The sequence below is a fragment of the Flavobacterium sp. genome, assembly GCF_043779715.1.
In the GTDB taxonomy this organism is placed as follows: Bacteria; Bacteroidota; Bacteroidia; order Flavobacteriales; family Flavobacteriaceae; genus Flavobacterium.
Genome location: NZ_JAYWDT010000045.1, coordinates 1 through 50388 on the forward strand (window position 1 = coordinate 1; position 50388 = coordinate 50388).

Here is a 50388-nt window from a genome sequence, read left to right on the forward strand (position 1 = left end):
AAGAAATAAAAACAATGGATTGAGTAGTAAAATGTTATAATTCCAGTATAATTCTTTGTGAAAAGAGTAAATACACATGAAAGAAAACAATAATCCTATGAATCCCAAAACGGAAAAATAAATAATATTAGTTGCTTTTTTATTCAAAATTACAAACAATAATAATATAGCTATCAATGAATAAATACTATTCAAATAAGAAATTGGAGTTTTTCTTTTGGCTTCAAAAATAGTATTTGTTTCAGAAACTAAAGGTTTGTTCTTGTGTGAAATGTTTTTTAAATTATCATATAAATCTAACGGAAGAAAAATAGCAGTGGCCTGATCGTCTACTTTTCTTCCAAAAATTAGATTAATGCCCAATTGCTCATAAAAATGATTTTCAGCATACGGATATAAAACTTCTCTGTATGTTGAACTATTAATATTTTTCTTAACAATGGGTTTGTTTTCCAGTACTTCATTTACAATGTCAATCACTTTTGTGGTGCAATTTCTATCGATAAATTTATAAGTATAAAATGTATTTTCTGGTAAAAGGGAAGTGTTTAGTTTGTTAAATAAATTCTGTTTTTCAATAAGAGATAAGTTTAAAACCTGCTCGAAAATAGAACGATTGTCTTCTCTGTAACTGTACTCAAAATCTACATAAGGATAAGATGTCGCATAATATTGTAAATCTCCTTTTGTAAATTTTGCAACAAAATTTTCTGTAGTAAAATCAAACATTCCGTAATTGTAAACCAAGTCGATATTCAATTTAGAATCTTGGATCCTCAATGCAGTATGTCCGTATAAAGAATGTACTTCGTCAGCAAGTCCTACGGTGATAATGCTAATTTTTGTGTTCTCGGAAATGGAAAATTGTTGGCAATAGCCCATCGAAAATTGTATAAAACAAAACAGAAAAAGTGTTTTTTTTGTCATTGGAACAAATTTATCGGAAGATACTTAAATCAACTTTCAACGAAAATACGTTTGAATATAAAGCAGCACTTTGGTTTCCTAAATCGGTTAGTGCATAATCGATAGCAATTCCTTTGTACTGAAATCCCACGCCAAGATTAGGCTGAAATCCTATTTTTTTGCTACCATCAATTTGTTGTATTTTTTGAAAATTACCAAAACCAGCTCTTAAAAAAGCCAAATTGTTATAACCAAATTCAAATCCTAAAGCGGGATCTATACTCGCAAAACTTGTAGAAATTAAATCATTTGTTTGTTGAAATTGCATATTCAAATTTGCTGAAGCCAACAAGCTTGTGTCATTATGAAATTCGTATTTTTTAGCTACACCAAGTTGTACTTTTGGTAAAGTGATTTCGCTACTTTCTGGTAAATCTTGGTTTTGTAACGGGTTTAATGTTTGTGCGTCTTTTATTTTTTGAAATTCCTTTTCATTAATATTCCAAATATTATAAGTAGTCGTAATATCACGAACCATGAGTCCCAATTGCCAATCGTTTTTTTCAAATTGAAAACCCAAGTCGAAACCAAATCCCCATGAACTTGCAAAATCTCCAATAATTCTGCGAATTACTTTAGCATTTACACCATATTGAAATCCTTGTACTGGCAATTTTCGGGCGTAAGAAAAGGTAAAACCATAATCTGCGGTCGAAAATAAGCTAATTCTGTTGTAATCTATGTTTCCGTTGGCATCAATCAATTGGGTGGTGTTCAGAATATCATCAACACCAAAACGTATAATAGATGCACCCCAAGCACTACGATCATCTATTTTTTTAGCATAAGCTGCATAATCATATTGTGCAATATTTGCAAAATAATTAGCATGCATAAGAGAAGCTTCACTGTCTTCGATTTTTAGTAAACCTGTGGGATTCCAATAACCCGAATTTACATCGCCAGAATGCGCCACCATAGTGTTTGCCATGCCAAAAGCACGAGCATCGACACCAATATTCATAAATTCGTTCGAATATTTACGAATCGTTTGCGCTTTTGTAAAGCTAAATGTTACTAAAAATATAAAAAGTATGAGTTTTTTCAATGAAAATTAATTTGTACAAAGATTAAATAAAAATCTGATATAATAAACGCATCGATGTATAAACTTATTGTGTTAAATTTGCTGAATCGATAATTAAATTATTTCAAATGAACATCAAAAAACATATTCCCAATATTATCACTTTGTTAAATCTTTTTTGTGGTTGCATTGCTCTGGTTTTTGCATTTCAGCAAGAATTCGAATTGGCATTTTATTTTGTTTGTTTGGGTATTTTCTTTGATTTTTTTGATGGTTTTTTTGCTCGATTGTTTAAGGTTTCGGGTCCATTGGGTTTGCAATTAGATTCATTGGCAGATATGATAACCAGTGGTGTTGTGCCTGGCGTTATTATGTTTCAATTGCTTTTGAAATCGTTTGGAGAAGAAAAAACAATTAGTATTTCTTCTTGGGATAATTCGGTAATGATTTTGCCTTTTTTAGGATTTATAGTAACTCTTGGGGCTTGTTATCGTTTGGCAAATTTTAATATCGATACCCGTCAAACAGATTCATTTATAGGGTTGCCAACGCCTGCCAATGCTTTGTTTATTTTGAGTTTGCCTCTTGTTTTGCTAAATCCAAACCTAGAGTTTATTACAAGTTCGCTTCAAAATCATTGGGTTCTTATTGCAATTTCTATAGTTAGTGCTTATGTTATGAATGCCGAAATTCCTCTATTTTCATTGAAAGTAAAAGATTTTACCTTCAAGAAAAATGCTTTACAAGTTTTATTTTTGGCTTCTTCGGTATTGTTATTGCTTGTTTTTAGATATTTAGGAATTTCTATGATTATTGTTTTTTATGTCTTGCTTTCGGTTGTGAATAATATGATTAATAAAAAATAATAAATTAATGGCTGTACGAAAATCAGTAAAGTCTAAAAAGCAAAAAATATTTTTTAAGAGCAATACGTTTTACAAATGTCTTTTTATCGCATTTATTTTGCTAATTATATACAGTCAGCGAAATGTTTTGACCTATTATTTAGGTTTTAAAACCGATAAAATTATTGTAGAAACCAGAATTGCTCCGCTCGATAAAGTATTAGATGCACACATCGAAAAATCCTTCGGTATCGATATTTCTGAATACCAAGACAAAATAGATTGGGATAGTCCCAAAGAAATAGAAGGTGGTTTTCCTGTCGAATTTGTTTTTATTCGTGCCACTGTTGGTAATGATAGAAGAGATTATAAGTTCAAAAAATATTGGAAAAAAGCCAAAGAGAGTAAGCTTATTTGTGGTGCTTACCATTATTATCGTCCCAACGAAAATTCGATCGAGCAAGCCAATAATTTCATTAAAAATGTCAGATTGCATAAAGGTGATTTTCCGCCTGTGTTGGATATTGAAAGACTACCCAAAGAACAATCTATCGAAAGGTTAAAAGTTGGGTTGCAACGTTGGCTAGATGTGGTCGAAAAACATTATGGTGTAAAACCGATTATTTACAGTAGCGAAAGTTATTACAACGATTTTCTAAAAGAAGATTTCTCAGATTATCCTTTCTGGATTGCAAATTATACTGCTTTTTATACTGATATTGATTCCGATTGGTCTGTTTGGCAAGTAACCGAAAACGGAAAAGTAAGCGGAATAAAAGGTTGTGTAGATGTAAATATTTATAACGGAACTTCTTTAGATTTGAAGGAATTGTTGATAGATTAATTCCCCGTGTACAAATACAGATTTAATTTTGAGAATAACTATTCTACCTTTATTTTAAGGACTAAGATATTTTTGCATTATTATAATTATTTAAAATGAGTAGAATGGTCTAGAAAAATATTCTGTGTTTATTTTTTCTTTTATTTTAAATAAGAAAAATTATCCAAAAAAATCTATTTGTGTAGTTTAATTTGCTGATTTTTAGTATTGTTATTAAAATATTATTTATATAACTTTATATTTGTAAAAAAAAACAAATTAACTTCATATGTTAGACTTTGTAATAATCGGAGCAGCTCAAGCAGGATTATCAATGTCTTATCATTTACAAAAACTCGATAAGACCTATTTAGTAGTTGATAGCGGAAATGAAATAGGAGGATCTTGGTTAAGTAGATGGGATTCTTTAAAATTATTTACTCCAACGGAATACAACCATTTGCCAGGATTAAAATTTGATACTCCCAAGGGATATTATCCTGATAAACACGATGTGGCAAAATACTTTAAGCAATATGTAGCGAAATTTGAAATTCCAATACAGTTTAATACCTTAATTACTTCAGTAAAAAAGACGGAAAATGGTTTTCTTATTAGCCATGTGGATGGGTATTTTGAAGCTAAAAATGTAATTGTAGCAACAGGACCATTTCATACACCTTATATACCAGCATTTTATTCAAAAATTACTGGAGAGATAACGCAATTGCATAGTAATTTTTACAAATCTATAAATCAATTACAAGAAGGTGACGCTTTAGTGGTTGGAGGAGGAGATTCTGGCTATCAAATTTTAGATGAAATTTCTAAAGATAAATGTAGAACCGTTTATTTCTCTGGAGATACGAATGTGAAGTCTATTCCACAAGAATTTTTAGGAAAAACACTTTGGTGGTGGTTTACATTAATTGGTTTTTTGAGATTTAACAAATACAGTTGGATAGGACAAAAAATTAGAGCCAACATACAACCCGTTATTGGTACCGATGTAAAAGAGATTCTTTCACGCAGCAATGTCATTGCCGTGGGGAGAACAAATGATGCTTTAGAGGAAACTATTTATTTTGAGAAGAAGGAAGTTTCTAACATTAAAAATATTGTTTGGTCAACTGGATATCGTCCCAATTTTATCTGGATTGATGGTTTAGAATTAGACAATGACAACTATCCCAAAAATTACAGAGGCGTAAGTGATATCGAAGGTCTCTATTTTATTGGATTACCATGGATGTACACCAGAGGCTCTGCCACATTAGGGGGAGTATCTAAAGACGCAAGTTATTTGGCAAATATAATTAAAACTAAAAAAAATTAAAATGAACGAATGTTTTGATGATTTAGGAAAAGAGCATAGAGCAGACGGTTCTATGTGGTTTAACGACCTTAAAAGAGAAAGACAAAATGGTCCTAGTTTAACTACTAACAGATACGAATCGTGCGATTTTTCTACAAAATCTGTGCATTCTGGGCAATATGACGACCCGTTAACAAAGGCATTGGGGACACCAATTTATCAAAGCTCTACTTTTTACCTTTCAGAAGGTGTGTATGACTCTATTCACGAAGGTAGCGCTAGAGATCAAATGATATATACCCGCTATGGAAATCCATCGCAGTGGGCAGTGCAAGAAAAAATATCTGCATTGGAAAACGCAGAAAGTACCATTGTTTTTGCTTCAGGGATGTCTGCTATTTCTTCAGCTATTTTGTCTGTATTGGAGAAAAGTTCCCACATGGTAACATCAAGAGATTTGTATGGTGGTACCTATAATTTATTGTATGAGGATTTGCAACGTTTCGGAATGTCAGTAAGTTATGTGTCTCCAACAGACATCAATGAAATTGAAGCTGCTATTCAGGAAGATACAAAATTGTTGTATTTTGAATCGTTAACCAATCCGTTGTTAAAAATGGTGCCTGTTGAAGATTTAGTTGCTTTAGGTAAAAAATACAAACTAAGAGTCGTTATCGACAATACTTTTTTAACACCTTATAATTTAAGAGTGCTTGATTATGGTGTAGATTTGGTTATTAATTCAGGAACAAAATATCTAGGAGGACATTCTGATATTGTTGCTGGAGCGGTTTCTGGTTCTCGTAAATTAATGGACGGAGTTTGGGGGCAAATGCTAAAAAACGGTGGTTCATTAGACCCTCATGCTTGTTTTTTATTAGAAAGGAGTTTAAAAACGTTTGCCATTAGAATGCGAACTCATAACCAAAACGCAAAAGAATTAGCCGTATATTTAGAGAATCATCCAAAAATTAAAAGAATTTATTATCCAGGTTCTCCAAGTTATGCACAAACCGAATTAGCTGCAAAACAGTTAAACGGAAAATGTTCTGGAATGATGAGTTTTGAAGTTGTTGGCGGAAATAAAGCAGCACATTATTTATTAGATAATTTAAAACTAACCAAACAAGCTACCAGTTTAGGTGGTGTAGAAAGTTTGGGATCGTTGCCTTACAATACTTCTCAAGCCTCATTAACAGAAAATCAACAAAAAGAAATTGGTATTAATGAAGGATTAGTGAGATTATCCGTAGGTATTGAAGATATTGAAGATTTGAAAAAAGATTTTGAAAGAGTATTAAACACATTATAATATAAGCTATGTTAAATAATATAAATATTGCAGGTTTAAGCGAATTTGCAAACGAAGTAAAAACTTCGCCAAAAGAAGGAAAAGCAAAATACGGAATCGAATTGAATTGGGTTTCTGGAACAAAATCGGTTGTTAAGACAAAAAATATGCAATTGGGTGACCATAAATTAGTTCGAAATTTCGAATTTACTATTGACGAGCCAGCACAGTTATTAGGCATCAATTCTTTTCCTAATCCACAAGAGTATTTGTTAGGTGGATTAGCTGGTTGTATGGCAGTTACCTTTATTGCTGGTGCCAGTTTAATGGAAATTGCTTTAGAAAGTTTATCGTTAGAAATTGATGGTGAATTAGATTTGAAAGGTTTTTTAGGAATAGATGAAACCGATCACGTAGGATTTCCAGAGTTAAAATATACTTTTAATGTGAAAGGAAATGGAAGTAAAGAACAATATGAAACTTTAATGAAAAGAGTAATGCGTCATTCACCAAATTATGCAACAGTAGCCTCAGAAGTAAAGATGGTAGGAACTTTGAATGAATTATAATATGAGTTACTTTTTTAAGTAACGAAATTCCTGAAAAATGAATAATTTGATAATTCCTCTTTTTTAATAAGACTTTGTGAAATTTAAAATTTCGCGAAAAAATAATGAGGCTTTAAAGCCTCATTATTTTTTATTTACATACTTTATAGGGTTCCGTCCTATTTTTCATTCGGTTCTCTAAATATTCTAATTAAAACTCCAATTTCTTTCTTCTTAACTCAAAGTTCTGACCTAAATAAACCCTGCGAACCATTTCGTCTTCTACTAATTCTTCTGGCACACCCGCTTTTAAGATTCCACCTTCAAACATCAAATATGTTTTGTCTGTAATAGCTAGTGTTTCCTGTACGTTATGATCTGTAATTAAAATTCCGATATTCTTATTTTTAAGTTGGGCTACAATTCTCTGAATGTCTTCTACAGCAACGGGATCTACTCCTGCGAAAGGTTCATCTAACAAAATAAATTTAGGATCGGTTGCTAAACAACGCGCAATTTCGGTACGACGACGTTCTCCTCCTGATAATAAATCGCCGCGATTGGTACGAATGTGTTGCAAGCTAAATTCATCAATTAACGATTCCATTTTTGCTTCTTGTTCCGCTTTAGATAAATTTGTGAGTTGCAAAACACTTAAAATATTATCTTCGATACTCAGTTTTCTAAAAACAGAAGCTTCTTGTGCTAAATATCCAATACCGTTTTGTGCTCGTTTGTACATAGGATAATCGGTAATATTCATATCATCTAGATAAATATTCCCAGAATTTGGTTTTACTAAACCTACAATCATATAAAAAGAAGTAGTTTTTCCAGCGCCATTCGGACCTAATAAACCTACAATTTCTCCTTGATTTACTTCGACCGAAATGCCTTTTACAACACTTCTGCCTTTATAGGTTTTTACTAAGTTTTCTGCTCTTAATATCATTCTTTATGGTTATTTGTTGATTTGGTAATTCGTTAATTCGGTAAATTAACGAATTAACGAATTACCAAATCAACAAATTAACAATTATTTAGTTTTCTTCCTCAAGTGCTTCCCAAAATTCGTATGCACGACGTAAGTGAGGAATCACTATGGTTCCGCCTACTAAAGTGGCAATACTCATGGCTTCCATCATCTCTTCTTTTGTAATTCCATTTTTGTGAACGGTTTCTAAATGATATTTGATACAATCATCACAACGCAAAACCGCAGAAGCGACTAATCCTAAAAGCTCTTTAGTGCGAACATCGAGTAAGCCTTCTGTAAATGCATTGGTATCGAGATTAAAAATTCTTTTGATGACTTTATTGTTGTCAGCTAATAATTTGTCGTTCATTTTAGAACGATAATCGTTAAATTCAGTTGCTAAGTTGCTCATTTTTTTTTTCTTTTTTTACTACAAATACCGATATAAATATACTGGCTTCATATATTAATAACATAGGAATTGCGACCGTAATTTGACTCACAACATCTGGTGGCGTAACAATTGCTGCAATAATTAGAACAATTACAACAGCATATTTTCTGTAAGTTCTTAAGAAATTCGGAGTTACTAATCCTAATTTGGTTAAGAAATAAATAAGGATTGGTAATTCGAAAAATAAACCACTGGCAATAACCGATGTTTTTATCATTCCGATATACGAATCGAGATTGAATTCGTTTTTTACGACAGCACTAATTTTAAATGTTGCCACAAAATTGATAGACATAGGGACTATAACAAAGTAACCAAACAAAACCCCTAAAAAAAACAATATGGATGCTGAGAATATAAATAATTTTGCGTTTTTCTTTTCTTTGTCATACAATGCGGGACTAATAAATTTCCATAATTCCCATAAAATAAAAGGGAATGCAAGGATGAATCCTGCTGTAATACAAGTCCAGACAAATACATTTACTTGTCCTTCCATACTAGTGTTTTGAATGATAAAAGGCAATTCGGTAATGCAAATACTATCGGCAAACCCTAAATAATGTGAAGCATCACAAAAAAAACGGTAAGTGATAAAATTAGCATTTGTTGGTCCAAAAATAATAGTATCGAATATATAATCGCTAAAAGAATAAACAACACACGCCATAACAATAATAGCGATGGTGCTTCGTACTAACAACCATCTTAATTCTTCAAGATGGTCAAGAAATGACATTTCGCTGAGATTTTTCTTTGCCATTATACTATTCCTTCTTTTAAAATATCGTGTAAATGTAAAACGCCAGCATATTTATCTCCGTTTTCTACAACCAATTGTGTAATTGAAAAATCTTCTAAAATGTTAAAAGCATCAACAACCATGGCTGAATATTGAATTGTTTTCGGATTTTTAGTCATAATGTCTTTAGCCGTAAGGTGCGAAAAAGTATCATTATTGTTTAGCATTCTACGAATATCACCATCGGTAATGATTCCAATTATTTTTTCATTCTCTACAACTGCAGTCACGCCCAAACGTTTTTCTGAAATTTCAAAAATCACATTTTTAATAGATGAATCTGGACTAACCATTGGTTTGTGACTCATATCGAGCATGTCGCTCACACGAAGTAATAATTTTTTACCCAAAGCGCCACCTGGGTGGTATTTTGCAAAATCTTCACTTTTGAAGTTTCTCATTTCCATCAAACAAACTCCGATTGCATCACCCATAACTAGTTGTGCAGTAGTGCTATTTGTAGGCGCTAAGTTAATGGGGCAAGATTCGGCATCGACCGTAGTGTTTAAAACACAATCAGATTCTTTAGCCAAAAAGGAAGTCATATTTCCAGTAATTGCAATTAAGGTATTTCCAAAACGTTTCAAGATTGGAACCAAAGCTTTTATTTCGGGGCTATTGCCACTTTTTGAAATACAAATGACTACATCATCCGGCTGAACCATGCCTAAATCACCATGAATGGCTTCGGCAGCATGCAAAAATATACTTGGTGTTCCAGTCGAGTTGTAAGTTGCTACCATTTTTTGAGCAATAATAGCACTTTTCCCTATTCCTGTAACGACCAATCTTCCATTAGATTGATAAATAATTTCGACAGTTTTTACGAAGTCATCGGTAAGATAATCAGTTAGTTTAGCAATTGATTGACTTTCTGACAACATCGTTTTTTTGGCTGAAGCCAATATGTTTTCTTTTGATATCAAAACAGAATATTTTAAATTTGTGTATGTAAAAGAAATTTGTATCTTTATGTTCCCGCAAATTTATATAAAATACTATTACTAAAGAATGAATTCACACGAAATTGATATTCACAAGGAATTAAAAAAATATTTTGGTTTTAACCAATTTAAAGGTTTACAAGAACAGGTGATAAAAAGTATCGTAGCCAAGCACAATTCGTTTGTAATTATGCCTACTGGTGGCGGTAAATCTTTGTGTTATCAGTTGCCTGCATTGATGCAAGAAGGAACGGCAATCGTTGTTTCGCCACTTATTGCTTTAATGAAGAATCAAGTCGATGCGATACGAAGTTTGTCTTCGGAAGCAGGAATTGCTCATGTACTCAATTCGTCTTTAACAAAAACCGAAATTGCTCAGGTTAAAAAAGACATCTCTTCTGGCTTAACCAAATTATTATATGTTGCACCAGAATCTCTTACAAAAGACGAATATGTTGCTTTTCTTCAAAAAGAAACAATCTCTTTTGTAGCCATCGATGAAGCACATTGCATCTCAGAATGGGGACACGATTTTAGACCAGAATACAGGAATTTAAAAAACATCATAAAATTACTCGGCGATGTTCCAATTATTGGACTAACAGCTACTGCTACGCCAAAAGTGCAAGAAGATATCTTGAAAAATCTCGATATGCCTGATGCAAATACTTTCAAAGCATCATTTAATAGACCAAACTTATACTACGAAATACGTACCAAAACTAAAAATGTTGAATCGGATATTATTCGTTTTATTAAGCAACATAAAGGTAAATCTGGAATTATATACTGCTTAAGTCGCAAAAAAGTTGAAGCGATTGCACAAGTTTTACAAGTAAACGGAATTTCGGCAGTGCCTTATCATGCAGGATTAGACGCAAAAACTAGAGCCAAACACCAAGATATGTTTCTCATGGAAGATGTAGATGTTGTAGTGGCAACGATTGCTTTCGGAATGGGAATAGACAAGCCAGATGTTCGTTTTGTTATACACCATGATATTCCAAAATCACTAGAAAGTTATTATCAAGAAACAGGTCGTGCAGGTCGTGATGGTGGCGAAGGTCATTGTTTGGCTTACTATTCGTATAAAGATGTAGAAAAGCTAGAAAAGTTCATGTCTGGGAAACCAGTTGCCGAGCAAGAAGTTGGTTTTGCCTTACTGCAAGAAGTGGTGGCTTATGCCGAAACTTCTATGTCACGACGTAAATTTTTATTGCATTATTTTGGAGAAGAATTTGACAATGAAACAGGTGACGGCGGCGATATGGATGACAATATGCGCAATCCAAAGGTGCAAGTTGAAGCCAAAGATCAAGTTGTAAAACTGATAGAAGTAATTCGAGATACCAAGCACATATACAAATCGAAAGAAATTGTATATACGCTTATGGGAAAAATAAATGCAATGATTAAGGCGCATAAAACCGATACTCAAAAACTTTTTGGCTGCGGAAAAGCATTCGATGAAAGGTATTGGATGGCGGTTTTAAGATTGGCTTTAGTAGACGGATTATTATCAAAAGATATAGAAACTTACGGGATTATTAAAGTTACAGATAAAGGATTGGATTTTATAAAAAATCCACAATCATTTATGATGTCAGAAGATCATGAGTACAGCGAAACCGAAGACGAAGCTATTGTGTCAGCCTCAAAAGTGTCAGGAACTGCAGATGAAGCACTAATGTCTATGTTGCGTGATTTGCGTAAAAAAGTAGCCAAAAAACTAGGAGTACCTCCGTTTGTAGTATTTCAAGATCCTTCGCTCGAAGATATGGCACTTAAATATCCTATTACTTTAGACGAGTTAAGTAATGTTCACGGAGTAGGAGAAGGGAAAGCTAAGAAATACGGAAAAGACTTTATAGAACTTATTTCTAGTTATGTAGAAGATAATGAGGTTATGCGTCCAGACGATTTGGTTGTCAAATCTACCGGAGCAAATTCAGTAAATAAACTGTACATTATTCAGAATATTGACAGGAAATTATCGCTCAAAGATATTGCTAAAGCAAAAGGTTTAGATATGAATACGTTGCTCAAAGAAATGGAGCAAATTGTAAATTCTGGTACCAAACTAAATATAAAATATTGGGTTGATGAAATGCTAGACGACGATCAGCAAGAAGAAATTCATGATTATTTTATGGAATCCGAATCTGATGATATAGAAGACGCGCTCAAGGAATTTGATGGCGATTATGATATTAATGAATTACGATTAATGCGAATTAAGTTTATTAGCGAAGTTGCGAATTAGACTAAATAAACTTCTCCACGATGTGGTTTTAGGGCATCACGAACGGCAATCATATTCTCATCGGTCACAACCATAAAAGCGATAGCGTGCATATCATTTATTACTTCAAAACCTGTAATGTTTAAAGGAAATTTTTCAATAACAATGTATTCTTTCAAATGAATTTCGTGGTGTTCGGCAGTTTTTGCAGCAGCTTGTCCTCTAAAATCCCAAATTAGTTTTATTTGTCTAGACATTTTATAAAGTTTCTAATGCGCAAAGTTACAAAGTTTATTAGTTATAAAACTCATTTATAAATCCACTTCAAATTCTTACTTTTGCAACCGAATCGACTTTACAAAAATGCCAAAAGAACTTTTACTTCAAGTTACTCCCGAAATCGCTGCAAATGAAAATTTGCTAAAAGAATATTTATCGAAACAAATAAAAGTTTCTGTTAAAGATATTCAGCATATTTCGATTTTAAAACGTTCTATTGATGCACGTCAGAAAGCCATAAAAATAAATTTAAAAGTCAATATTTATCTTCAAGGAGAAAATTTTGTAGAACAAAAAATGCAACTCCCAGAATACAAAGACGTTTCAAATTCACAAGAAGTAATTGTAATAGGAGCAGGGCCAGCAGGACTTTTTGCCGCTTTGCAATTGATAGAATTGGGTTTAAAACCAATTCTCATCGAGCGTGGAAAAGATGTTCGTGGTCGTCGCCGAGATTTAAAAGCCATCAATGTTGATCATATTGTAAATGAAGATTCTAATTATTGCTTTGGAGAAGGCGGAGCAGGAACTTATTCTGATGGAAAACTCTACACTCGTTCCAAAAAACGTGGCGATATAGATAGAATTCTGAAGTTACTAGTCGCTTTTGGTGCCACACCAGACATTTTGGTAGAAGCACATCCACACATTGGAACCAATAAATTACCACAAATTATTCAGGATATTCGAGAGAAAATCATCGAAATGGGCGGAAAAGTCCTTTTCGAAACTCGTGTGATGGATATTTTAGTCAAAAATAACGAAGTACAAGGTGTTGTAACTCAAAATGGAGATACCATTGTTGCCGATAAAATTATATTAGCTACAGGACATTCGGCCAGAGATATTTTCGAATTATTAGACAGAAAAAAGATTTTTATCGAAGCCAAGCCTTTTGCATTGGGCGTTCGTGCAGAGCATCCACAAAGTTTGATAGACCAGATTCAATATTCCTGCGATTATCGTGGCGAACATTTGCCGCCAGCACCATATTCTATTGTGAAACAAGTAAATGGTCGCGGAATGTATTCGTTTTGTATGTGCCCCGGCGGTGTAATTGCGCCTTGTGCGACGAGTCCTGGCGAGGTTGTAACCAATGGTTGGTCGCCATCTAAACGAGATCAAGCCACTGCGAATTCTGGAATTGTAATCGAATTAAAACTAGAAGATTTCAAGCCATTTGAAAAATTTGGTGCTTTGGCTGGAATGGAATTTCAAAAAAGTATCGAGCAAAAAGCATGGCATTTGGCTGGAGAAACTCAAAAAGTTCCAGCACAACGAATGATCGATTTTACCCAAAATAAAGTTTCATCAAATATCCCAAAAACATCTTATGTTCCCGGAACGACTTCGGTAGAAATGGGTCAAGTTTTTCCTGATTTTTTATCACAAATATTGCGAGAAGGTTTTTCTGAATTCGGAAAATCGATGAAAGGTTATTTGACTAATGAAGCCATTTTACATGCACCAGAATCTAGAACATCATCGCCAGTTCGAATTCCAAGAGATGAAATCACGTTAGAACACTTGCAAATAAAAGGATTGTATCCTTGCGGAGAAGGAGCGGGATATGCTGGTGGAATTATTTCGGCAGCTATCGATGGTGAGAAATGTGCCTTGAAAATTGGGGAGCGTTTGTTGCAATAAATTTCTGAAATAGAAATTTAATTATTTTGTAGATTTGATAAATTTTAAAAACAACAAATGGCAATTGCAATAAATGATGTTATAGGTTATTTAGAAATAAACGCGAATACACTAATTGACTATTCGCCTAAACTAATTACTGCTTTTTTTATTCTTTTTGTAGGCCATTATGCTATTAAAATTTTTAAAAGATTAATTAGCAGAAAAGTACGAAAAAGAGAATTCGAGCCCACACTTTCTAAATTTCTTATCGATATTCTTATTTGGGTATTGCGTGTTTTGCTTTTTGTAACTTTTATATCTAAATTAGGAATAGAAACTGCTTCTTTTGTAGCAATTATTGGTGCTGCAGGTTTGGCAATAGGTCTTTCTTTACAAGGATCATTATCTAATTTTGCTGGAGGAATTCTTATTATACTTTTCAAACCATTTGAAGTTGGCGACTCAATCGAAGCGCAAGGTATTTCTGGAACTGTAGTCGAAATTCAAATATTTGTGACCAAATTAATTACGGGAAATAACCAAACGATATTTGTGCCCAATGGAAGTTTGTCTAACGGAAATATTATCAATCATTCGTTGGAAGGAACTCGTCGTGCGGATTTGTCGGTTTCAGTGTCGTATGATGCCGATTTGAAAAAGACAAAAGAAATAATTCAACGTATTTTAGATGCCAATGATAAAATACTAAAAGACCCAAAACCATCAATTGATGTGATTGCCCTTACTGATATTTCGGTAAAATTAGCAATTCGTCCTTGGACAACTAATGAAAATTTTTCATCAGTTTGCTCGGAAACTCTAGAAAGCTGTAAAACCGAATTGCATCTTGCAGGTGTTGTTTTAAAAAATCAATAAACGTTTAGTAATTCAGTCGTGATTATTTATAAGTTTGAATTAGAACATCAGTTGGAATATTTAAGAATTCGTGTAACTTTCTAATCATTTCAAGAGATAATTTCCTTTTGCGATTTAGAATTTCGCTTGCACGGCTTTTTAGACCTACAATATTTGCCAAATCATTTTGATTATAGCCCATTTGTTCCATTCTGAATTTTATTGCTTCTATTGGATCTGGTAAACCAATAGGGAAGTGTTCGTTTTCGTATTGGTCTATCAAAATCCCAAGTACTTCAAGTTCATCTCCTTCTGGCGTACCATTTTTTGAGTCAAAAATCATATCAAGTCTTTCAAGTGCTTGATTGTAATCTTTTTCTGTTTTTATAGGTTTAATTTCCATAGCTGTTAGATTTCGTTTGCGTTAATTTTGTCATATTCTGAATGCGTTCCAATGAATCGAATCCAAATCATTTGATAATCATAATTTATTTTGACTATCAATCTATAATTGTTACCTTTTATATTGAAAACAACTCGATTATCGTTCAAAATACTTGCACTTGGATATTCTTGCTTTATCTCATTTGGATTTTTCCATTCCGCTTTATTTGCCTCTTGAAACCAAGCCTTTAATTGTTGTTCACAATCGGCATGGGATTCCCAAAAATCTCTCAATATTTTTTTTGCAATTACTCTCAAGTGTTTTAATTTTAGACAAAGATAATAAAAAGTTCCCAAAACGGGAAACTATTTTTAAAGTATTATGGATACGAATGATAAAATACTCAAAACCATCAATCGATGTGATTGCGCTTACTGATGTTTCGGTAAAACTAGCAATTCGTCCTTGGACAGCTAATGAAAATTTTTCGTCAGTTTGCTCAGAAACTTTAGAAAGTTGCAAAACCGAATTGCATCTTGCGGGAATTGTTTTAAAAAATCAGTAACGTTTTGTGGCTTTAAGAAGTTGGGGATTTGTAAGCCTGAAACTTTCGATTAAGCACTGAAAATCAAAAGGATAAAACAAATTTTAAATTAAGCCTAAAACCCAAATCTTGCTAAAATGCTGTTAGTTGTAGTTGTATTATGCCTTCTTGTAATCGTTCATATTAGTATTTAGATAAACTTTATATTTTTTTTTATTTAATAAAAGAAGAGTCTTATTATTTTCTTTAATTAAATAAGCTATTTCATAAGAATAAAATGTCAAGTTTTCTCCATATGACACTAGTTTGTTGTCTAGAAAATAAAACCTATCTAAAGCATCAAGCATATTAAGAACTTGTTCTAATAAATCTGTTTCAATATTAGAATTTAGAATTAAAACTTCATTAAGTAAAGCTTTAACTTTGTCAGTTTTATATTTTAAGTATTCACGCCAATTATTGAATTGATTTATTTTGATTTCTGTAACAGGTAAAACTGGATTGATTTTTTCACAAGCTGCTTGCACAATATCTTTTGTAATTTCTGGTAATTTCTCTTTTATATTTAATGTTTCACATAACCAAGTTAACTCATTTGAAGCTGAAACCAACTTATTTCGAATATAACTATTTGACTTTACATTGCGATTTTCTTTAGGTAAATGTTGATTTATTAGAAAGAAAAAAAATGTTGCCACAATCGAATAGCAGATTTTTAAATACATCTCACCAATGGTATAAATGGTATAATTAGGAGATTGATATTCTTTGAGAACAAGTTCAATCAAAAAAATAGAAGAAAACGAAATTAAAAATGCAAATTTAATCTCGTTTCTCACAGACATTAGTTTGTCAATCAGAGTTATTGACTTTCGTTTATTTTTCTTCATGTTATTAATTTTCTTCAGGTTTTTCAATAATTACAGCTAACTTACAAATTTGACTGATAATTATTCTTATTTTTTAAACCTAGAATCGTCACGTTTTATAAATTCGATTCTTCTTTTTGGTGCTTCTACTTTAGGAAAACTCGCTTCCTCAGTTTTGCTAGATGGTTCGATGAGGTTGTTTAATTCTTCGATTTCAGCATCAGTCAAATCTCGGTAACGACCAACAGGAACATCTAACGAAATATTTATGATTCGAATTCTTTTTAGCGAAGTAACTTCGTAACCCAAATATTCGCACATTCTACGAATCTGTCGGTTTAAACCTTGTGTTAATACAATTTTGAAAGTGGTTTTGCTTATTTGCTCAACCTTACATTTCTTAGTTACGGTGTCCAAAATTGGGATTCCGTTACTCATTTTTTGAATGAATCTGTCGGTAATTAGTTTGTTTACTGTTACGGTATATTCTTTTTCGTGGTTGTTTCTTGCGCGCAGGATTTTGTTTACAATATCACCATCGTTAGTCATAAAAATAAGACCTTCGCTGGCTTTGTCTAATCGTCCAATTGGGAAAATTCGTTTCGGATAATTAATAAAATCGACAATATTATAACGTACATCTAAGTTTGTGGTACATTCAATTCCTACAGGTTTGTTGAAAGCGAGATAAACTGGTTTTTCAGTTTTTTCTCGAACTAATTTCCCGTCGACACGTACTTCGTCGCGATGCGAAACTTTGGTTCCCATTTCTGGAACGACGCCATTTATCGTAATGCGACCTTCGTCGAGTAATTTGTCTGCTTCACGACGCGAGCAATAGCCTGTTTCTGATAGAAATTTATTAATACGGGTTAAGTTTTCTTCCATTTTGCAAAGATAAGGATTTCTGGATTGTCACAAGTCATAAAGTTATAAAGTCATAAAGTCTGCAAGTATTTCTGAATTTTGCTTTTAGCCCTGATGTCCCGATAGCTATCGGGATGACAATCCTTTTTTTCGTCAGTTCGAGTTCCTCGCTTTTTTAGCGAGGAGTATCGAGAACACGAAAAAAAGATTGAAACGACAGCAGGAAACTAGATTCCTGAAAATGCCCGAAAGATTACGCTTCAAATAAAAACTGATAAATGGTTTGGTTTAATTTATCGTCGTGCATGCTGTGACCAAGGTTTTGAGTTTCTATAAATTGTGCATTTTTCCAAGCTGAGGCAATTTTTTTTGCTTCCGAAAAATCAATGACATCATCATGAATGTCATGTGCAACAATGCCTGAAATTGTACTGTTTTTTAGAAAATTTTGACTTGTAAATTCGTCGGTATTTACATTAAATCGTTGTTTGATGTAGGTTTTGATGAGTTGACAGACTTTAGAATTTAGTCCCAACAGATTAATATAATTTTGCATTAAAACATTAAAATCTGACGGAGAACCCAATAATATCATTTTTTCGAGATGATTTTGTTGGTAATTGTGCTGATAATAGGCACAAGCTACACCGCCCATCGAGTGTCCGATGATGAATTTTGGTTGGTAAATTTTAGAAAAGACATTGATAAATTCGGCATAAACAGGAATGTTAAATTCTTTGCCACTACTCAAACCGTGTGCTGGTGCATCGATAGCAATAATGGTACTTCCGGACTTTATTAACAACCGAATTAGTTTTTCCCAACGTGCGGCATTGCTTTCCCAACCGTGAACTAGTAAGATTTTATTTTCATTACCTTGCCAGGTGTAAGTTTGAAAATAATGCTGGTCGTGACTAATGGTTTCTTTTGTGGCTTCTTGCAAAATTTCGGGAAGGTTGTCAGGTAATAATCTACCATTTCTAGGCTCACTAAAATAGCCGTAAGCCATAACCAATGCCTTGTCTGGCATTATATAACTTAGTAAGTTAATATAAAACCCAATGGTTTTTGTGAGTATTAATATGTAAATTTTTTGCATAAAAAAAGCCTTCATTTAGAAGGCTTAATATACTACATTTTGGCGAATAATTTCTCCATTTTTTCTTTTTCTTCTTCAGCTAGTGAGCTGTCTACTAAAATACGACCACTGTGCTCATCGGTAATTACTTTCTTGCGAGAAGCAATTTCCATTTGAATTTGTGGTGGAATTGTAAAGAACGATCCTGCTGAAGCGCCTCTTTCGATAGAAACTACTGCCAATCCGTTTCTTACGCTAGAACGAATTCTTTTGTAAGCGATTAGCAAACGTTCTTCGATTTTTGCTTCGTATTCTGATGATTTTTCAGATAAGAATGTTTCTTCTTTCTCAGTTTCAGACATAATTGCCTCTAATTCTGATTTTTTATGCTTCAAGTGATTAGATTTTGCTTCTAATCTTTCTTTCGATTGATTGTAAACTTCTTTCTTGTGCTCGATAGAAGCTTTCATTTCTTTAATGTGCTTCTCAGATAATTGAATTTCTAATTCTTGGTATTCAACTTCTTTTGTTAAAGAGTTAAATTCTCTGTTGTTACGAACACTATCTTGTTGTTTTGTGTATTTTTTTATTGATTCTTTGTGTTCATCAATAGCATTTTTCTTTTCCTTGATTTTTTCGTCGATAGACTCTAAATCAACTTTTAGTTTTTCTAAACGAGTGCTTAATCCTGCTACTTCATCTTCTAAATCTTCCACTTCTAGTGGTAATTCGCCTCTTACATTTCTAATTTCGTCAATACGAGTGTCGATTAACTGTAAATCGTATAACGCTCTTAACTTCTCTTCAACGTTCAATTCTTTTGTAGCTGCCATATTTATAAGTACTTAACTGGATTTGTATTTTCTTCTGATAAAACGATTCCACTAAAAGCCGAATCGGGTGCAAAATTAATGATTTTTTTCGTAAGATAATCAAATATATAGTTTTTTGTGTATCGTTCGCTTTCAAAATGACCAATATCTGCTAAAAGTAACTGATTTTCAGCTTCATAAAACTGATGGTATTTTAAATCGGCGGTCAAAAAAGCATCTGCTCCAGCCGAAATAGCATTTCTAATAGCAAAACTTCCTGCTCCACCAAGAACAGCAACTTTTTTTATTTTTTTATTTAAAAACTGACTGTGGCGAATGCCTCCGCATTGCATTTTGGTTTTTACCAACTCTAGAAAATCTTTTTCATTCATTTCAACTTCCAGTTCGCCAACCATTCCCAATCCTATATTTTGATGCGAATTTTGTAAATCGTAAATTTCGTAAGCCACTTCTTCATATATATGTGTAGCAAATAATGCTTTTAGGATTTTGCTTTGCAAATGTTTTTCGAAAACCACTTCGATTTTTATTTCGTTGGTTTTTGTGAATTCTCCTTTATTTCCTACGGATGGATTACTATTTTCGTTTCCTTGATAAGTACTGAAACCTTCGGAATTGAAACTGCAATGGTCATAATTACCGATTGTTCCTGCTCCAGATTGCAACATTGCGGTACGAATTGCATCAGCATTTTCGGGAATGGTATAAGTGATTAATTTTTGAATGAAATTCTGTTTTGGTATTAAAACCTTCGTGTTTTTTAACGCTAATGCATCACAAAAAATCTTGTTTACGCCTTGCTGGTGGTTGTCTAAAGCGGTGTGAACAGCATAAATAGCAATATCATTTTTTATCGCTTTTATAACAGCTCGTTCTACATAATTCTTGCCCGTAATCTTTTTTAAACCTGAAAATAAAATAGGGTGGAAGCAAACTACAAGATTACATTTTTTAGCAATAGCTTCATCAATTACATTTTCTAGTGCGTCATGGCAAACTAAAACGCCCGTTGCATTGTTGTTCGAATCGCCAACGAGTAAACCCACATTGTCAAAATCTTCTGCATAGGCGAATGGTGCCATTTCTTCAAGAAAGGAAAGAATTTCTTTTATTTTCATTGTACTTTTTCGATTGTTTGAGATCGTAAATTTACAATTTCATTATTTTATTTAGTTAAAAAAATCTTTATTCTTTTTATCTATTGACTTTTAAAGGTTATTTTAGCGTTTTCCATTTTCGGAAGAAAAAAGCATATCATTATGAAACATATTACATTATTACTCTTTTTTATTACTACACATGTTTTTTCGCAAGAAAATAATCTCAAACATATTGTTGCAAAAGGCGAAAGCGTTTACCAAATTGCTAAAAAATATAACGTAAAACAAGACGATATTTTTAGGTTAAATCCTGAATCTAAAAGCAAATTAAAATTGAATTCGGTTTTATTAATACCAAAAGTGGAAGTTATTTTAGATAAAAAAATGACAACAATAACACACGAAGTGTTGCCCAAACAAACTTTATATGGAATTTCGAAACAGTATAAAGTTTCTATTGATGAGATTAAAAAAGCCAATCCAACTATCGAAAAAGAAGGTTTAGAAATTGGGCTGAAACTAATTATTCCTGTCGATAAAAATTATAAACCAGAGAAAGTTATTGTTTCTGAACCATCGAAACCATTAAAAAATGTTGAACCAGAAAAACAAACAATAATTTCTGACGAAGAAGAAATCAGTCATCTTGTCTTGGCAAAAGAAACGAAATACGGAATTTCGAAAAAATATGGTGTTTCTATCTCAGAATTAGAAAAATTGAATCCAGAAATTGTTAGAGAATTGCCTGTTGGTTTTCACCTTTTAATAAAAAAAGGGGCAAAAAAAGAAACCGTTATTGCTGAAGTTCCTGTAATTAAGGAAACAAAAAGTAAGGTAGAAATTAATAAACAAAAAGACATAAAACCTCAAATTGAGGAAGAAAACGAAGAAGAAGTTGCTGTAACTCCCCAAATAAGAATATTGGAAATTATTCCTCATAAAGACGATGAAGAAGTTGTTGCGAAGCCATTATCGGCAGAAAACATGACCAAAGCAGAGTTGTTGATAGCAAAAGCTTCGGAGAATATTGGTGTTAGATACAGAAGCGGTGGAACCAGTAAAGATGGTTTCGATTGTTCAGGATTAATGATAAATGCTTTTAGCACTTACGATATAAAATTGCCAAGAAGTTCGAACGAAATGTCTAGATTTGGTAATAATGTGAATACTTCTGAGGCGCAAAAAGGAGATTTAATTTTCTTTAGTACAAACGGAAGAGGAACTGTAAATCATGTAGGAATGATAACCGAAGTTATTGATGACGAAATAAAATTCATCCATTCATCGGTTCATGCTGGCGTGATTATTTCGTCAAATAAAGAAGCGTATTATGCCAAAAGATTTGTGAAAATAAATCGGGTTTTGGAGTAATTAAATTTTAGCTATTAATTTCGATAACTCTAAATGCAACTATTTTTTTAATTAACTCATAAGGAATTTCTTCATTCAATGGAAATTGAATAGAACCTTTTCCAGTTTTATATTTAAATATTTCTTCTTGAAAAGCTTTGTTTCCTGATGGTAAAGCATAAAATCCTATATGATTTTTGAATGCTGCAAAATAAACCAATACCTTTTTTTGTTTAAAAGCAGGCATATTGTAACTTATGGTTTCTTCAGCGTTTGGAGCCGATTGTTGTATACAATTTCGAATTTTGTTCAAAAGAATTGCTACGTTTTCAGGGAAATCGGCAATGTATTCATCGATTGAAGTATATTTTTTAGTTTCCATAATTAAAAAAACATTTCTATAAAAATAGAGAATCCGCTTCGATTTCTCAAAGCGGATTCTCTATTTTTATAAATTCTGACCTCGTTACTAGTAATAAGTATATCTTCTTACTTTAGCAATATATTTTGCTAAACGAATAACTTGGTGGCTGTAACCATATTCGTTATCATACCAAACGTATAATACAATATTTTTACCATCGGCAGAAACAATCGTTGCATTACTATCGAAAATAGCAGGAGCTGATGTTCCTACGATATCAGATGACACTAATTCGTTGTTTAATGAATATTTAATTTGCTCAACAAGTTCCCCTTCTAAAGCGTATTTTTTCATGATATTGTTAACATCTTCAATCGAAGTTGTTTTTTCTACTTCAAGATTTAAAACTACCAATGAACCATTAGGAACAGGAACACGAATCGCATTAGAAGTAAGCTTTCCAGCCAAACTTGGTAATGCTTTTGCTACTGCACTTCCAGCACCAGTTTCGGTAATTACCATATTTAATGCTGCTGCACGACCACGACGGTATTTTTTGTGCATATTATCGACTAAATTCTGATCATTTGTATAAGCGTGAATCGTTTCTAAATGTCCTTTTACTACGCCTAAAGTATCTTCTACCGCTTTCAAAATTGGAGTAATTGCATTGGTTGTACAAGAAGCTGCCGAAAAAATGTTTACTTCGTCTGGATTGTATTCGTTTTGGTTTACACCATGTACGATGTTTGGAACTCCTTTTCCTGGCGCTGTCAATAATACTTTATCAACTCCTTTTGAAGTTAAATGTCTTGCCAAAGCTTCTTGCGTAGTAAATGCACCAGTATTGTCAATCACTAAAGCGTCGTTTATTTCGTATGCCGTATAATCGATATCTTCTGGCTGATTGGCTGTAATTATATGAACTGTTGTCCCGTTAATGATTAAAGCATTATTTTCAACATCAGCCACAACAGATCCTTGGAAATCTCCGTGAATAGAATCGTAACGTAACAATGAAGCTCTTTTTTCTAAAGTACTTGCATCATTTTTGTCACGCGTAACAATCGCACGCAAACGCAATTGATTTCCTTTACCCATTTTAGACATTAATTCTCTAGCTAACAAACGACCAATACGTCCGAAACCATATAAAACTACATCTTTTGGATGAATGTCTTCTGTATTTCTAGCATTTTTCAGTTTGTCTATAACAAATGATTTGGCATCGTTATGACTATTACTTTCTAAGTGAAATTCGTAAGTTAATTTACCAATGTCTAATTTAGATGGCGGTAAATCTAACGACAATATTGCTCTAGCAATTTCTACCGAATCAAATACTGAGATTGGTTTTCCAACAAATTCCCCAGCATATTCATGTAGGTTTATTATGTCACTTACATTTCTGTCGATTAATTGGTTTCTAAAAAGAACCATTTCGATAGATTTGTCGTACCACAAATCGCTAATTATTTTTATTAATTCGACTCCAGCTCTTCTTCTGTCTGCTTGAAAAGCGATTTCTTTTTCGTAAACCGTTGTGTTGCTCATTGTTTAAGTAAAAAAGGATTATTATTTTTTGTGATGCAAAAGTATCAATTTCAAACGTTTTGGTAAAGGATTTTTATAGTTTTTTTAGTATCAAAAAAAACCAGTCTAAAAAGACTGGTTGATTAAAAACTTTAAATTATTTTACAATAAAAACCTCAATATCTGACCATTTGCCGTAATTAATTCTATTTGTGAACGCTGGTTCTCTGATTTTTTAGATAAAACTTTAGTTATCGTTTCAATATCGGTAGCTCTTACGTTATCGATACTTAAAATCACGCCGCCTTTTAGTTGTTCTGCATAACCGGCAAGCTCTTCATTGGTAATGTTTTCAATTTTAACGCCATTTTTGATATTGAATTTCTTCATATCAACATTATCAATATCCGCTAATTCTAAACCTTTCAAATCGTAATTAATGAGTTCTTTTTTAGTCAATTTTACAGGAATTGTTATGCTTTTTTCATCACGAACAATTCCTACTTTAATTTCGTCATTTGGACGTTTTGTATTAATGTAAGAAGTTAAATCGGAAAATGACATGATGCTTTTTTCATCTAATTTCTGAATAATATCTCCTTTTTTCAAACCAGCTTTTTCGGCACCAGAATTTTTAGAAACCTTATTAATTAAAACACCCGTACTTTGTTTTATTCCTAATTCTTTCGAAGTTGCACTATTTAGTTCTCCTGCTTCAATACCTAAAATACCACGTTGTACGTTTCCGTATTCCATTAAATCTTCAACAATTTTACGAGTTAAATTAGATGGAACCGCAAACGAATAACCAACATAAGAACCCGTTTGAGAAGAAATCATAGTATTTATTCCTATTAATTCACCACGCGTATTTACTAATGCGCCACCACTGTTTCCTGGGTTTACGGCTGCATCGGTTTGTATAAATGATTGGATTCCGTTGTTAGATAAATCTCTCGCTTTTGCCGAAACAATTCCTGCGGTAACCGTCGATGTCAAATTATAAGGATTTCCAACCGCTAGAACCCATTCGCCAACTTTTATATTGTCTGAATCACCAAAAGTGGCATAAGGTAACTTTTCGTTGGCATCTATTTTTAGCAAGGCAATATCCATTTTGCTATCAGTTCCTACCAGTTTTGCTTTGTATGTTTTGTTATTATTTAACGTAATTTCGAGTTCTGTAGCATCTTTTACCACATGATTGTTTGTTACGATATAACCATCGGCACTAATAATCACGCCCGAACCAGTTCCTACTTGTGTTTGCTGACCTCCGCCACCACGAGTGCCATAAAAATATTCCATCATAGGGTTACTCGGAACATTATAAACAGTCATGTTTTTTACGTGAACCACTGTATGAATTGTATTTTCTGCAGCTGTCGTAAAGTCTATATTTTCGGCAGAAAAGCCTACGTTTTTAGCATAATTATTGCTCGCAATCGATAATTTAGAGGAATTTCCTTCTTCCATAAATAATTTGTAAGCACCCAGCGTTGTAGCTCCGCTTAACAAAGACACAAAAAATAAACTCGCAAATTTTTTCATAGTTATATATTTTTAGATTTTAATTTCTAACGTAAATTTAGAAATTTGTTGCCCTCAGAAAAACAGTTTAACGCTCGTTTAACAACTTTTAACTTAACATTAATATTTGTACTTTTGTAATAGTTATTAGAAGCACAACATTATAGTTTCTAACCAACATCATTCCTGCTGTACGTTGCAATCTTGCCTCGTTAAAAAAAACGAGACAAGGATTTTTACTCCCGATAGCTATCGGGACATCAGAGCTAAAATTAAAATTAGTCGTTCTAACAACCGATTAATTAAATAAACTAATTAACGATTAACCAAATGAAACTCTACAAATACCAAGGAACAGGAAACGATTTTGTCATGATAGACAACCGTTTGCAAACATTCCCAAAAGAAAATACAGCACTCATCGAAAAACTTTGTGATAGAAGATTTGGTATTGGAGCCGACGGTCTTATTTTGTTAGAAAATGACGAATCGACTGATTTCAAAATGGTTTATTACAATTCCGACGGAAACCAAAGCTCTATGTGTGGAAATGGTGGGCGTTGTTTGGTCGCTTTCGCAAAAAAACTAAATATAATAAACGATAAATCAATATTTATTGCTGTCGACGGATTACATCATGCCACAATAAATGAAAATGAGATTGTTTCGTTAGAAATGAAAAATGTAGATGAAGTAAATCTTCATGATAATTATATTTTCTTAAACACGGGTTCACCACATCATGTTCAGTTTGTAGATGATTTGCCTAATTTTGATGTCAAAAGGGAAGGAGCAAAAATTCGTTATAGCGATTTGTACGGAAAAACAGGAAGTAACGTCAATTTTGTACATCAAATTTCCGACAACGAATTTTCAATAAGAACCTACGAGCGTGGTGTAGAAGACGAAACATTATCTTGTGGAACAGGCGCAACAGCAGTTGCTATTGCTATGAAAGCGACAGGGAAAACAGGTAGTAACAATATTACTATAAACGTACAAGGTGGAAAACTTGTAGTTTCATTCGTAGAGAAGAACGGTATTTTCACAAATGTTTTTCTAACAGGACCGGCAGAATTTGTTTTCATTACAGAATTAACAATCTAAATTAATCTATTTTGATTACACTAAAAGGGAATAACATTTATTTACGCGCACTAGAACCAGAAGATTTAAACTTCGTTTTTGGTTTAGAAAACAATGAAACCGTTTGGGAAGTTAGCAATACGCAAACGCCATATTCTAGGTTTTTAATCAAGCAATATCTTGAAAATGCCCATCAAGATATATATGAAGCCAAGCAATTGCGATTGGCTATTTGCAAAAATAGCGATTCGAAACCTTTAGGATTAATAGATTTATTCGATTTTGATCCCAAAAATAAGCGAGCAGGAATAGGAATCGTTATCGAAAATACAGAAAATAGAAACCAAGGAATAGGAAAAGAAGCATTATCGCTTTTAGTAAATTATGCATTTATGAAGTTAAATTTGCATCAATTATATGCAAATATTGGTAGCAATAATGAAGTTAGTTTAAAGCTTTTTACTACTTTTGGTTTTCAAAAAATTGGAACCAAAAAAGATTGGACTTTTCACGAAGGAAAATACTTTGATGAAGAATTATTTCAATTAATAAATACAAATTTTTAAATTTTTTAGTTTTGAACAAAAAGAAAATCGCCATTATAGTTTCATTAATCTTAGTAGCCTCAATAGCTATTTATGGTTATATCAATATATTTTCAAACAATACAAAGTTTGACAAAAATGAATTGTATGTGTATATACCAACTGGATCAACCTACGAAGATGTCCTTAAAATTGTCGAGCCGAATGTAAAAAATATTAATAAATTCAAATTTGTTGCTGAAAAACGTTCTTATAATGACAATGTTTTCCCAGGAAGATTCTTGTTCAAAAAAGGAATGAGTAGTTTTCAGATGATTACTGCACTTCGTCACAACGAACCATTAAATTTAGCTTTCAACAACCAAGAAAGTTTAGAAAAATTAGTTTCTCGTCTTTCCTCTCAAATGGAAGTAGATAGCACAACGCTTATAAATATTTTGCGTGACACTATCTTTATGAAAAAAAACGGATTCAATAACGAAACAATTCTAGGCATGTTTATTCCAAATACATATGAAGTAAAATGGAATATTTCGGCAGAAAAATTTCGTGAAAAAATGGCAAAAGAGTACACTGTTTTTTGGAATAATGACAGATTAGCCAAAGCCAAAGCACTAGGAATGAATTCGCAAGAAGTTATCACATTAGCATCAATCGTACATAAAGAAACCGTAAAAATTGACGAGCGCCCTCGTGTTGCTGGAGTTTACCTAAATCGATTGAAACTCGAAATACCATTACAAGCTGATCCAACGGTAATTTTTGCAGTCAAAAAAGAGTCTGGCGATTTCGACCAAGTAATAAAAAGAGTCCGTGGCGAAATGTTACACTCTTCATCTCCTTATAATACTTATGTTCATGCCGGATTGCCACCTGGACCAATCGCCATGCCTGACATTTCAGCTATCGATGCGGTGTTAAATGCCGAAAAACATGATTATATATTCTTCTGTGCAAGTGTAGAACGTTTTGGTTATCATGATTTTGCAAAAACTTATGAAGAACATCAAGTTTATGCAAAAAAATATGCAGAATGGGTTACTAAATTAGGTATCGAAAAATAATTTTGAAATTATATTATTACATACATTTAAGTTTATTCTTTCTTTCTATTCCAATTTTTGCCCAAAATAGCATTGGTGATTTTTTTAAACCTGCCGATTCTTTAATTGTTGAAAGAAGAAATACAGTTGTAATTGCCGAAGCTGTAGCAATTTCAGGTGCTTTAATTGGCTTGAACGAATTATGGTATAAAGATTATCCGAAATCTAAATTTCATTTTATAAATGACAATAACGAATGGCTTCAAATGGATAAGTTAGGACATATCTATTCTGCCTATCATATAGGAAATGCTGGTGCAAATTTGTTACAATGGAGCGGTGCTACAAAAAAACAACAGTTGCTTTATGGGTCAACATTGGGTTTTGTATTTCTAACTGCTGTTGAAGTTCTTGACGGATATTCTCAGAAATGGGGAGCATCTTCTGGAGATATTATTGCAAATGCTACAGGTGCAACTTTGTATGTTTCGCAAGAACTACTATGGAAAGAGCAGCGAATTGTACCTAAATTTTCTTTTCACACAACATCTTATGCTTCTATGCGACCAGATGCGTTGGGAAAATCACTAAACGAACAGATACTAAAAGATTATAACGGGCAAACGTATTGGTTATCTGCAAATATGCATTCGTTTTTTCCGACATCTAAAATACCAAAATGGATAAATGTAGCTGTTGGTTATGGAGCTGAAGGAATGATTTCTGGAAATAAAGATGTTTCTGATGTAAATAGTGGTTCTGAAGACAAAAGATACCGACAATTTTACCTTAGTTTGGATGTAGATTTAACAAAAATTAACACAAAAGCACATTTTTTGAAGACTCTTTTCTCGATTTTAAATACTATAAAAATTCCCGCACCAAGTGTCGAATTAGCATCTAACGGAGTTGTTAACTTTCATTGTTTATATTTTTAACAAAATTTAACATATTATATTTCAACACTTTAGCTTTCGGTTGTAAATTTGTCCTGTAGAAATTTTCTAATTTTGATGGTTTTACCTAGTTAGAAAGAAAAATAATTTATGACAAAAAAACAAATATTTTATATAGGAATATTTGCCTCAATTACAATTTTAAGTTCTGGTTTTAAACCATTTTCATCTGAATTTTTTCCTTGGTTTCATGTTTTTGAAAAAGAAGAAATGTTTTATACCGTACCTACCGAAACAGAACTTAACCAAACTTTTTTTAATATCCCATTTACCGGAAAAACTTTTATAGGATTTAGGCAATCTTTAGCTGTTCGCGAATCGCAAGCAAAGTATCATAAAGTAAATACATTGGGATATTTAGGAAAATATCAGTTTGGTTCAGAAACTTTAAGAGTTTTAGGAATTAGAGATACAACTTCTTTCCTGAGAAGTCGAAAATTACAGGAAAAAGCTTTTTTAGCCAATTTATCTAGAAACAAATGGGAACTTCGTAAAGAAATTACTAAATATTCTGGAAAAATAATTAGCGGAATTGAAATTACTGAATCTGGGATTTTAGCTGCAGCGCATCTTGGCGGAGCAGGATCTGTAAGAAAGTTTTTGAAAACTAATGGGCGCAGAAAAAGCAAAGATGGTTATGGCACCTCAATTAAAGAATACATGAAAGATTTTGCGGGCTACGACACCAGTTGTATAGAAGCAAGCGAAAAAGCCAAAGCTAGGCATTACTAATACGTTTTATGAATAATAAAAATACAAGGTCGGTTGTGTAAATCGACCTTTTGTTTTTTCCATAAATTTACTGTCATCGTTTTGATGTATTCTGTCGGTAAAGTAATATCGCAAGCCACACACAAAAGTGTATTGGGTTGTAAGGTTTGCAAAATGTCTTCTAATAATTTGTTGTTTCTATAAGGTGTTTCAATAAACAATTGCGACTGATTTTTGTCGAAAGATAATTTCTCTAAACTTTTTATTGCTTGTTTTTTTTCTGATTTATCGATTGGCAAATAGCCATTAAAAGTAAAACTCTGACCATTCATTCCAGATGCCATAAGCGCTAACAGGATAGATGATGGACCAACTAATGGAACAACTTGTATTCCTTTTTCATGAGCAATTTTTACAATGACTGCGCCAGGATCTGCAACTCCAGGGCAACCAGCTTCGCTCATCAATCCTACATTATGACCTTCTAGCAATGGTTTTATAAAACCTAAATGCTCTTTAGTGTCAGTATGTTTATTTAATAAAAAAAGTTTTAATTCCGATTGTTTTTTCTCGGTATGAACTATTTTTATAGATTTTCTTGCAGTTTTTTCGTTCTCAACAATATAATAATCTATAAAATCGATGGCTCTTTTGATGGTTTGAGGTAAAACATCGTCAGCATTCATTTCTCCAAGAGTGGTTGGAATAAGGTATAGTTTTCCTAGGATATTCATCTTAGTTTATTTTTTTAAAAGTCTTTCCTTAATTACGTCACAAGCTTCATCGAGCATATCATAAACTCTTGAAAAACCATCTTGTAAACCGTAATAAGGATCTGGAACATCTACATTTTCATCAGGAAATAATTCATTAAGAATGAGTTGCACTTTTATTTTTTCATTTTCATGAGAAGCAAGAGCGATTACATCTTTATAATTTTGATTGTCCATCACATAAATATAGTCAAAATCCAAGAAGTCTTGTTTCGAAAATTGACGCCCTTTTAAGGTTGAAATATCGATTCCTTTTTCCTTGGCAATATTTATAGACCTTGCATCGGGCGGATTCCCTATATGCCAATGACCAGTTCCAGCAGAATCTATAATAAAATCTGATGAAAGTTTAGATCGTAAAATACCTTCGGCAAGTGGAGAACGACAAATGTTTCCCAAACAAACCATCAATACTTTTGTAGTCATGTCTTAAAGCGATAATTTTTTGTTGATATCGTCAACAAATTTTTTGAATTGTTTGTCGGTTGAAACTAAATTGTCAACTGTCTTACAAGCATGTAAAACTGTAGCGTGATCACGGTCTCCAATTTGAGAGCCAATATTTGCTAAAGAAGCTTTGGTGTATTTTTTTGCAAAAAACATAGCCAGCTGTCTTGCTTGTACCACGTGACGTTTTCTTGTTTTAGATTGCAAAATTTCTAAATCCAACTGAAAATAATCTGAAACTACTTTCTGAATATAATCTATAGATACTTCACGTTTTACATTCTTAACAAATTTTTCGACTACTTGTTTAGCTAATTCTAAAGTTACTTCTTTTTTGTTGAAAGAAGATTGTGCAATAAGTGAAATTATGGCACCTTCTAGTTCACGAACATTACTTTTTATATTTCGTGCTACATACTCTATAATTTCTTCAGGAATTTCGACACCATCACGATACAAAATATTTTTTAAGATAGAAATTCTTGTTTCGTAATCTGGCTGATGCAATTCGGCAGATAATCCCCATTTGAAACGAGACAACAAACGTTGTTCGATATCTTGCATATCAACAGGAGCTTTATCTGAAGTAAGAATTACTTGTTTTCCATTTTGATGCAAATAGTTAAAAATGTGAAAAAACACGTCTTGTGTTCCTGTTTTTCCTGAAAGAAATTGAACATCATCAATAATCAAAACATCGATTAGTTGATAGAAATGTATAAAATCGTTTCTCGTGTTTTTCTTAACAGAGTCTATGTATTGTTGTGTAAATATTTCAGCAGAAATATATAAAACTGTTTTATCTGGATATTTGTCTTTTATCTCAACACCTATTGCGTGAGCAAGATGCGTTTTTCCTAAACCTACACCGCCAAAAATTAGTAATGGGTTAAATGATGTTCCGCCAGGTTTATTAGCCACTGCCATTCCTGCAGAACGAGCCAATCTATTAGAATCACCTTCCAAAAAATTATCGAAACTATAATTTGCATTCAGTTGCGATTCGATTTTTAAATTACGAATTCCTGGTATGATAAAAGGATTTCTTAATTCTGGATTTTTTTGTTGCACTGGAACATCAATTTCTTGGGTTCTTACAGGCGAACGATGTGCACTTGGTAATTGTTCCGTAAACGGAAGTTTGTTACCATAAGTGTTTTCCATTTTAATTTTATAAAGTAACTTTGCGTTTTTGCCAAGTTCTTTAGTGAGGGCAACTTTAAGTAATTTTACGTAGTGCTCTTCTAGCCATTCGTAAAAGAATTTACTAGGAACTTGAATATATAATGCGTTATCAGTTAGTTCTACAGACTTAATAGGTTCAAACCATGTTTTATAGGCTTGCTCCTGAATGTTATCTTTTATAAAAGATAGACAGTTGTCCCAGACTGATTCAGCAGTTTTATTCATTGTGTGCATGCTTACGCTTTAAAATTATTAAGGTTATATTTACAAAAAAAAACAAGTAGTTTTTTTGATTCATTTGGGATAGCAAATATGATTCATAAAATCGTTAAAAAAAAATTTTTATGCTATTGATTTTATAAAAAAAATGTCGTAAGAGTATTTTTTTGAGGTTAAACAATTATTAAATTTTTATACAATAGTAAATGAAAGAATATCAATTTAGTGTCCGCGTTCGTTATGCAGAAACGGATCAAATGGGTGTAGTTTATCACGGAAATTATGCTCAATATTTCGAAATGGGACGCGTGGAATGGCTAAGAAATCTAGGGATTTCTTATAAATGGATGGAAGCAAACGGAATTATGCTTCCTGTAGTTTCGCTAACCATGAATTACAAAAAACCAGCACGTTACGATGATGAGTTAACGGTAAAAACAATTTTTAAAAGTCAGAGCTCTGTCAAGATAGAATTTGATTATGAGATTTACAATGATAATCATGAGTTGTTAACAACTGGCAACTCCGTATTGGTATTTGTAGACATGAAAACGGGACGGCCAACATTGCCTCCAGATTATGTAAATGAAAAGTTAAAACTTATGTAAAATCTTTTATATCAACCTCAAAAATATTTTCAAAAATGTCAAAAATACTTTTGGCATTTTTTTTTCGGGTTGCAATTTCAATTTGGCAGTCTTCTTTCATTATTTGAGAAACGATTGTAATGTTTTTTTCTTTGATAACTCGCATTACTTTATTCATGTTTTTATAATCGAACTGAACCAAAAAATGAACATCAATTGTTTTCTCGATAATTTCAGATTCTTCGAGTGCCATTTGTGCCGCAGTTTTGTAAGCAGTTATGAGTCCGCCAACACCTAATTTTACCCCGCCAAAATATCTAACTATAACTATTAGGATATTAGTAACATTGAATGATTGAATTTGTCCGTAAATAGGCATTCCTGCACTATTATTAGGTTCTCCATCATCATTAGCACGATATTGGATTTTATCTGTTCCCAATTGATAAGCATAACACCAATGTCTGGCTGAAAAATGTTGTTTTTTAAGATTTTCGATGTGAATCTTTACTTCTTCTTCCGAACTTATTGGGAATGCGTAGCCAAAAAACTTGCTGTTTTTTTCTTTAAATAAAACTTCAGTCGACGGTACGGCAATAGTAAAATAAGTGTCTTGAATTTCCAAAAAAAATTATTTAAGAATAAATTTTTTGTCAAAAAGTTGAGTAACATCTTCTTCGCCTGGAATAATATTCCAAATTTGCATGCCTAAAGATTCTGCAATATCTGTATTTTCTTTTTTATCATCAATAAATAAAGTATTTTTTGTTGACAAACCATGTTTTTTGATAATATAATTGAAAGACTCTGGATCTGGTTTGCGTACGCCAATTTCGAAAGAAAAATATACTTTTTCGAAACATTGGTAAAACTCTCTTATAAACGTTGCGCCAAGCATGTGCTCGAATTTTGCTATATGAATCTCATCGGTATTGCTTAGTAAAAACAATTTGTAATTCATCATCGATAATCGTTGCAAAAACTCTAATCTTTTTAATGGAAAATCTAAAAGTACCGAGTTCCAAGCAGCTCTTAAGTCATCGATGGAAGCATTTGGGATTAATTTTTTAAGTCCAATAATAAACTGAACTTCAGTTAGTTTTCCCCGTTCGAACTCTTGGTTTAAATTTTCGAGTTCATCATTCCAAGAATGTAATCCTAATTTTTTTAATGCTGTAAGCGATGCTTCTCTATCAAGATTGATAAATACGTCGCCAAAATCGAAAATAATAGTGTTAATCATAGTTTAAATAGATTAATAGTTCGTCATTGTCTATTTTGCTTTTCGCCACTATTTTTCCAGTAATTACGGGGGCTTTTGTACCACTAGAAAACATCTCTTTTCCTCTAAAAATTCTTGCTTCGTCCCACAAATTTGCGTCTATAAAAGTTTGCAAAGTTTGTCTTCCACCTTCTATAATTACGGACTGCAAATTATTATCAAATAAAAACGTTGCAATTTGCAAAGCTACATTTTCAGAATAATTAATTGTCTTGTCAGAAATTACAACCGTTTTTTGACGAATATCAAATATATGACTTTCTTTTGGAATTCTATTATTTTTATCTAAAACAATTCTTGTCGGATTTTCTCCTGTCCAATCCCGAACATCTAATTTTGGATTATCATCAATAACTGTTTGCGTTCCCACAAGTATTGCTTGTTCTTCGCTTCGCCATTTGTGTACTAATTGTCTGGAATAAATATTGGTAATCCAAACTGGTTTTTGTTCATTTTTTAAAGACGGTGCAATAAATCCATCTTCAGTTTCTGCCCATTTTAATATAATATAAGGTCGTTTTTTTTCATGAAAAGCAAAAAATCGTTTGTTAGATTCTCGACATTCTACTTCAAGAATTCCTACGGTTACATTGGCTCCAGCTTCTATTAACCTTTTTATTCCCTGTCCCGACACTTTACTATTAGAATCGACTGTGCCAATAACTACATTTGGAATTTTATATTTGATAATCAAATCACAGCAAGGCGGAGTTTTCCCAAAATGGCTACAAGGCTCTAAACTGACATAAATTGTTGATTTTGCTAATAATTTTTTGTTTTTTACAGATGAAATAGCATTTACTTCGGCATGATTTCCGCCATAAGCAGAAGTATAACCTTCGCCAATAATTTTATTTTCAAAAACAATTACAGCACCAACCGAAGGATTTGGCATTGCCAATGGCAAACCGTTTTTGGCTAATTCGATGCAACGTTTTATATATTTTTCATGTATCTTCACATCACAAAAATAAGATTTTACTTTTAGAATGAACAATATTATAATTAGAGAAATTCAACAAAAAGACAATCAGGCAATTGCAAAAATTGTTCGTGATGTTTTAATGGAATTGGGTGCGCCAAAAGTAGGAACGGCTTATGCTGATCAGCAATTAGATTTTATGTTTGAAACGTATCGAAATCCAAAAACAAAATATTTTATAGTCGAAAATAACGAAATTGTAATTGGTGGAGCCGGAATTGCTCCATTAGAAAACGAGGCAGAAACAATTTGTGAACTACAAAAAATGTATTTTTTGCCAGAAGCTCGAGGATTAGGAATAGGTTCTCAATTAATGGAAAAATGTCTTGATATTGCTAAAGATTTCGGCTATGAAAAATGTTACTTAGAAACCATGCCATATATGGAAGCCGCCCAGAAATTATACAAAAAAGTTGGTTTTGAGTATCTTTGCGAACCTATGGGAAATACTGGCCACACTTCTTGTCCTGTTTGGATGATAAAACAGTTGACAAATGCTAATGAATAATTGAGAAGCCAAAAATGCTAATAAAAAACTATAGAACACAATTCACACAAGAGCTAACTTCAATTTTTGATGAAAAAGAAATTGAAAGTTTTTTTTATATCATTTTAGAAGCTTTTCATAATCTAAAACGTGTCGATTTGGTCTTGAATCCAGATTTAGAATTAGATACAATTCAACTATCGAGATGGGAAACAGTTTTGTGGCAACTTAAAGAACAAAAACCTATTCAATACATATTAGGTGAAACCGAGTTTTTTGGTTTGCCTTTTTATGTCAATGAAAACACCCTTATTCCTCGTCCGGAAACAGAAGAATTGGTCGATTGGATTATTAAAGATTTAAAAATTAAAAAATTTAAAGATTTAAAGATTCTCGATATAGGCACGGGGTCTGGTTGCATTGCGATTTCGTTAGCAAAAAATCTTCCAAATGCCTCAGTTTTTGCGATTGATGTTTCGGAAAAAGCTCTGGCAACAGCCAAAAAAAATGTAGAACTGAACGATGTAAAAGTCACTTTTATTGAGCAAAATATTCTAGAAACCGAAGATTTAAATCAACAATTTGATATTATAGTTTCTAATCCGCCGTATGTTCGAAATTTAGAAAAACAGGAAATTCATAAAAATGTGTTAGAATACGAACCGCATTTGGCACTTTTTGTCGAAGATAATGATGCGTTACTTTTTTATCGAAAAATAACTGAATTGGCTGTAAAAAATCTCTCCGAAAGAGGAGGATTGTATTTTGAAATCAATCAATATTTAGGTAAAGAAATGGTCGATTTGTTAGAGAAAAATAATTTTAAAAACATTGAACTTAAAAAAGATGTTTACGGAAATGACCGAATGATTCGATGTGTTTTAAAGTCATAAAGTCTAAAGCAAAATCTATAATAAATTATAAGTACAATTGTCATTCTGACGAAGGAAGAATCTCATTAACTCATTCTGTGGGATTCTTCGTTCCTCAGAATGACAAAAACTGTGTCTTTATGACCTTAGACTTTTTATTCGTAACGCAAAGCTTCAATAGGATCTAGTTTTGCGGCTTTTATAGCAGGGTAAGAACCCGAAACCACAGCCACAATAAAGCTCACAACAAATGCAGATATGATAGCAAGCCAGGGAATTACAAACTCAAACTCAATCAAAACTGCAATGGTATAACCTATCAGAATCCCTAAAATGATCCCCAATAATCCGCCCAATTGACCAATTACTAAAGTTTCCATAAAAAACTGAATCGCAATCGTACTTTTTTTAGCACCCAATGCTTTTCTAACGCCAATTTCTCGAGTTCTTTCGGTTACCGAAACCAACATGATATTCATTAATGCGATCGAAGAACCGAAAATTGTAATAATTCCAATAAACCATGCCGACAAGCTTAAATATTGCGTAATCCCAAGTATTTTATTTATCAAATCATCACTTCTAGAAACCGAAAAATTAGCATCTTCAATAGGACTTAATTTTCTTACTTTTCGCATAGCGATAGTAGCGTTATCTACTGCATTACTTAGCAATTCCTTTTTATCAATCATCACGCTAGTCGTATAATTTATATTGGGCATGGTAAATAAAGTTCGCGCCACTTGTATAGGAATCATAACACGTAAATCTTGACTATTCCCAAAAGTTGATCCTTTTTCTTCTAAAACGCCAATGACTTTAAATTTTGCGCCACGAATAGAAATCGTTTTATCAATTGGATTAATATCTTTCAATAATTTTTTTTCAAAATCAGAACCTAAAACGCAGACATAGTTATTGCTTTCGATGTCAAAGCCTGTAAAATTTCGACCTTTTACAACTTTAAGTCCGGAATTTGGCATAAAATATTCATCGACACCAAGAACAGATGCTTCGGGATCAGTTTTTTTAGTTTCAAATTTCACTTCGGCTGTCGATGTTGCTGTAAACGAAATAGAAGTATTGGTAAACGGATATTTAAAAATTTCTTTAAATGCTTTGGCTTCAGCATAAGTAATGGTAGGATTTATTTTTTCTCTTTCGCCGCTGCCATTACTTCGGGTCGAATTTTCATACTGATTTATCGAAAAAGTATTAGAACCCATCGAAGCAAAATCTTTAGACAAAGTGTTTTCTAGAGCCGAAACCACGGTCAGAATTCCTACCAAAGCCGTAATTCCAATAGCAATAATAAGCACTGTCAAGATGGTACGAAGCAATTGCGTTCTTATAGAACCCAGCGCAATTTTTACATTTTCTTTAAATAATCCTAGCATAATACCTATTTGACACGAAATTACAGATTTTGTTACAAGTTTCTATCTAAAATTTTATAAATAGCCTAAAAAACAAGATATTTGCAAAAGTTTTAGGAGCGAATAGCTTGGGATTTTTTGTAATCCATTTTCCTGCTGTCGCTACAATCTGTTTCGTGCCAAAAAACGAAACAGGATTTTCGCTTCCATCAGGGCTAAAAAGCAATTTTTAAAACCTTCTGTAATCGAATAACCAAATAATCGAATAACCGAATACACAACAAAATGAAGCCAAGCATACCAAAAGGAACCCGTGATTTTTCGCCAGCAGAAGTAGCAAAACGCCAATATATTATTCAGAAAATGAGAACTCATTTCGAGAAATTTGGTTACCAACCTATCGAAACACCTTCGTTCGAAAATTCCGAAACCTTAATGGGAAAATACGGAGAAGAAGGCGATAGATTAATTTTTAAGATATTGAATTCTGGGGATTATTTGTCTAAAGCAAATGCAGAGATTTTAGAAGCTAAAGATAGTAATAAGTTAACTTCAACTATTTCTGAAAAAGCACTTCGTTACGACCTAACCGTTCCTTTTGCGCGTTATGTTGTACAACATCAAAACGACATCGAATTCCCTTTCAAACGTTACCAAATACAACCAGTTTGGCGTGCCGATCGTCCGCAAAAAGGACGTTTTAGAGAATTTTATCAATGTGATGCCGATGTTGTAGGTTCGACCTCATTATGGCAAGAAGTAGAATTAGTACAATTATATGATTCCGTTTTTACCGATTTAGGATTAGATGGCGTCACCATCAAAATTAACAACAGAAAAATATTATCTGGAATTGCCGAAGTGATTGGCGCATCGGACAAATTAATAGATTTTACAGTTGCACTGGATAAACTCGACAAAATAGGAGAGGACGGCGTAAAAAAAGAAATGATCGAAAAAGGAATTTCTGAAACTGCAATAGAAAAAGTGCAACCTTTATTCAATTTTACAGGTTCTATTTCTGAAAAAATAGAAAAATTATCTGTTCTACTTGCTGATTCAATCGAAGGAATGAAAGGGGTTGAAGAATTACAATTTATTTGCGACAATGTTTCTAATTTAGGATTAAGTTCTGCAATTTTAGATTTAGATGTAACACTTGCCCGAGGATTGAATTATTACACAGGTGCTATTTTCGAAGTGGCTCCGCCAAAGGCTGTTTCGATGGGATCTATAGGTGGAGGTGGTCGTTACGATGATTTAACCGGCATTTTTGGACTTAAAAATATGAGTGGCGTCGGGATTTCTTTTGGATTAGACAGAATTTATCTGGTTATCGAAGAGTTGGGTTTATTTCCAGAAACGGTAACGACAACTTCTAAAGCTATTTTCCTAAATTTTGGTCAAGAAGAAACTAAATATTCAATGAAAGCGATTACTGAATTGAGAAAATTAGGTGCAAAAGTCGAATTGTATCCTGACAATGTCAAAATTGCCAAACAATTTCAATATGCCGAGAAACGTGGTATTCACTTAGCTATAATTGTTGGTGATGATGAGATAAAAAACAATCAGTTTTCTGTTAAAAATTTGGTTTCTGGAGAACAACAAAAAGTAAGTTTTGACGAATTGAAGAATTTATTTCAATAAACCATTTTGTCATTTCGACGAAGGAGAAATTTCACAACTAATTTTGATAAGATTTCTCCTTCGTCGAAATGACAAGAACGCACTTATTTATTCAAACTATTTACTTCTAGGATGAAAAGTTTGCATGACTTGGCTTAAATGTTTCCTATCTACATGCATATAAATTTCGGTAGTAGTTATCGATTCATGCCCTAGCATAAGCTGAATAGACCGCAAATCGGCGCCATTTTCGAGCAAATGTGTGGCAAACGAATGTCGGAAAGTATGCGGGCTGATTACTTTATTCAAACCAATTTCGATAGCTAGGTTTTTTATAATGGTAAAAATCATTGCTCTGGTCAATTGTCTTCCTCTTCGGTTTAAGAATAAAGTATCTTCGTGACCTTTTTGAATTGGAAGTAAATTTCTATCGGTATTTTTATAAATCTCGATATATTTCTGTGTGTACTCACTAATAGGTACAAATCGTTGTTTGTTTCCTTTTCCTGTTATTTTTATAAATCCTTCATCAAAAAACAAATCGGAAATTTTTAGCGAAACCAATTCCGAAACACGTAAACCACAAGCATATAAAGTTTCTAACATGGCGCGATTTCGTTCGCCTTCATTGGTTGTTAAATCGATAGCAGAAATCAGTTTATCGATGTCTTCAATATTCAAGGTGTCGGGTAATTTCCGTCCCAATCGTGGCGTTTCTATAAGTTCTAACGGATTGTCAGGACGATAATCTTCGAAAATAAGATAATTGAAAAAACTTTTTAATCCAGAAATTGTTCTGGCTTGCGAACGTGGATTTACAGTTTTAGAAATCTCATAAATAAATTGTTGAATCGTTTCGTCGTCTATTTTTACGGGAGAAATATCGATATTATTATCTGATAAATAGTTGCTTAATTTTTCTATATCAAGCACATAATTATCGATAGAATTTTTAGATAATCCTCTTTCTATTTTTAGATACGATTTAAAGTTTTTAATATAAGTGACCCAATTATTTTTCATAATTAATATACTTTTTTTTTATATTTTTACGTTACAGTATTATAAAATATAAAGAATATGAAAGTAACTAAAAAATTTGCATTAGCCGTATTTTTATTCACTTTTGTGAATATTGTTTCTGCTCAAGAAACTACAAATTCAGAATCTTCTTCTGGTTTTGGAATTAAAGGAGGATTAAACTATTCTACGGTATCGAAAGGAAAATTTGAAGAAGGACCAGATCCAAGAACCAGTTTTCATCTTGGATTTTTAGGCGAGATTCCTCTTATGCCAAAAGTTTTATCACTACAGCCAGAAGTCGTTTATTCAAGACAAGGTTTCGAAACCAATGTGAAACCATTATTTGGGTCAAGTTATAAAGTGACCTATCAGATCGATTATTTAAACGTTCCTATTTTAGCTAAACTGTATTTGGGTAAAATTTTCAGTATCGAAGTGGGACCTCAATTTGGGTTCAAAGTTTCTGAAAAAACAGAGAGCAGTAATAGTTCTTCTCTAGAAAACGAAGTGGAAAGTTTTGATACAGCCATTGCTGCTGGAGTTTCTTTTAATTTTTCAGAAGGGGCATTTATCTCAGGTCGTTTTACGCAAAGTTTAAATGAAGTTGTGAAAAATAGCGATTCTAAAAACATGGTTTTCCAAGTGGGAATAGGCTTTAAGATGTAAGACTAAAAAAAGGGTATAATGAAAAAAACCACGCTATTAGCGTGGTTTTATTTATATAATATTCAGAATATTAGAATTGGTAACCAATTCTTACACCGCCAATTACGTTTGTAGTAATTCCAGAAGCTTTACCACCTGCAATATTTACATTTGGTTGACCTGTTTCGCTGATTTCAATATCTTTATTTTTACCAGTAACAATGTTTAAACCAGCTTCAACTCCTAAAAATACTTTTTTAGCAATGTAGTAGTCAGCACCAGTTAATAATCTTAATCCAAAATAATTACCTGCAACATCACTAAAATCACCTGTATTTAGATCTTGGTTAGCACCATCAACATTATAAGAATAACCATTTTCTGTGTATTCAGTTTTAGCTCCTCTGAAACCAATTAATAAATCTGCACCAGCGTAAGTAGATAATCTTTCAGAACCAGCAAAATGCTTTTCAATCCCTAAATTTAAAGTTAAATCTGATCTTTTGTTAATTGTAGTTTCAATATTAGTTAAATCTGAATTGTCAATTTCTTCTGTTTTGTTAGAATTAGTTGCAAAACCTAAACGCAAACCTAAATCATCTTTCAAGAAATATCTAAACTTTAAAACACCTGTGTTAAGGTTAAAGTCAGCAGCGTTTAAACCACCAGTTAAACCTACTTCAGTAGTAACAGTACCTTTAGTTGGTTTGTAATCGCTAGTAGTTGTACCTTCTTGTGCATTAGCAAAACCAAATGCAAATACTGCAATAGCAGTTAATAATACTTTTTTCATTTTATTTAAATTTTAAATTCAGAGCAAATTTAATAGTATTTTATTTAAAAAAACAAGTAAATAAAGAACTTTCGAGAGGTTTATTTATATGATACTGATATCCAGTAAATTGTGTTTTGAATCAATTTTGTTATCATGTATAAAAAAATCCCGTCTCGTAATAAATCGAGACGGGATTTTCTGTATTCTTTATTTTAATCTAGAATTAGATTAGAATTTTAAAGCAAGACCTGCCATAACTTTAACTCCACCAAGAGTACCTTTTCCAGTAAACTTACCGTCTTCATCAGTATATGTTGATTTTAAGCTACTTCCTTCGTAACCTACATTTAAGATAACACCTACAACATCAGAGAAGTAATAGTTACCACCAGCATTAACACCATAGTTTAAACCAGAATATTTAGTTTTTTGAGAATCACTATATTCAATACCAAAAATAGCATCTTTGTCTTTAGCAGTTGTAAAACCGATAGATGGTCCAGCAAAAATATTAAACTTATCATCGTTCAAGAAATAATATCTTCCTGATAAATTTACTTTGAAAGTAGATAATGATGGGTTTGAGTAATTATAATCCTCAGCATCAAAACTTTTATATGCTAATACAGCAGTACCAAACTCTAGACCAATACCAGCACTAAAACTTTCTGCAATACCATACTGAAAATTAGCCCCAAATTGAGCTCCAGTAGCAGTAGCTTTATATTTCAATGAACCAGCTTCATCATCTTGTTGTGTGAAATTTCCTGATAAAAAACCTCCAATTACATTAACATGCATAGTTCCTTGTTTGTTTGATTGTGCATTAGCAACCGTAAGACCAAACACAGCGATAGCTGTAAATAATACTTTTTTCATTGTTTTTTTGTTTTAAAATTAATTTATTTAAAAATAGGTATTTATGAACGCGTAAAAGATAGGAGATTAAAAATAGTTATTAACAATTTTTAACTTATTTAATGTTAGTTAGTTATGTGTTAAAAGCAGCAAAAAAAAACCTAAGGTGGTTTGTTTTTGGTTATTTTAAAACAATATTTTTTCTTCAAAAATTACTTGAGATTAGAAACTAAATCATTTTTATTAATCAGCTTAGTTATTTATTGGTTTTTAAAACTACAATTTTCGGTCACTTTATTTTAATATAAAGCCTAAATAAGTACTTTTACAAAACAACAATAATCATACAATGAAAATTATTATTATAAACGGACCAAACCTTAATCTTTTAGGAAAACGAGAGCCAGAAATATATGGAAATCAAGATTTCGAAACCTACTTTGAAAAACTAAAATCTAAATATCCTTCTGTCGAATTAAGTTATTACCAAAGTAATGTAGAAGGAGAAATCATCAATGAACTACAAGAAGTTGGTTTTGATTACGACGGAATAATACTAAACGCGGGCGCTTACACTCATACGTCTATAGCAATTGGCGACTGTGTTAAATCCATTACAACTCCAGTGGTTGAAGTGCATATTTCGAATACTTTTTCTCGTGAAACTTTTCGTCATCAATCTTATATTTCGCCAAACGCAAAGGGTGTAGTTATTGGTTTTGGATTAAAAAGCTATGACTTGGCATTGGAGTCGTTTTTGTAGTTATTACAAGGCTAAACTCTATTTTTTCTGTGAAAAAATAAACTTTTGTTAATTAATTTCTTACTTTCTTAAGATGCTTTAAGTTTGCATCAGCAATAAAAAAGCATTATGAAAAAAAATATTTTATTCCTTGTCTTGTTCTCTTCATTTATTTGTAACGCTCAAATAAAGGGATTGGTAACTAATGACACAAACGCACCGCTTTCGTCGGTCACTATTTTTATAGAAAATTCTTATAATAATACTTCAACAAACGAAAAAGGATTTTATGAATTGAATGTAAAAAAAATCGGAAAATACGTAGTTGTTTTTCAGTATTTAGGTTTTAAAACCAAAAAAATTACTGTTACTATTGATGCTTTTCCGTATGAATTGAATGCGAAATTAGTAGAAGAAAATTTTGCTTTAAACGAAGTAGTTATAAACAATCAAGAAAATCCAGCCAATCAAATTATACGTAATGCCATCGCTGCAAAAAAGGAAAACGCTGCAAAAACTGCAAAATATAATGCCGATTTTTATTCTCGCGGACTCATGAGAATAAAAGATGCGCCAAAGAAAATTTTAGGTCAGGAAATTGGTGATTTTGATGGTGCTTTAGATTCTACCCGAACCGGAATTTTGTATTTATCGGAAACTGTTTCGAGATTAAATTTTCAGAAACCAGATAAAATGAAAGAAACCATAATCGCATCAAAAGTAAGTGGAAAAGACAATGGTTTTAGCTTTAACAATGCTGCTGGTGTAGATTTCGATTTTTATGAAAATTATTTGCCTTTCGAAATCAATATAATTTCGCCACTTAGCGACAATGCTTTCAATTATTATAAATTTAAAATAGAAGGTAGTTTTTATAACGAAGACAAGCAACAAGTAAATAAAATAAAGGTAATTCCGCGCCGTGACATCGAGCCAGTTGTAGAAGGTTACATATATATTGTAGAAGATTCGTGGGCAATTTATGCTGTTGATGTTGATTTGAAAGGTTATCGAATGCAAACTCCAGCGCTGGATAATCTGGTTCTAAAACAAAGTTTCAGTTATAATAAAATCGATAATATTTGGACAAAAAATACACAAAGCCTTGATTTTATTGCAGGAATGTTTGGAATTAATGTTTCTGGACGCTTCACGTACGTGTATAGTAATTTTGAATTTGAGCCAAAATTCGACAAAAAAACATTTACCAGAGAAGTGCTTACTTTCGAGAAAGATTCGAATAAAAAAGAAGACAGTTTCTGGAATGCGATTCGACCAGTTCCTTTAACAATCGAAGAAAGTACTGATTATGTTAAGAAAGATAGTATTCAAATTTTAAGAAAATCAAAAACTTATCTTGATTCGATAGACAAGAAAGAAAATAAGTTTCATATTCAACAAGTTTTGTCAGGTTATATTTATAAAAACTCGTACAAAAACAGAATTATAAATTATAGCGGACCACTAACTTCATTACGATTTAACACCGTTCAAGGTTATAATTTATCTGCGGGATTGTCATACACAAAACGAAATCCAGACGACAGAACTTATGTTAATTTCGGAACGAAATTTAATTATGGTTTTGCCGAAACTAAATTAAGAGCCATTGCCGATTTTTCTAAAAAATTCAACAATCATAATAATGCTTCTTTGTCTGTTTCTGTTGGAAGTGAAGCAACTCAGTTTAACGATAAAAATCCAATTTCAGATATTGTAAACTCTGTTAGCACTTTGTTTTTCAAAGATAATTATATGAAATTATTCGATAAGAATTTTGTCAAACTAAACTATAGTCAAGAAGTGGTAAATGGTTTTTCTCTTTATGCTAATTTCGACTATTCTGAAAGGAAACCATTGTTTAATAATACGGACTTTACCATTATAAAAAATAATGATTTGTATACCTCAAACAATCCGTTATTGCCTTTAGATAATTTAACTCCAGCTATTGTAAAACATAATTTGGCAAAAGGGAAAATAACTGGAAAAATAAATTTTGGACAAGAATATTGGACTCGCCCTGACGGGAAGTTTAATATCGCAAATGATAAATATCCAACGTTATATTTTACTTACGAAAAAGGTTTTGGCGAAAACCAAAGCAATTATAATTTTGACTATTTAGGCGCAAAAGTAACGCAAGATTTTGCTTTAGGAAATAAAGGACATTTAGGTGTAAATCTGACTGCTGGAAAATTCTTCGGGGCAGATAATATTTCCTTTGTAGATTACAAACATTTTTCGGGAAATCAGACTAGAATTGGGCAATCGGACAATTATTTGAATGTTTTTAACTTGATGCCTTATTACGCAAACAGTACCAATGATGCTTTTTTTGAAGTTCATTCAGAATATGATGATAAAGGTTTTATTATTAATAAAATCCCATTATTAAATAAATTGAAATCGAATTTAATTTTGGGTTATCATAACCTTTCGGTGTCTAACAAAACTCCATATCATGAGTTTTCTGCGGGATTGGATAATTTAGGTTTCGGTAAATTTAAAATTTTCAGATTGGATTATGTTCGCTCATATCAAAATGGTTTTCAGACTGACGGTGTGATTTTTGGATTGAAATTTTTGAATTTTTTGGATTAAATTAAATAGACAAACAACTACCGTTTAAAAAACACATCATATCCAAAACGAATCAAAGTCCCGATTACTACTATTAAAAAGAAAACTCGAATAAAACCATTTCCTTTTTTTAGAGCTGTTTTAGCGCCTAACCAACCACCAAAAGCGTTGCAAAAAGCCATAGGAATTGCGATGAGCCAAATGATTTTTCCTTTCAGAATAAATAAAGTAATCGAACCAATATTTGAAGCAACATTGACCATTTTTGCATTGGCAGAAGCATGCAAGAAATCGAAACCAAGAATAGTAATAAATGCTACAACAAGAAAACTTCCTGTTCCAGGACCAATAAATCCGTCATAAAATCCAATAAAAGAACTGATGATGATTCCAAAAAATATTATCTTAGTTTCGGACAATTCTTTGATTTGATGTTGTCCAAAATTTTTTTTGATAAAAGTGTAAATAGCTAATAAAATTAGAATTCCAAACAACAAAGGTTTCATAAAATCATTACTCACAAGGGTTAATAATTCTGAACCCAAAAAAGCAAATCCACAAGAAAATAGAGCCATAATGACTAATAATTTCCAGTTCATGGTTACATTTTTCAAATAGTGAAAAGCCGCAACGCTCGTACCACTAATTCCAGGAATTTTTAGCGATCCAGTTATAGATGAGATGGGGAAATTAGGTAATAATATTAATGCTATTGGAGTCTGAATTAATCCGCCACCACCAACAACGGCGTCTACAAAACCGGCAAAAAATGAAGCAATACAAAGTAAAATAATAATGTAGGTTTCCATATAGTTTAAAAAGTAAATCCCAAAACGTAAGTAATGGGATTTGTTATTATTATATACGCCATGGTGGACTTTTTCTGTTTTTTCCAGCGTTATAAATGATAATGATATTATTGTCTAAATCTTTTAATCTAGCTTCTCTCCACAACCATGGTTTATCTTCTGGGAGTTCGTTTATGATAAAATTATTTTCTAGAAGTTCATTTATTTTAATATCAACATTGTTAACTTCAAAATAAATCCAAGTTCCGTTATTAGCTTCTTCGTTTCTATGTAAAGAAAAAGTAGCATGACCATCGGGACATTCAAATCTTGCGTAGTCTGGCACAGATTTTACAATGAGGTTTAAACCCAATTTTTGATAAAATATGATAGATTGCTCTACATTTTTGACTGAAATTGTAACTTGATTTAAGTTCATTTCTACGACTCTCTTACAATATTTGCTCCAATTGCTCTTAAACGTTCATCAATTCTTTCGTAACCACGATCTATTTGTTCGATATTCTGGATAATACTTGTTCCTTTTGCAGTAAGCGCAGCAATTAGCAAAGATATTCCAGCTCTAATATCTGGAGAAGACATTGTGGTTGCTTTGAGTTGTGATTCGAAATCATGTCCCATAATTACCGCCCTGTGTGGATCACAAAGCATGATTTTTGCTCCCATATCTATTAGTTTGTCCACAAAAAACAATCGACTTTCGAACATTTTTTGGTGTATTAAAACATCTCCTTTTGCTTGAGTTGCAACTACAAGAATAATACTCAATAAATCGGGAGTTAATCCTGGCCAAGGTGCATCAGAAATGGTAAGAATCGAACCATCGATATCGGTTTTTATTTCATAATTTTCATGAGTAGGAATGTAAATATCATCTCCTCTTTTTTCTAAAGTAATTCCTAATTTTCTAAAAGTATTTGGAATAATTCCCAAATTGTCCCACGACACATTTTTAATGGTTATTTCGCTTCTTGTCATAGCTGCAAGACCAATCCAAGAACCAATTTCGATCATATCGGGTAAAATTCTGTGCTCACAACCACTAAGAGAATCTACTCCTTCAATAGTTAGTAAGTTCGAACCAACACCTGTTATTTTTGCGCCCATCGAGTTTAGCATCTTACACAATTGTTGTAAGTATGGTTCGCAAGCAGCATTATAAATTGTGGTTGTTCCTTCGGCAAGAACCGCCGCCATTACAATATTTGCCGTTCCCGTTACTGATGCTTCATCAAGTAACATATAAGCACCTTTTAGTTTGCCTTCAGATTCTACACCGTAAAAATGGTCTTCTCTTTCGTATCTAAATTTAGCACCAAGATTTATAAATCCTTCAAAGTGTGTATCTAAACGTCTTCTTCCTATTTTGTCTCCACCTGGTTTTGGAATATACCCACAACCAAATCTTGCTAATAACGGACCAACAATCATAATAGAACCACGAAGTGAACCACCTTCTTTTTTGAAAGCTTCGGTTTTTAAATAATCAATATTTACTTCATCAGCCTGAAAAGTATAATCTCCTGGACCATTTTTTTTAATTTTTACACCTAGATTTCCAAGTAAAACAATTAATTTGTTTACATCAATAATGTCTGGAATATTAGTTATTCTAACTTTTTCAGAAGTTAATAATGCTGGACATAAAACTTGTAATGCTTCATTTTTCGCTCCTTGTGGTGTGATTTCTCCTTTTAGTCGGATACCGCCTTCTATTTTGAAAGTACTCATTTTTTTCTAAGGTTCTAAGTTATGAGGTTCTAAATTATAAGGCTCTAAGGTTCTAAGATTGTGTGTTTTTTTACAAACTTAAAACCTCAGTACCTCAGTGCCTTAGTTCCTTTATTTCGGATTGTTATTATTTTTCACAAAAGGTTTTGGCTTCCCATTTTTTATAATTTTTGGCTTCCCATTGGTGTTATTTGTCTGTATTTTGTTCGACATACGTTTGTTAGTTCGCATCAAATCGTTAGAGTTTAATAACTCTTCAGTGCTTTGAGTCAAGTTTATTTTTCCGTCAGACAATTCTAGTAAATGCTCAAAAATAACTTCGTCAGTTACTGTGTCTTTGTTCCAACTCAAATAAGATTTCTTCATGTGCGTAGCAATCACTTTGCACAAAGCATTTTTCAGTTCGCCTTCTTCCCATTTGTTTGCCACATCAATCATGTACTTAATATTGTTTCCGTAAAAACGATATTTAGGAAAATTTTGAGGATATTTCAAAGGATCAGGACGCATTTTTAAAACCTCACGCGAGGGAATAGGATACGGAGAATCGACATCTAATTTAAAATCAGACATGATAAATATTTGATCCCATAACTTGTGCTGAAAATCTAAAACATCACGCAAATGTGGGTTCAAATTCCCCATCACCGATATGATATATTTCGCTGCTTTATTACGTTCCGTTCTGTCTTCGATAGCTGTTGCTTGGTCTATTAAAACATGCAGATACCTACCATATTCAGGAATAATAAGGGGTTTTCTTTCCGAATTGTATTCTAAATACTGCACCACGTCGCCAGCAATTTCTTTTGTATATTTTGTGTTCATATTTACAGGGAAACGATACCTTTTATAGTACCTACTTCTTGGTATTTAGCAATTATTTCATCGGCATCTTTCATAGTCACATCTACAGATATGCTGGTAAATTTGCCTGTTTTAGACTTTGTAGTTTTTATCACTGCGCCCAAACAATTAAAAGCGTTTTCAACACGTGCCACATTATCATCAACCGTAGGAACAATAAATTTAAATAAATATTCCGCAGGCCAAGTATTACTATTATCTAATTCTACCTTCAATCGTTCGTAGAACTCTTCAACTTTCTTATCCATTTTTCAACTTAAAATAAAAGCAAATATACGATTTTAGATTTAGGAATTACGAATTAGGAATTACGATTTTTTGGAGCGAATTGTTCGGACCTTTTTGCTATCGAAATTCCCGCTGCTGGAAGTCGCTTTCTCTGAAAAAGAGAAGAGCTCCAACAATTCCATCATCAGGGCTAGTTAGGAATTTGCATTCTTTCCTTGCAAACTATCAAGACTAAACCCTTAACGACCCACGAAACCCTCTAGCTGCATAGTAAGATTCTGCGCCATTATGGTATACAAAAACATTTCCGTAACGAAAATCCGCAAAAATAGCGCCACCAAGTTTTCTGATTTCAGAAGGAGTTTCTATCCAACTCGATGTTTTTGTATCGAAATTCCCAAATTGTTGCAACGCTCGATATTGTTCTTCGGTCAGAAGTTCAATACCCATACAGGCAACCATATCCATAACGTTATTTTCTGGTTTGTGTTCTTTCCT

Annotated in this window: 55 protein-coding genes; 22 read left to right on the top strand and 33 right to left on the bottom strand. The window is 32.5% G+C overall.

The features are described from left to right. Both ACH2BG_RS01995 and ACH2BG_RS02000 read right to left on the bottom strand, forming a co-directional pair. A partial coding sequence (locus ACH2BG_RS01995; protein ID WP_395046057.1) for a DUF4105 domain-containing protein occupies positions 1 to 927 on the bottom strand: 927 nt, incomplete at its 3' end. Between the two features lie 10 nt (positions 928 to 937). Then, complete coding sequence (locus ACH2BG_RS02000) at positions 938 to 1930, bottom strand: PorV/PorQ family protein (protein WP_395046110.1); 993 nt, start codon at positions 1928 to 1930, stop codon at positions 938 to 940. Between the two features lie 191 nt (positions 1931 to 2121). Here ACH2BG_RS02000 and ACH2BG_RS02005 point away from each other — a divergent pair, with 191 nt between their 5' ends. The 5 genes from ACH2BG_RS02005 to ACH2BG_RS02025 all read left to right on the top strand — a co-directional run bounded on the left by ACH2BG_RS02005 (position 2122) and on the right by ACH2BG_RS02025 (position 6836). After that, positions 2122 to 2859 (top strand): CDP-alcohol phosphatidyltransferase family protein, encoded by a 738-nt coding sequence (locus ACH2BG_RS02005; RefSeq protein ID WP_395046058.1) that lies wholly within the window; start codon positions 2122 to 2124, stop codon positions 2857 to 2859. A gap of 7 nt (positions 2860 to 2866) precedes the next feature. Then, on the top strand, positions 2867 to 3682 hold the full coding sequence (locus tag ACH2BG_RS02010; RefSeq protein ID WP_395046059.1) for a glycoside hydrolase family 25 protein: 816 nt from the start codon (positions 2867 to 2869) through the stop codon (positions 3680 to 3682). A gap of 268 nt (positions 3683 to 3950) precedes the next feature. Beyond that, positions 3951 to 4997 carry a flavin-containing monooxygenase gene (locus tag ACH2BG_RS02015; RefSeq protein WP_395046060.1) on the top strand — a complete coding sequence of 349 codons (1047 nt, stop codon included), beginning with the start codon at positions 3951 to 3953 and terminating at the stop codon, positions 4995 to 4997. Between the two features lies 1 nt (position 4998). Then, complete coding sequence (locus ACH2BG_RS02020) at positions 4999 to 6288, top strand: trans-sulfuration enzyme family protein (protein ID WP_395046061.1); 1290 nt, start codon at positions 4999 to 5001, stop codon at positions 6286 to 6288. A gap of 8 nt (positions 6289 to 6296) precedes the next feature. Further along, positions 6297 to 6836 carry an OsmC family protein gene (locus ACH2BG_RS02025; RefSeq protein WP_395046062.1) on the top strand — a complete coding sequence of 180 codons (540 nt, stop codon included), beginning with the start codon at positions 6297 to 6299 and terminating at the stop codon, positions 6834 to 6836. Between the two features lie 190 nt (positions 6837 to 7026). On the opposite strand, the gene lptB is transcribed toward ACH2BG_RS02025, so the two are convergent. The 4 genes from lptB to ACH2BG_RS02045 form a co-directional block, all read right to left on the bottom strand. After that, positions 7027 to 7767, bottom strand: coding sequence for an LPS export ABC transporter ATP-binding protein (gene lptB, locus ACH2BG_RS02030; RefSeq protein WP_394758851.1), 741 nt, complete (start codon positions 7765 to 7767; stop codon positions 7027 to 7029). Positions 7768 to 7855: 88 nt separating this feature from the next. Continuing rightward, entirely contained in the window at positions 7856 to 8203 is a 348-nt protein-coding gene (locus ACH2BG_RS02035) for a carboxymuconolactone decarboxylase family protein (protein ID WP_395046063.1), read from the bottom strand. Then, the gene (gene tatC, locus ACH2BG_RS02040; RefSeq protein WP_395046064.1) at positions 8184 to 9008 is read right to left on the bottom strand and encodes a twin-arginine translocase subunit TatC; all 825 of its coding nucleotides are present in this window, start codon (positions 9006 to 9008) and stop codon (positions 8184 to 8186) included. The genes ACH2BG_RS02035 and tatC overlap by 20 nt, the downstream gene beginning before the upstream one ends. Then, a complete protein-coding gene (locus tag ACH2BG_RS02045; protein ID WP_395046065.1) occupies positions 9008 to 9973 on the bottom strand; it encodes an SIS domain-containing protein in 966 nt (321 codons plus the stop codon). The genes tatC and ACH2BG_RS02045 overlap by 1 nt, the downstream gene beginning before the upstream one ends. Positions 9974 to 10058: 85 nt before the next feature. Between ACH2BG_RS02045 and recQ the strand changes: the two genes are divergently transcribed. Further along, positions 10059 to 12254 carry a DNA helicase RecQ gene (gene recQ / locus ACH2BG_RS02050; RefSeq protein WP_395046066.1) on the top strand — a complete coding sequence of 732 codons (2196 nt, stop codon included), beginning with the start codon at positions 10059 to 10061 and terminating at the stop codon, positions 12252 to 12254. Here the strand turns inward: recQ and ACH2BG_RS02055 are convergent. Continuing rightward, a complete protein-coding gene (locus tag ACH2BG_RS02055; RefSeq protein WP_395046067.1) occupies positions 12251 to 12490 on the bottom strand; it encodes a hypothetical protein in 240 nt (79 codons plus the stop codon). The two genes, recQ and ACH2BG_RS02055, sit on opposite strands and share 4 nt — an antisense overlap. Positions 12491 to 12596: 106 nt before the next feature. Here ACH2BG_RS02055 and ACH2BG_RS02060 point away from each other — a divergent pair, with 106 nt between their 5' ends. Both ACH2BG_RS02060 and ACH2BG_RS02065 read left to right on the top strand, forming a co-directional pair. After that, entirely contained in the window at positions 12597 to 14159 is a 1563-nt protein-coding gene (locus tag ACH2BG_RS02060) for an NAD(P)/FAD-dependent oxidoreductase (protein ID WP_395046068.1), read from the top strand. 57 nt (positions 14160 to 14216) lie between these two features. Then, entirely contained in the window at positions 14217 to 15017 is an 801-nt protein-coding gene (locus ACH2BG_RS02065) for a mechanosensitive ion channel family protein (protein WP_395046069.1), read from the top strand. Between the two features lie 22 nt (positions 15018 to 15039). Here ACH2BG_RS02065 and ACH2BG_RS02070 read toward each other — a convergent pair whose 3' ends face one another. Then, a complete protein-coding gene (locus ACH2BG_RS02070) occupies positions 15040 to 15399 on the bottom strand; it encodes a type II toxin-antitoxin system HigA family antitoxin (protein ID WP_395046070.1) in 360 nt (119 codons plus the stop codon). Positions 15400 to 15404: 5 nt separating this feature from the next. Continuing rightward, a complete protein-coding gene (locus tag ACH2BG_RS02075; RefSeq protein ID WP_395046071.1) occupies positions 15405 to 15698 on the bottom strand; it encodes a type II toxin-antitoxin system HigB family toxin in 294 nt (97 codons plus the stop codon). A gap of 74 nt (positions 15699 to 15772) precedes the next feature. Here ACH2BG_RS02075 and ACH2BG_RS02080 point away from each other — a divergent pair, with 74 nt between their 5' ends. Beyond that, positions 15773 to 15946 (top strand): hypothetical protein, encoded by a 174-nt coding sequence (locus tag ACH2BG_RS02080; RefSeq protein WP_395046072.1) that lies wholly within the window; start codon positions 15773 to 15775, stop codon positions 15944 to 15946. A 137-nt stretch (positions 15947 to 16083) separates the two neighbouring features. On the opposite strand, the gene ACH2BG_RS02085 is transcribed toward ACH2BG_RS02080, so the two are convergent. The 5 genes from ACH2BG_RS02085 to ACH2BG_RS02105 form a co-directional block, all read right to left on the bottom strand. Then, complete coding sequence (locus ACH2BG_RS02085) at positions 16084 to 16815, bottom strand: hypothetical protein (protein WP_395046073.1); 732 nt, start codon at positions 16813 to 16815, stop codon at positions 16084 to 16086. Positions 16816 to 16881: 66 nt separating this feature from the next. Next, positions 16882 to 17682 (bottom strand): 23S rRNA pseudouridine(2604) synthase RluF, encoded by an 801-nt coding sequence (rluF, locus tag ACH2BG_RS02090; protein WP_395046074.1) that lies wholly within the window; start codon positions 17680 to 17682, stop codon positions 16882 to 16884. Positions 17683 to 17914: 232 nt separating this feature from the next. Then, positions 17915 to 18760: an alpha/beta hydrolase gene (locus ACH2BG_RS02095; RefSeq protein WP_395046075.1), complete on the bottom strand. Its 846-nt coding sequence runs from the start codon at positions 18758 to 18760 to the stop codon at positions 17915 to 17917. Between the two features lie 32 nt (positions 18761 to 18792). Then, a complete protein-coding gene (locus ACH2BG_RS02100) occupies positions 18793 to 19572 on the bottom strand; it encodes a zinc ribbon domain-containing protein (RefSeq protein WP_395046076.1) in 780 nt (259 codons plus the stop codon). Between the two features lie 2 nt (positions 19573 to 19574). Then, positions 19575 to 20690: a Nif3-like dinuclear metal center hexameric protein gene (locus ACH2BG_RS02105; RefSeq protein ID WP_395046077.1), complete on the bottom strand. Its 1116-nt coding sequence runs from the start codon at positions 20688 to 20690 to the stop codon at positions 19575 to 19577. A gap of 141 nt (positions 20691 to 20831) precedes the next feature. On the opposite strand from ACH2BG_RS02105, the gene ACH2BG_RS02110 reads away from it, so the two are divergent. After that, positions 20832 to 22043 (top strand): NlpC/P60 family protein, encoded by a 1212-nt coding sequence (locus ACH2BG_RS02110; RefSeq protein WP_395046078.1) that lies wholly within the window; start codon positions 20832 to 20834, stop codon positions 22041 to 22043. Between the two features lie 7 nt (positions 22044 to 22050). Here the strand turns inward: ACH2BG_RS02110 and ACH2BG_RS02115 are convergent, their stop codons facing one another. The 3 genes from ACH2BG_RS02115 to ACH2BG_RS02125 all read right to left on the bottom strand — a co-directional run bounded on the left by ACH2BG_RS02115 (position 22051) and on the right by ACH2BG_RS02125 (position 25470). Continuing rightward, positions 22051 to 22404: an iron chaperone gene (locus ACH2BG_RS02115; protein WP_395046079.1), complete on the bottom strand. Its 354-nt coding sequence runs from the start codon at positions 22402 to 22404 to the stop codon at positions 22051 to 22053. Between the two features lie 87 nt (positions 22405 to 22491). Continuing rightward, positions 22492 to 23940 carry a glyceraldehyde-3-phosphate dehydrogenase gene (locus tag ACH2BG_RS02120; protein WP_395046080.1) on the bottom strand — a complete coding sequence of 483 codons (1449 nt, stop codon included), beginning with the start codon at positions 23938 to 23940 and terminating at the stop codon, positions 22492 to 22494. A gap of 141 nt (positions 23941 to 24081) precedes the next feature. Further along, a complete protein-coding gene (locus tag ACH2BG_RS02125) occupies positions 24082 to 25470 on the bottom strand; it encodes a S1C family serine protease (RefSeq protein WP_395046081.1) in 1389 nt (462 codons plus the stop codon). 309 nt (positions 25471 to 25779) lie between these two features. Between ACH2BG_RS02125 and dapF the strand changes: the two genes are divergently transcribed. The 5 genes from dapF to ACH2BG_RS02150 all read left to right on the top strand — a co-directional run bounded on the left by dapF (position 25780) and on the right by ACH2BG_RS02150 (position 29811). After that, positions 25780 to 26556, top strand: a complete 777-nt coding sequence (gene dapF / locus ACH2BG_RS02130; protein ID WP_395046082.1) for a diaminopimelate epimerase — start codon at positions 25780 to 25782, stop codon at positions 26554 to 26556. 11 nt (positions 26557 to 26567) lie between these two features. After that, entirely contained in the window at positions 26568 to 27101 is a 534-nt protein-coding gene (locus tag ACH2BG_RS02135) for a GNAT family N-acetyltransferase (protein ID WP_395046083.1), read from the top strand. A gap of 11 nt (positions 27102 to 27112) precedes the next feature. Then, a complete protein-coding gene (gene mltG / locus ACH2BG_RS02140) occupies positions 27113 to 28144 on the top strand; it encodes an endolytic transglycosylase MltG (RefSeq protein ID WP_395046084.1) in 1032 nt (343 codons plus the stop codon). 2 nt (positions 28145 to 28146) lie between these two features. Beyond that, a complete protein-coding gene (locus tag ACH2BG_RS02145) occupies positions 28147 to 29061 on the top strand; it encodes a DUF2279 domain-containing protein (RefSeq protein ID WP_395046085.1) in 915 nt (304 codons plus the stop codon). Positions 29062 to 29169: 108 nt separating this feature from the next. Next, a complete protein-coding gene (locus ACH2BG_RS02150; protein WP_395046086.1) occupies positions 29170 to 29811 on the top strand; it encodes a peptidoglycan-binding protein LysM in 642 nt (213 codons plus the stop codon). On the opposite strand, the gene ACH2BG_RS02155 is transcribed toward ACH2BG_RS02150, so the two are convergent. Genes ACH2BG_RS02155 through dnaA form a run of 3 tightly spaced genes read right to left on the bottom strand, consistent with a single transcriptional unit; the run spans position 29808 to position 32420 of the window. After that, entirely contained in the window at positions 29808 to 30524 is a 717-nt protein-coding gene (locus ACH2BG_RS02155) for an SAM-dependent methyltransferase (protein ID WP_395046087.1), read from the bottom strand. The two genes, ACH2BG_RS02150 and ACH2BG_RS02155, sit on opposite strands and share 4 nt — an antisense overlap. Positions 30525 to 30530: 6 nt before the next feature. Continuing rightward, on the bottom strand, positions 30531 to 30989 hold the full coding sequence (locus tag ACH2BG_RS02160; protein WP_395046088.1) for a low molecular weight protein-tyrosine-phosphatase: 459 nt from the start codon (positions 30987 to 30989) through the stop codon (positions 30531 to 30533). Positions 30990 to 30992: 3 nt separating this feature from the next. Next, entirely contained in the window at positions 30993 to 32420 is a 1428-nt protein-coding gene (gene dnaA, locus ACH2BG_RS02165) for a chromosomal replication initiator protein DnaA (protein ID WP_395046089.1), read from the bottom strand. 200 nt (positions 32421 to 32620) lie between these two features. Between dnaA and ACH2BG_RS02170 the strand changes: the two genes are divergently transcribed. Continuing rightward, positions 32621 to 33022, top strand: a complete 402-nt coding sequence (locus tag ACH2BG_RS02170) for an acyl-CoA thioesterase (protein WP_395046090.1) — start codon at positions 32621 to 32623, stop codon at positions 33020 to 33022. Here the strand turns inward: ACH2BG_RS02170 and ACH2BG_RS02175 are convergent. The 3 genes from ACH2BG_RS02175 to ribD are packed head-to-tail and all read right to left on the bottom strand — an operon-like array spanning position 33015 to position 35244. Beyond that, on the bottom strand, positions 33015 to 33626 hold the full coding sequence (locus ACH2BG_RS02175; protein WP_395046091.1) for an IMPACT family protein: 612 nt from the start codon (positions 33624 to 33626) through the stop codon (positions 33015 to 33017). The genes ACH2BG_RS02170 and ACH2BG_RS02175 overlap by 8 nt on opposite strands. 6 nt (positions 33627 to 33632) lie before the next feature. Continuing rightward, on the bottom strand, positions 33633 to 34244 hold the full coding sequence (locus ACH2BG_RS02180; protein WP_395046092.1) for an HAD family hydrolase: 612 nt from the start codon (positions 34242 to 34244) through the stop codon (positions 33633 to 33635). Then, entirely contained in the window at positions 34237 to 35244 is a 1008-nt protein-coding gene (gene ribD / locus ACH2BG_RS02185; RefSeq protein ID WP_395046093.1) for a bifunctional diaminohydroxyphosphoribosylaminopyrimidine deaminase/5-amino-6-(5-phosphoribosylamino)uracil reductase RibD, read from the bottom strand. The genes ACH2BG_RS02180 and ribD overlap by 8 nt, the downstream gene beginning before the upstream one ends. Positions 35245 to 35272: 28 nt before the next feature. Here ribD and ACH2BG_RS02190 point away from each other — a divergent pair, with 28 nt between their 5' ends. Further along, a complete protein-coding gene (locus ACH2BG_RS02190) occupies positions 35273 to 35773 on the top strand; it encodes a GNAT family N-acetyltransferase (protein ID WP_395046094.1) in 501 nt (166 codons plus the stop codon). 14 nt (positions 35774 to 35787) lie between these two features. Beyond that, entirely contained in the window at positions 35788 to 36645 is an 858-nt protein-coding gene (gene prmC, locus ACH2BG_RS02195) for a peptide chain release factor N(5)-glutamine methyltransferase (RefSeq protein ID WP_395046095.1), read from the top strand. Between the two features lie 134 nt (positions 36646 to 36779). Here prmC and ACH2BG_RS02200 read toward each other — a convergent pair whose 3' ends face one another. Beyond that, positions 36780 to 38021 carry an ABC transporter permease gene (locus ACH2BG_RS02200; RefSeq protein ID WP_395046096.1) on the bottom strand — a complete coding sequence of 414 codons (1242 nt, stop codon included), beginning with the start codon at positions 38019 to 38021 and terminating at the stop codon, positions 36780 to 36782. Positions 38022 to 38285: 264 nt separating this feature from the next. Between ACH2BG_RS02200 and hisS the strand changes: the two genes are divergently transcribed. After that, positions 38286 to 39650 carry a histidine--tRNA ligase gene (hisS, locus tag ACH2BG_RS02205; RefSeq protein ID WP_395046097.1) on the top strand — a complete coding sequence of 455 codons (1365 nt, stop codon included), beginning with the start codon at positions 38286 to 38288 and terminating at the stop codon, positions 39648 to 39650. A gap of 96 nt (positions 39651 to 39746) precedes the next feature. Here the strand turns inward: hisS and xerD are convergent, their stop codons facing one another. Continuing rightward, positions 39747 to 40652, bottom strand: coding sequence for a site-specific tyrosine recombinase XerD (gene xerD / locus ACH2BG_RS02210; RefSeq protein ID WP_395046098.1), 906 nt, complete (start codon positions 40650 to 40652; stop codon positions 39747 to 39749). Between the two features lie 57 nt (positions 40653 to 40709). Here xerD and ACH2BG_RS02215 point away from each other — a divergent pair, with 57 nt between their 5' ends. After that, the gene (locus ACH2BG_RS02215; protein ID WP_395046099.1) at positions 40710 to 41318 is read left to right on the top strand and encodes a porin family protein; all 609 of its coding nucleotides are present in this window, start codon (positions 40710 to 40712) and stop codon (positions 41316 to 41318) included. Positions 41319 to 41388: 70 nt separating this feature from the next. On the opposite strand, the gene ACH2BG_RS02220 is transcribed toward ACH2BG_RS02215, so the two are convergent. Beyond that, entirely contained in the window at positions 41389 to 42090 is a 702-nt protein-coding gene (locus ACH2BG_RS02220) for a hypothetical protein (protein ID WP_395046100.1), read from the bottom strand. Positions 42091 to 42300: 210 nt separating this feature from the next. Beyond that, complete coding sequence (locus tag ACH2BG_RS02225) at positions 42301 to 42951, bottom strand: outer membrane protein (RefSeq protein WP_395046101.1); 651 nt, start codon at positions 42949 to 42951, stop codon at positions 42301 to 42303. Positions 42952 to 43279: 328 nt separating this feature from the next. Here ACH2BG_RS02225 and aroQ point away from each other — a divergent pair, with 328 nt between their 5' ends. After that, entirely contained in the window at positions 43280 to 43693 is a 414-nt protein-coding gene (gene aroQ, locus ACH2BG_RS02230; RefSeq protein WP_395046102.1) for a type II 3-dehydroquinate dehydratase, read from the top strand. Between the two features lie 108 nt (positions 43694 to 43801). Then, positions 43802 to 46276, top strand: a complete 2475-nt coding sequence (locus tag ACH2BG_RS02235; protein ID WP_395046103.1) for a DUF5686 and carboxypeptidase regulatory-like domain-containing protein — start codon at positions 43802 to 43804, stop codon at positions 46274 to 46276. A gap of 17 nt (positions 46277 to 46293) precedes the next feature. Here ACH2BG_RS02235 and ACH2BG_RS02240 read toward each other — a convergent pair whose 3' ends face one another. From ACH2BG_RS02240 to ACH2BG_RS02265, 6 genes are all read right to left on the bottom strand, one after another. After that, positions 46294 to 47064, bottom strand: coding sequence for a sulfite exporter TauE/SafE family protein (locus ACH2BG_RS02240; RefSeq protein ID WP_395046104.1), 771 nt, complete (start codon positions 47062 to 47064; stop codon positions 46294 to 46296). A gap of 49 nt (positions 47065 to 47113) precedes the next feature. After that, complete coding sequence (locus ACH2BG_RS02245) at positions 47114 to 47482, bottom strand: VOC family protein (RefSeq protein WP_395046105.1); 369 nt, start codon at positions 47480 to 47482, stop codon at positions 47114 to 47116. A gap of 2 nt (positions 47483 to 47484) precedes the next feature. Continuing rightward, positions 47485 to 48795, bottom strand: a complete 1311-nt coding sequence (gene murA / locus ACH2BG_RS02250; RefSeq protein ID WP_395046106.1) for a UDP-N-acetylglucosamine 1-carboxyvinyltransferase — start codon at positions 48793 to 48795, stop codon at positions 47485 to 47487. Between the two features lie 111 nt (positions 48796 to 48906). Continuing rightward, complete coding sequence (locus tag ACH2BG_RS02255) at positions 48907 to 49623, bottom strand: DUF4290 domain-containing protein (protein WP_395046107.1); 717 nt, start codon at positions 49621 to 49623, stop codon at positions 48907 to 48909. 2 nt (positions 49624 to 49625) lie between these two features. Continuing rightward, complete coding sequence (locus tag ACH2BG_RS02260; protein ID WP_395046108.1) at positions 49626 to 49910, bottom strand: DUF493 family protein; 285 nt, start codon at positions 49908 to 49910, stop codon at positions 49626 to 49628. A gap of 211 nt (positions 49911 to 50121) precedes the next feature. Continuing rightward, positions 50122 to 50388, bottom strand: a 267-nt coding sequence (locus ACH2BG_RS02265; RefSeq protein ID WP_395046109.1) for a DUF4256 domain-containing protein, incomplete at its 5' end; no start/stop codon positions are given.

Excerpts from the sequence above, each read along its gene's own strand:
- murA (WP_395046106.1), bottom strand. The coding sequence starts at position 48,795 with ATGAGTACTTTCAAAATAGAAGGCGGTATCCGACTAAAAGGAGAAATC.
- ACH2BG_RS02125 (WP_395046081.1), bottom strand. The coding sequence starts at position 25,470 with ATGAAAAAATTTGCGAGTTTATTTTTTGTGTCTTTGTTAAGCGGAGCT.
- xerD (WP_395046098.1), bottom strand. The coding sequence starts at position 40,652 with ATGAAAAATAATTGGGTCACTTATATTAAAAACTTTAAATCGTATCTA.
- ACH2BG_RS02000 (WP_395046110.1), bottom strand. The coding sequence starts at position 1,930 with ATGAATATTGGTGTCGATGCTCGTGCTTTTGGCATGGCAAACACTATG.
- ACH2BG_RS02065 (WP_395046069.1), top strand. The coding sequence starts at position 14,217 with ATGGCAATTGCAATAAATGATGTTATAGGTTATTTAGAAATAAACGCG.
- recQ (WP_395046066.1), top strand. The coding sequence starts at position 10,059 with ATGAATTCACACGAAATTGATATTCACAAGGAATTAAAAAAATATTTT.
- ACH2BG_RS02110 (WP_395046078.1), top strand. The coding sequence starts at position 20,832 with ATGAAACATATTACATTATTACTCTTTTTTATTACTACACATGTTTTT.
- ACH2BG_RS02180 (WP_395046092.1), bottom strand. The coding sequence starts at position 34,244 with ATGATTAACACTATTATTTTCGATTTTGGCGACGTATTTATCAATCTT.
- ACH2BG_RS02085 (WP_395046073.1), bottom strand. The coding sequence starts at position 16,815 with ATGAAGAAAAATAAACGAAAGTCAATAACTCTGATTGACAAACTAATG.
- ACH2BG_RS02100 (WP_395046076.1), bottom strand. The coding sequence starts at position 19,572 with ATGGCAGCTACAAAAGAATTGAACGTTGAAGAGAAGTTAAGAGCGTTA.
- ACH2BG_RS02255 (WP_395046107.1), bottom strand. The coding sequence starts at position 49,623 with ATGAACACAAAATATACAAAAGAAATTGCTGGCGACGTGGTGCAGTAT.
- dapF (WP_395046082.1), top strand. The coding sequence starts at position 25,780 with ATGAAACTCTACAAATACCAAGGAACAGGAAACGATTTTGTCATGATA.
- rluF (WP_395046074.1), bottom strand. The coding sequence starts at position 17,682 with ATGGAAGAAAACTTAACCCGTATTAATAAATTTCTATCAGAAACAGGC.
- ACH2BG_RS02190 (WP_395046094.1), top strand. The coding sequence starts at position 35,273 with ATGAACAATATTATAATTAGAGAAATTCAACAAAAAGACAATCAGGCA.
- prmC (WP_395046095.1), top strand. The coding sequence starts at position 35,788 with ATGCTAATAAAAAACTATAGAACACAATTCACACAAGAGCTAACTTCA.
- ACH2BG_RS02155 (WP_395046087.1), bottom strand. The coding sequence starts at position 30,524 with ATGAATATCCTAGGAAAACTATACCTTATTCCAACCACTCTTGGAGAA.
- ACH2BG_RS02260 (WP_395046108.1), bottom strand. The coding sequence starts at position 49,910 with ATGGATAAGAAAGTTGAAGAGTTCTACGAACGATTGAAGGTAGAATTA.
- ACH2BG_RS02245 (WP_395046105.1), bottom strand. The coding sequence starts at position 47,482 with ATGAACTTAAATCAAGTTACAATTTCAGTCAAAAATGTAGAGCAATCT.
- ACH2BG_RS02070 (WP_395046070.1), bottom strand. The coding sequence starts at position 15,399 with ATGGAAATTAAACCTATAAAAACAGAAAAAGATTACAATCAAGCACTT.
- ACH2BG_RS02095 (WP_395046075.1), bottom strand. The coding sequence starts at position 18,760 with ATGCAAAAAATTTACATATTAATACTCACAAAAACCATTGGGTTTTAT.
- tatC (WP_395046064.1), bottom strand. The coding sequence starts at position 9,008 with ATGGCAAAGAAAAATCTCAGCGAAATGTCATTTCTTGACCATCTTGAA.
- ACH2BG_RS02240 (WP_395046104.1), bottom strand. The coding sequence starts at position 47,064 with ATGGAAACCTACATTATTATTTTACTTTGTATTGCTTCATTTTTTGCC.
- ACH2BG_RS02150 (WP_395046086.1), top strand. The coding sequence starts at position 29,170 with ATGACAAAAAAACAAATATTTTATATAGGAATATTTGCCTCAATTACA.
- ACH2BG_RS02080 (WP_395046072.1), top strand. The coding sequence starts at position 15,773 with ATGATAAAATACTCAAAACCATCAATCGATGTGATTGCGCTTACTGAT.
- ACH2BG_RS02160 (WP_395046088.1), bottom strand. The coding sequence starts at position 30,989 with ATGACTACAAAAGTATTGATGGTTTGTTTGGGAAACATTTGTCGTTCT.
- ACH2BG_RS02020 (WP_395046061.1), top strand. The coding sequence starts at position 4,999 with ATGAACGAATGTTTTGATGATTTAGGAAAAGAGCATAGAGCAGACGGT.
- ACH2BG_RS02060 (WP_395046068.1), top strand. The coding sequence starts at position 12,597 with ATGCCAAAAGAACTTTTACTTCAAGTTACTCCCGAAATCGCTGCAAAT.
- ACH2BG_RS02025 (WP_395046062.1), top strand. The coding sequence starts at position 6,297 with ATGTTAAATAATATAAATATTGCAGGTTTAAGCGAATTTGCAAACGAA.
- ACH2BG_RS02225 (WP_395046101.1), bottom strand. The coding sequence starts at position 42,951 with ATGAAAAAAGTATTATTTACAGCTATCGCTGTGTTTGGTCTTACGGTT.
- ACH2BG_RS02220 (WP_395046100.1), bottom strand. The coding sequence starts at position 42,090 with ATGAAAAAAGTATTATTAACTGCTATTGCAGTATTTGCATTTGGTTTT.
- aroQ (WP_395046102.1), top strand. The coding sequence starts at position 43,280 with ATGAAAATTATTATTATAAACGGACCAAACCTTAATCTTTTAGGAAAA.
- ACH2BG_RS02055 (WP_395046067.1), bottom strand. The coding sequence starts at position 12,490 with ATGTCTAGACAAATAAAACTAATTTGGGATTTTAGAGGACAAGCTGCT.
- ACH2BG_RS02170 (WP_395046090.1), top strand. The coding sequence starts at position 32,621 with ATGAAAGAATATCAATTTAGTGTCCGCGTTCGTTATGCAGAAACGGAT.
- hisS (WP_395046097.1), top strand. The coding sequence starts at position 38,286 with ATGAAGCCAAGCATACCAAAAGGAACCCGTGATTTTTCGCCAGCAGAA.
- ACH2BG_RS02035 (WP_395046063.1), bottom strand. The coding sequence starts at position 8,203 with ATGAGCAACTTAGCAACTGAATTTAACGATTATCGTTCTAAAATGAAC.
- dnaA (WP_395046089.1), bottom strand. The coding sequence starts at position 32,420 with ATGAATAAAACTGCTGAATCAGTCTGGGACAACTGTCTATCTTTTATA.
- ACH2BG_RS02005 (WP_395046058.1), top strand. The coding sequence starts at position 2,122 with ATGAACATCAAAAAACATATTCCCAATATTATCACTTTGTTAAATCTT.
- ACH2BG_RS02115 (WP_395046079.1), bottom strand. The coding sequence starts at position 22,404 with ATGGAAACTAAAAAATATACTTCAATCGATGAATACATTGCCGATTTC.
- ACH2BG_RS02200 (WP_395046096.1), bottom strand. The coding sequence starts at position 38,021 with ATGCTAGGATTATTTAAAGAAAATGTAAAAATTGCGCTGGGTTCTATA.
- ACH2BG_RS02215 (WP_395046099.1), top strand. The coding sequence starts at position 40,710 with ATGAAAGTAACTAAAAAATTTGCATTAGCCGTATTTTTATTCACTTTT.
- lptB (WP_394758851.1), bottom strand. The coding sequence starts at position 7,767 with ATGATATTAAGAGCAGAAAACTTAGTAAAAACCTATAAAGGCAGAAGT.
- ACH2BG_RS02120 (WP_395046080.1), bottom strand. The coding sequence starts at position 23,940 with ATGAGCAACACAACGGTTTACGAAAAAGAAATCGCTTTTCAAGCAGAC.
- ACH2BG_RS02105 (WP_395046077.1), bottom strand. The coding sequence starts at position 20,690 with ATGAAAATAAAAGAAATTCTTTCCTTTCTTGAAGAAATGGCACCATTC.
- ACH2BG_RS02015 (WP_395046060.1), top strand. The coding sequence starts at position 3,951 with ATGTTAGACTTTGTAATAATCGGAGCAGCTCAAGCAGGATTATCAATG.
- ACH2BG_RS02235 (WP_395046103.1), top strand. The coding sequence starts at position 43,802 with ATGAAAAAAAATATTTTATTCCTTGTCTTGTTCTCTTCATTTATTTGT.
- ACH2BG_RS02010 (WP_395046059.1), top strand. The coding sequence starts at position 2,867 with ATGGCTGTACGAAAATCAGTAAAGTCTAAAAAGCAAAAAATATTTTTT.